The sequence below is a fragment of the Bartonella silvatica genome (assembly GCF_040545155.1).
GTDB classification, from domain to species: Bacteria; Pseudomonadota; Alphaproteobacteria; order Rhizobiales; family Rhizobiaceae; genus Bartonella; species Bartonella silvatica.
The window spans coordinates 1-48,578 of the sequence record NZ_JBEPLI010000013.1 but is presented as its reverse complement, the minus strand read 5'-3'; the positions used below and the strand labels follow the sequence as shown (position 1 = coordinate 48,578).

Genomic DNA, 48,578 nt, shown 5'->3' with positions numbered 1-48,578 from the left:
GTATAAAGTCCAAGCTCCCTACCTTAAAAGGCGTCATGACACTAAGCGTACCGGTAAATTTGGCAAATTGTGGCTCCGCATCCCCTGCCCCTGGCACATTTCTTTACTGAATGAAACAAAGGGAGCCCTTGCAAATAACTCACATCAAAAGTCCATGTTCCCCCCAACATCTGGCGCGAATGCGAAATGCCAAAATTGGCAACACTATATTGACGGCTGCCCACTTCAATCTTATTGCCAAGAAGGTAGTTGTTGGTTCTTTTATAGGAAAGACCTAAATTCAAGGTTGTAAGGGAAACACTATCACGGTAAAGAACCCTGCTTGTACTGGCGTGCAACTCACTGGAATCCCCCGTCGTCTCAATATCGGTAAAATTGCCAGGGATTATGCTTTGGTAATTATAAACAGTGCCATTCAATCCAAAGGTCCAATAACCGTACGGAATACTCACACTCGCTGAAATGTTATTGCTATGCCCTTCTTGCTTGCTCCCACCCCAATAATCGGGCTCACTGCGTTGATAACCAAAATCCCACGCATCATTCATCCCTAAAATATTTTCTACCCTCAAGCCCGCACTATAACGCGCATAACCTGTCGAGGATTGCCCCATATTGTCATGGGAAACTGTGACTTTCAAAGCTGGACCCGGCTGGTTGCTAATATTCACAATGGTATTGCCATCTTCACGCCCTGGAAGAAGCTCATTTTGAGCATGCCCTGAATTCAGCCTATTCATCTGATCAAGCCCCTGTTCAATATCACGCATATTGAGAATGTGACCCTTCAGCCCAGGAAAAGCACTCCACACTATATTGTTACGAGCAGATGCCGGAGAATCATTGTAATAAATATCCGAAAGCTTGCCCTCAACGACAACAAACTTGAGCACCTTACTTTTTTTGATATCTTGATCGGGAATATAAAAACGCGCTATCACATAGCCTTAATCCAAATAGACCTTGGTTAATTGTTTAATCAATCTCTGGATATCAGAAAGATCTATACATCTCCCCACATAAGGATCTGTAACTGCTGCTATAGAGCGCTTTTTGATATGATAAACCCCATCGACAATAATGTCATGAACAGCAAAACAGTATCCCCCCCCCTTAAAACTGTCCCCTGATCTTCTTCAACAGAAGGAGAAGCTTTGCCACGCGTTAAAGCACGTAAACGCTCAATTCTCTCTAATTGCTGCTCCTCTGAGAAATGGCGTGAAAAACTATCTGCTGGGGAACGTGAAGATAAAGGAGCCGAAAAATGTGCATAAGCCGTTGCCTTATGAAACAAGACAAAGAATACAAAAACGGCTAGAAAAAACCTTAAAAAGCTCCCTTGGCGTAATAATACAAATAACACTAGAAGTCCCATCCCCGCTTTACATTACTCATAAAGCGATCAATCGCTTTATGAGCCATAGAAAATACAAATCAAACCAACATGACGCTGTCACACCCAACGAGGCTGCATTTTTAGTAAAAGCAACAACCTCTACAACCAAATACACGTTGCACCAAAACTCTGCTTAACTGCAATTCTATGGAAATCCCTCTCCCATATTTAACTGGAAAAATTATAACCAAAACTGTTTAAAATGTCAATATTTAACGCGATAAGAGATCCATCAAGAAGAGAGGATAAACGCACTCTCTCGCTTCTTATACTGGGTTATAAGACGCGCAAATAGATAGACTGCACACTATGTGCCAATCTCATCCCTTTGGTGAAAAAGCATCATAGAAAATAATAAAAATCTCTTTTGAAAACTTTCTACTCAAAGAGGCAAAACGCTTTGTTCAAAGCATTAAACAACGGCTCCCCAAAGAAAGTCATCAAAATTGCTTATAAAAAAATTTTCCGTTTGGTCAGGTTATTCTAGTAACTATATCATTTTTTTCAAATAAGAAAAAAATCATTATCATTCAATACGTCCATTTTTTAGAATCCTCTCCCCAAAAGACAACACAACCTATAATAAAGATCAGTTTTCTGTCGGTAAATTACACTGATAAGCCTCATGATTTTGAGTGCTTTTTTACTTCTGTAAAAATCTCAAAATCTCTTGAGAAAATATGTGAAAAAACAATTATTCTGATATAGAAAAGCACATAGTGTATTCGTCTTGATTGACATGTGATTACTCATCATTTGGAAAAATGCTTGTTATAAATTTGAACGATTAATAAAAATTTTTACTTCAAAAGACCAAAGTTCCGTTTTTTTATCAAAATATTGCAAAACACAACCTTTGATTTCACGATGCCATTCATAGCTTAAATCTTGTATTCCAACAAGATCTGGATACAACCATTTATTTCCACCTGCTCCATTCTTATTACGAGAACGTTTCTCATCAATACGTTTGCTGTAGACCTCAAGCTCTGACCATAAAAACTTAGATAATAGTGGATAAAGATCATGTTCTGTAACAAAATCATTTGTCTTAAAAGTTGTATTGCTACTCTCTACTTCGTCGATTTCAGCACTATCTGTTGACTGCGTGAGATAATATTTCCGCAGACGTCCTTCAGTGATTTTAATTTCAGGGTAACGTTTTTGAAGACGTGGACGCCTTGCTCCTATCTCAGCAACAATTTGCTGAATAAGAGCTGCATCATTATTAAAGGGAGTAACTGTCACAGTTGAACGTTTTTGTTTTTGATGGCAGGATTCTGGGTAATTTTCAAATATCCATTGAGCTATTTCTCAAGCTGTAATTTTTTTTGTCGCGTTTTGTTTTAAAAAATTAAAAATAGTGTTTGTTAAGTCTAAAGTTATATGCAAATTTGTCTGTCTTACTCTCTGTTATCATTATTCCATTAGATTAAGTCTTTATAAAAAAAGAATAAACCTATTAAAAAAGCTTTTGTTTTAATTCAAATGCTTTTATTACTTTATACATAAATTTAAGAGTTTTATTCGCTATAAAGGAAACAAAACTGTATTTTCATTTAAAATTAGAAATAACCTGCAAATCTCTTGCCCCCAAAAGATAGTCTAAACTCTCTTAACAAGATTTAGTACCATCCAACAGCAATTTGTGCTTCTTCTGACATACAATCAGGTGTCCATGGCGGATCAAATGTCATGGTGACTTCAACATGTGAAACACCTTCCACCGCGCTTACAGCATTTTCTACCCAACCAGGCATTTCACCGGCAACAGGGCATCCTGGAGCCGTGAGAGTCATTTCGATTTTTACGGAACGATCATCTTCAATATCAATGCGATAAATTAATCCCAATTCATAAATATCAGCAGGAATCTCCGGATCATAAACTGTTTTAAGAGCCGCAATAATATCACTTGTCATACGATCAATTTCGTCAGGTGGAATTGCTGATATGTAAGGCTTTTCACTTTTGCTTACAGTTTCAATAGTTTCTGTCGAATGAGGCTCTTCAATTGTTTTAGCCATTAAAAAATGTCCTTGCTTTTTCCAATGCTTCCACTAGCTGATCAATATCTTCATAAGTACTATACATGGCTAATGATGCACGACATGTAGATGTTAAACCAAAATGTTGTAATAAAGGTTGCGCACAATGCGTGCCCGCACGTATAGAAACACCTTGCCGATCAATAAACATAGCAATATCGTGAGCGTGAATGCCTTCTATTTCAAAGGATATAATAGCACCTTTATGAGGAGAGCGACCATAAATACGCAATGATTTAATAGCTTCAAGTCTTTCATGTGCATAAGATAAAAGTGCTGTTTCATGCGCATGAATCGCATTTCTATTTTTCTTCTGCATATAGTCAATAGCAGCTGCCAACCCAACTGCTTCAACTATGGGAGGAGTTCCTGCTTCAAAGCGATGGGGAGGAGCATTATAAAGAACCTTATCAACGGTTACATCCTCAATCATTTCCCCCCCCCCTTGAAAAGGATACATTTCTTCCAGCCTATATTCCTTACCGTAAAGGACACCAATACCAGTAGGACCATAAAGCTTATGACCTGTAAAAACATACCAATCACAATCAAGGTCTTGCACATCAACTGTTAAATGTACGGCTCCTTGAGAACCATCCACAAGAACAGGAGTAGCATTTTGATGCGATAAATTGATTATTTCTTTAACACAAGGTACTGTTCCCAAAACATTAGACATATGTGTAATGGCGACAAGTTTTGTTCTATCATTTAAAGCTTTTTGAAAATCTTCAATATGTAAAATACCATCCTTATCCACTGGCACAAAAACAAGCTTAACACCTTTTTTTTCACGAATAAAATGCCAAGGAACAATATTTGAGTGATGTTCCATAATGGTGAGAATAATTTCATCACCTTTATTTAATTTGGGCAGCCCCCAACCATAAGCAACAGTATTAATAGCTTCCGTTGCACTTTTGGTAAAAACAATTTCCTTTGTTGTCTGGGCGTTCAAAAAAGTGCGAACCTTCTCACGGGCATCTTCATAAGATTGTGTTGCGAGATTGGATAAAAAATGCATTCCTCGATGCACATTTGCATAACGATGTTGATAAAAATCATTCATCGCATCAAGAACAGATTGCGGTTTTTGAGCAGATGCACCACTGTCAAGATAAGCTAACCGTTTTCCATAAACATTATGTTGTAGAATAGGAAAGTCACTGCGAATTTCTTCTATATCATAATTTAATGTTTTTGTATCACTTTCCATTTTTTGCCTTAAACATTTTTTTCTAGCCATTTAACAATAATGTTTCTCAAAACAGTTTGAATGTTATCTTGTGGGATCTCATCAATGAGCTCGGAGATAAAGCCTTTAATCAAAAGCGCATGCGCAGTTTTAAAAGGGATACCACGCGCCATGAGATAAAAAAGATAATCATGATTAATATTGGCAACTGTTGCACCATGACCACATGCAACATCATCAGCAAAAATTTCTAATTCAGGTTTTGCATTAAATTCTGCATTATCTGAAAGAATAAGACTATTACAAGCCATGCGTGCATCTGTTTTTTGAGCTTTTGGAGCAACACGTATCATTCCTTGAAAAGCACCCACTGCCTTATCTGTAACGACATTTCGTATAACTTCGGTTGAAGTTGATTGTTCTTCAACATGACGAACAGTCATCGTAAGATCACTATGGGTTTGGCCTGATAACAAATTAATGACACGCAATTGAAAGTCAGATTCTGCTCCTTGTAATTCAATATCAATTTCTTGACGGTTTAGCTGACTTCCTATGTTAAGTACATAAAGTGACAATTTTGCTCCTTGACCAAGAGTGGCACGAAATCGACCAAAATGCGTAGAATTAAAATCATGATTTCGAATAATGATCCAAGTAACATCACTATAAGCGGCAACTTGTAATGAAGATATTGAACTAACAAAAGTATCTTGATCACTTCCTATTTGATGTTCAATAAAGGTAGCCTGACTGTTTTGATCAATTTTTATGTCTGAAAAAATATGGGCTTGTCCACCCATTTGGACATTTTGTAATTCAATGGGAACATTTAATTTTGTATTTTCAGGAATATGAAAAAGCCAACCATCTGTAAAAAAAGCTGTATTGAGCTGTCCGATAAAATCTTCATGAGAACTGACTTGATCTATTTTTACAGAATTTTCTTTTAATGCATCGGCTAACCGTTTTACTATAATATTTTTTACTTGTGACTGTGTAGATGTTTTTCCATTTTTAATAGAAAAAACAGCGCTCTCTGAAAGTAATGCATCAACGGATTGTCCATCATCATATATTTCTGAAAAATGACTAACAGACTTTAATAATGTACGTAAATTGGTGTAGTGCCAATTTTCGATTTTACGTGAAGGCAGACCTGCACTCTGAAATAACTCAATCGCTTTTTTACGAACTGCCTGTACAGTCTTATCACCAGGTAACTTATTGAGATATTGATTGAAATTATTGAGTATATCTTTTTCAACCTCTAGCAATTTGTGTTGCGTACTCATATTCAATAACCTCAAGCCACTGCACTAATTAAATCAGCATATCCATTTTGTTCTAAATAAAGCGCTAATGACTTATCTCCACTTTTAATAATACGCCCCTTATAAAGAACATGTACCGTATCTGGAACAATATAATTAAGGAGACGCTGATAATGGGTGATCACCAAAAATGAACGCTTTGAATCACGCAGTTTATTCACACCATCTGCAACAATTTTTAGCGCATCAATATCTAAGCCTGAATCCGTTTCATCTAAAATACAAAGTTTAGGTTCCAGAAGTGCCATTTGTAAAATTTCAGCACGTTTTTTTTCTCCACCTGAAAACCCTACATTTAAAGGGCGTTTTAGCATGTCCATATCTATTTCAAGTTTTGAAGAAACCTCTTTAACATACTTTATAAACTCAGGAACTTTAAGTTCTTGATCGCCACGTGCTTTACGTTGGGAATTCATTGCAACTTTTAAAAACTCCATCGTTGCTACCCCAGGTATTTCCATTGGGTATTGGAACGCGAGAAAAACACCATATGCCGCACGCTCTGCTGGATCCATCTCTAAAAGTGATTGCCCATTATAAACTATATCGCCTTCTATGACTTCATAATCATCACGACCAGCAAGTAAATAAGATAAGGTCGATTTTCCAGCCCCATTTTGTCCCATAATAGCAGCAACTTCACCATCTTGAACTGTCAAGTTTAAACCGCGAATAACTTCCGTATCGGCCCCAGCAATACGGGCACGCAAATTTCTTATTTCTAACATAATTTTATCCTGTTCTGGTTATTTATGCCAAATAGGCTGTTCACTAACCGATTATCATCCCACACTGCCCTCAAGGCTGATACCAATGAGCTTTTGTGCTTCAACAGCAAATTCCATCGGGAGCTTTTGAATCACTTCTTTTACAAAACCATTCACAATTAACGCGATCGCTTCTTCTTCAGGAATTCCCCGTTGCATAACATAAAAAAGCTGATCATCAGAAATTTTTGATGTTGTTGCCTCATGTTCAAATTGAGCTGTCGCATTTTTTGCTTCAATGTAAGGGACTGTATGAGCACCACAGTCATTACCAATTAACAAACTATCACATTGCGTAAAATTACGTGCATTTTGCGCTTTTCTATATGCTGCAACTTGTCCCCGATAAGTATTATTTGAAAAGCCAGCAGAAATACCTTTAGAGACAATCCGGCTTGATGTATTTTTTCCCAAATGGATCATCTTTGTACCAGAATCAATTTGTTGATAACCATTTGCAACAGCAATGGAATAAAATTCTCCACGCGAGTTATCTCCACGCAGCAAGCAAGATGGATATTTCCAAGTAATTGCAGATCCCGTTTCAACCTGAGTCCATGAAATCTTAGAGTTATCGCCCCGACAATCTCCACGCTTTGTTACAAAGTTATAAATACCGCCCTTACCATCTTTATCGCCAGGGTACCAATTTTGTACTGTAGAATATTTAATTTCCGCATCTTTGAGCGCAACGAGTTCAACAACAGCAGCGTGAAGTTGATTTTCATCACGTTGGGGGGCTGTACACCCTTCAAGATAAGACACATAGGAACCTTCATCTGCAATAATCAATGTTCGTTCAAATTGGCCTGTATTGCGTTCATTAATTCTAAAATAAGTTGAAAGCTCCATAGGACAACGAACCCCTTTCGGGATATATACAAATGAACCATCAGTAAAAACAGCTGCATTTAAGGCAGCATAATAATTATCACCCGTAGGTACAACCGTTCCTAAATATTCTTGGATAAGAGCAGAATGTTCAATGATTGCTTCTGAAATAGAGCAAAAAATCACACCAGCACGTGCTAATTCCTTTTTAAATGTTGTCACAACAGAAACAGAATCAAAAACAGCATCAACGGCGACTTGTCCTGATGCATAAATATTATCATCAAAAGTAGAAGGGTCAGACTGTTTTCTTACTCCTGCTAAAATTTCTTGCTCTTTTAGGGGAATACCAAGTTTTTCATAGGTAGCTAATAACTCAGGATCCACTTCATCTAAAGATTTTGGTCCTGTATGATTTTTAGGCGCAGCGTAATAATAAAGCTCTTGGAAATCAATTTTGGGATACTGAAGACGCGCCCAATTGGGTTCTTGCATTGTTGACCAATGATGGAAAGCTTTCAAACGCCATGTTAGCATCCATTCGGGTTCATTTTTTTTAGCAGAAATAAATCTGATAATATCTTCGTTTAAGCCTTTTGGCGCTTTATCCGTCTCAATATTGGTTTCAAAGCCGTATTTATATTGATCAACATCTATTTCACGTACTTGGCGTATTGTGTCTTCTACTGCCGGCATAAACCTTCTCCATTTTTTGGTGTTAAGAACCGGTGACTAAAAGTCTTATTTTTTTCCTAAGATCAAGGTGAGCAATTCATTCTTTAAGCTATATGTAAAACAGGAAAATTTCAATCAAGCTTATTTAAGTTTACTTTACTTCGAAAGTATTTAGCTTACGAACATTTTATGATCAAACCTCGTTTACTTTATTACTCATAATTTGGGAAAAACACAATAGAAAGTCATCAATATCTTTAGAAGTTGTACAACGCCCTATTGAAATACGAATTGCTCCATTTGCAATATCGTACCCCATTGCTTCTAAGACTCTGCTTTGTTTTACTTTTCCAGAAGAGCAAGCAGAACCTGCTGATACAGAAAACCCTGCTAAGTCAAAGCCAATTTGCATCGTCTCAGCTTTTATATTGTGTACAGAAAAATAAGTTGTATTTGGCAAACGCTGAACTTTTTTACCAAAAATTCTAACATCACAACATATTTTTTGTATCCCGTCTTCTAATTTATCACGTAAAGATGTTAATTTCTTTCTCTCTGCTTGGGTAAAACAATCAGTCATCGCTGCTCCAAAAGAAGCAATCAGTGGCAATGCTTCTGTTCCTCCACGCAACCCTTTTTCTTGTCCTCCCCCGACAATAAGGGGAGTAGGCATTAAAAGGTTTCCAGATGAAACAAAGGCACCAATTCCTTTAGGCCCACCAATTTTATGAGCAGATAATATAAAAAAATCCCCTCCTATCTCATGAATATCAACATCTTTTTTGTCTACATATTGTGTCAAATCAACAATGAGAATGCCTCCACAATCTCGAACGATGGCAGCGATTTCTTTTATCGGTTGGATAACACCAGTTTCACTATTTGCAGCTTGAATCGCCACAAGAGGCAGCCCTTTTGTTCTGTTATGAATACTTAAAAGAGAGATTAACTTATCTTGTTGAATAAGCCCATCTTGATCAACAGGCACAATACTGATGCATTCTTTAGAAAAGCGTCCTCCTTCCGCAATAGATGGATGCTCTGTAGCTCCAATATAAAGATGAGAAAATTGAACTTTAGAGCTTCCCATATTATAAAGAGGTGATAATAAAGTCATTGCTGCCTCAGTTGCACCAGATGTAAATACCACATGATCTGGATCTGTGTTCAAAACTTCAGCAATTTGTCGGCGCGCTTTTTGTAATAATGATTTTGCCACACGTCCTTCTGTATGAACCGATGAAGGATTGCCAAATATATCTAAAGACTCTAGGAGCGCTACTCGTGCTACTGTCTTAAGTGGTGTTGTTGCATTGTGATCAAAATATCGGCGTTCCACAATCATTTTACATCGCGATCATCAGTCGTATTAATTGATTAAAAAAATAATGCAATTTTCTTGAAAAATGCATTTAAAAAAGAATATCTAATGATTATTTAACAGATTCTATGGTAAAATTCACTCGAGGTCAATGAGAGCATTCAGGAGCATTTAATGCCAGAAATTATTTTTAATGGTCCAGCAGGTCGACTTGAAGGGCGTTATCAGCCTTCCCAACAAAAAAATGCACCAATTGCAATTATTTTGCATCCTCATCCTCAATTTGGCGGCACAATGAACAATAAAATTGTGTATGATCTCTTTTATATGTTCCAACAGCGTGGTTTTACCACACTGCGTTTTAATTTTCGTGGTATTGGTCGCAGTCAAGGTGAATTTGATTATGGAATAGGAGAACTTTCAGATGCTGCAGCAGCTCTTGATTGGGTCCAAACACAGCATCCTGACTCTAAAAATTGCTGGGTTGCTGGATATTCATTTGGTGCTTGGATTGGGATGCAGCTTTTGATGCGCCGACCCGAAATTGAAGGATTTATATCCGTTGCTCCTCAACCAAATGTTTACGACTTTTCATTTCTTGCCCCCTGCCCTTCCTCTGGCCTTATAATCCACGGCAATATTGATAAGGTTGCTCCACTAAAAGATGTCCAAGCGCTTGTAGATAAATTGAAAACACAAAAAGGTATTACCATTACACAAGAGATATTAGCGGGTGCGAACCACTTTTTTAGCGGATGTAATCAAGAGCTTATTGAGCGCTGTGCACAATACTTGGATAATCACATAACGAGTGAACTTCTTGCCCCTTCACCTGAAATACTTTCATTGACTTAAAAGCGCTAGAAATTAGTGAAGAATGACAAAAAGAGAAGTTGTTTTTTAACATTTTTTTGTTTTCTTATGTCTATATATGTTGCAAAATAGAAGAAGTGTGTTTCTTTCTGGATATACAAGCAAAATAGTGTTTGAGTTATTTTTTCATTGCCAGTATTTTCATTATTTATGCTAGAGAAAACATATCAAAAATCCATTGTATCAATGAATACAATATTAATTAGGAAATAAAATCTGTGCTTTCCTTTAAATCTGACTTTTTACACATCATGAGAGAACGTGGCTTTATTCATCAAGTTTCAGATGAAAAAGGCTTAGACGATCTTTTTTTAAAAGAAACTGTAAGTGCCTATATTGGATTTGATCCTACAGCATCAAGTTTACATGCTGGAAGTCTTTTGCAAATTATGATGCTCTATTGGTTGCAAAAAACCGGTCATCGACCTATTGCATTAATGGGTGGAGGAACGGGACTTATAGGAGATCCCTCCTTCAAGGATGAAGCACGACGCCTTCTAACGCAAGATGATATTGCTACAAATATAGCTAGTATTAAAAAGGTATTTTCTAACTATTTAACATTTGGTGATAAAGAAACTGATGCATGTATTGTCAATAATGCTGAATGGTTATGTCATTTAAACTACTTAGAATTTTTACGTGATGTAGGAAAACATTTTTCCGTAAACCGTATGTTATCGTTTGATTCCGTCAGACTGCGGCTTGAACGTGAGCATTCTTTATCATTTTTAGAGTTTAATTATATGATTTTGCAAGCTTATGACTTTGTTGAGCTTTATAAACGCTACGGTCTGCGTATGCAAATGGGTGGATCTGATCAATGGGGTAATATTATTAACGGAATTGAATTAGGACATCGTTTAGGAACCGCACAGTTATATGCATTAACTTCTCCGTTGCTGACAACTTCTTCTGGTGCCAAAATGGGTAAGTCATTGAATGGTGCCGTGTGGCTTAACGCAGATATGCTCTCACCTTACCAGTTTTGGCAGTATTGGCGTAATACAGAAGATGCTGACGTAGTAAGATTTTTGAAGCTGTATACCACATTGCCAATGGATGAAATACTCAAACTTTCTGTATTGCAAGGAATTGAAATTAATGAAGCAAAAAAAATTCTTGCAACAGAAATTACGGCAATGTTGCATGGACGTAGCCTTGCTAATGAAGCAGCTGAGACTGCTCGTAAAACTTTTGAGGAAAAAGCACTCGGAGAAAATCTTCCAACCGTTGAAATTAATGCGACAGATTTAAAAACAGGTATTGGACTTCTTACTCTTTTAGTACAGGCAGGACTTGCCAAATCTAATAGTGAGGCGCGCCGACATGTTCAAGGTGGAGGGGTACGCATAAACGACCAAATAATTAAGGATGAAAAACATCTCATTATTGAAAAAGATGTTAATGAAGTAGGAATCATTAAAGTTTCTTTTGGTAAGAAAAAACACGTTTTATTAAAGCCACTGTAATCGCTCTATGTATATTCTTTTATGATGTAATGTTTGTGTATTTCATAAAGATTTCAATTTTTTAATGAAGTTCTTATGACATAATCAACTTATTGAGAAGAAAATTAGAAATATTTTAAAAGTAATTGTATTCTGAAGGGTTGCATAACTCATTCACTCTACATATTCTATGTCTTACATTGACGATACCGAAAAGAAAGATAAAGAACAATGACAAGACCAACGAAAGGCTCTCATGCTCCTGATTTTGATTTACCGCGTGATGGTGGAGGTCATTTGTCTCTTTCTGACCTTCAAGGAAAACGTGTTGTTTTGTATTTTTACCCGAAAGATAATACCAGTGGATGTACGCGTGAAGCGGTCGATTTTTCAGGGTTAAAAGCCGAATTTGATAAAATTGGCGTTGTGATTATTGGAATATCTCCAGATAATATTAAAAAACATGATCAGTTTAAAGTGAAACACGGCCTTGATATTATCCTTGTTTCTGATGAAGAGAAAACAACACTTGAAGCTTATGGTGTCTGGGTTGAAAAAAGCATGTATGGGCGTAAATATATGGGTGTTGAAAGAAGTACTTTTCTCATTGATACAACTGGAAAAATAGTAGAAGAATGGCGTAAAGTGAGTGTATCTGGACACGCTAATGAAGTGTTGGCCGCTGCTAAACTTTTATATCAAAATGGTCTATAAGCTTTATAATTAAAGAATCCATAAGATATAAAATTATTCTACCTATTACGTATGAAGGGTTTTCTTGTTCTGTCTAAAGTGACAGAACAAGAAATGGTTTTACAAAGTTTCTAAAAATGCTATAGTTAATGGCTTATACATAGGCTTTGAGCTTAATCATACAAATTAATCAACATCTTCAATATCTTGACCTTTTCCATAAACGCGCTGAGCGAGTGCTGCTTCTATGAATGTATCTAAATTCCCATTAAGTACAGATTGTGGATCGGTATTTTCAACACCTGTCCGTAAATCTTTGACAAGTTGGTAGGGCTGTAAAACATAAGAGCGAATTTGATGCCCCCATCCAATATCTGTTTTAGAAGCTTCAACGGCATTTGTTTCCTCTTCTCTCTTTCTAAGCTCTTCTTCATAAAGTCTTGCGCGTAACATAGACCATGCTGTTGCTCGATTTTTATGCTGAGAACGCTCTGTTTGACATTGAACGACAATCCCCGTTTTTATATGTGTAATACGAACAGCAGAATCCGTTGTGTTGACATGCTGTCCTCCAGCTCCTGATGCGCGATATGTATCAATACGCACATCTGCCTCCGAAACATCAACCTCAATATTATCATCAATGACTGGATAAACCCAAATACTTGCAAAAGAGGTATGACGCTTTGCATTTGAATCAAAAGGTGAAATACGTACCAAACGATGAACACCTGATTCTGTTTTCAACAGACCATAAGCATTATGTCCTTTTACCAGCAGTGTTGCTGATTTTATTCCCGCTTCTTCACCATCGTGAACTTCTAAAATTTCAACTTTCATTTTATGCTGTTCAACCCAGCGGGTATACATGCGTAAAAGCATAGAAGCCCAATCTTGACTTTCTGTCCCTCCAGCACCGGCATGAACTTCTAAATAAGTATCATTTGGATCTGCTTCTCCTGAGAGCAACACATTAATTTGCTTTTTCTCTATATCTTTCTTAAGAGTACGTATTGCATTCTCTGCATCAGTGATAACTTCAGCATCATTCTCTTCTTCTCCCATTGAGATTAATTCAATACACTCTTCAAGTGTTTTGGTAAACGATAGAATACCATTGATTGAATCATCAAGACGCTGACGCTCACGCATCATATCTTGTGCTTGTTGCGCATTATCCCAAAGCGTTGGATCTTCTGCTTTTTGGTTGAGATATTCAAGACGTTTTAGTGACTGATCCCAGTCAAAGATGCCCCCTTAGCAATTTGATTGCTTGTTGTATTTCATCAACTAATGTTTCTATTTCTGCTCGCATAATTAAACACCAATTTTTACTTTCAAAGATTCTCAGTTATGCTTCATAAGTATTTATATAAAACGCACAGTAAAAAAACAGCATAACTGCATAAATCTATTGACTGTTTCTATACTGAAAAAATAAATAAAAATAATCTCCTATATCAACTTTATGTCAAAAGAAATTTTTGTCGATTAATACAGTCCACCTGTACCACTTTCAAGAGCTTTGTTAACCTGTGGAGAAGTCGTTATTGTAGGTACACCTTCTTGAAAAGAATTCGTACTACCAATGACTTGGTATATATCAGAAGGCCCAGTTCCCGGTTTAAATGCTTCTATAATGACATCACGATCTCCTGCTTCGGCAAGCATACCTGTCTTACGATTAATAGGCATTAAAATCATACCTTCTGGCATTTTGAATGGCACATCTGGTTTTCCCTTCATAGCAGCTTCCATAAACTCACCAAAAATAGGCGCTGCCAATGAACTTCCTGTTCCATTGTACCCCAATGGTGCTGGTTGATCGTAACCAACGAAAATACCAACAACAAGATCAGGGGTAAACCCCATGAACCATACATCTTTAGAATCATTGGTTGTTCCTGTTTTAGCAGCAATATGCCGATTGAGGTAACGTAAGCGTGCAGCAGTTCCCCGTTGAACGACTCCCTCCATCATTGATGTAATCTGATAAGCTGTCATAGGATCAAGAACTTGATCACGTTCATCAATCAAGATAGGCTCACTCTGATTATTCCACGATTGAGCATTACACTTTTCACAGATACGATCGTCATGACGGTAAATCGTTTTTCCATAACGATCTTGAATTCTATCGATCAAAGAAGGATTAATAGAACGCCCACCATTAGCGATAACTGAATAAGCTGTAACCATTCGTAAAACCGTTGTTTCAGCAGCTCCTAAAGCCATAGGAAGATAAGGCTGTAATTTATCTACAACACCAAAACGTTCCGCATATTCAGCGACAAGAGGCATTCCCATATCATAGGCTAACCGTATTGTCATAAGATTGCGAGAGTGTTCAATACCATAACGCAATGTTGAAGGCCCTGCAAATGTCCCACCATAATTTTTAGGTTGCCAAACTTCACCATTATATTGACGAATTTCAATAGGACCATCTAAAACAACAGATGCTGGTGTATATCCATTATCGAGTGCTGTTGCATACACAAAAGGTTTAAAAGCAGAACCTGGTTGACGATAAGCTTGTGTTGCACGATTAAACTCAGATGCGGAAAAAGAAAACCCCCCTACCATTGCAAGAACACGCCCTGTATGAGGATCCATAGCAACAATAGCTCCCTCAACTTTTGGGATTTGTTGTAAACGATAAACATTTTTTGCATTTGGTATTTTTTCAACAAAAATGACATCACCAACTTGCAGAATATGAGATAAGTTCTGGACAACTTTTCGATAACCATTTTTTTTCACAACGTTTAATGCCCACTTTGAAGAATCTTCAGACAAAACAGCAATTTCCCGTCTTTTTGATAAGAGACCTGTATCCTCTCTTTGTGGTTGTAAACCAATCTCTATTTTATTGGCGTTAGCAGAAAGAACAACAGCTAAGCGCCATTCAGGAACATCACTTAACCCTGTAATATTTGCAAGTTCTATACCCCAATCATCTTTCTTATTGATATGCTCAATATGTCCATAAACTCCACGCCAGCCTTGTGAATGATCAAATTTAACTAATCCATTGTGCAAAGCACGCCGAGCAAAAAGTTGTAAATGTGGATCAAGCGTTGTACGAATTGAAAGTCCACCTTCGTAAAGTGTTTTAGCGCCATAACGATGCATTAAACGGCGGCGTACTTCTTCAGTAAAATACTCAGCAGCAAAAACATAGCTATCCTTGCCGCGTATTGTTGCTCCTAAAGGTTTTGTTTTTGCTGTTTCTCCTTGTTCACGCGTTATATATCCATTTGCAACCATTCGATCTATAACCCAATTACGTCGATCAATAGCACGTTTGGTATTCTTAAATGGATCATAATTTGCAGGACCTTTTGGAAGAGCCGCTAAATAAGCACATTGTTCTAAAGTAAGCTCATTGACGGATTTATTGAAATAAGTCAAAGAAGCTGCTGCTATACCATAGGTCCCACGTCCAAGATAAATCTCGTTGAGATACAGTTCGAGAATATGATCTTTTGAATAGGTCCTTTCAATACGCATCGCCAAAATAGCTTCCTTCAACTTACGTTCTAATGTTGCTTCTGAGTTTAAAAGAAAGTTTTTAGCAACTTGTTGTGTAATGGTGGATGCTCCCTCTGGACGTTTTCCAGAACCAATATTACGAATATTATTGATTAAAGCTCTTAAAAGTCCTTCGGGATCTAAACCAAAGTGACTATAAAAATTCTTATCTTCAGCAGAAATAAAAGCCTCTTTAAGAATTTTAGGAACTGATTGAATTGGTAAATAGAGACGATTTTTTGTTGCAAACTCTGCCATAAGGCTACCATCTGCAGCATGAACGCGAGTCATTACCGGTGGTTCATAAAGAGAAAGAACTTCATAATCAGGAAGTGCATCCATCTGCTCTTTTGCTATTACACTCTGTATTGCTGTTTCAAAATAAACAATAATAATAAAAAAACTAAGAAGGTATCTAAAAAAAATCATCATAAAAACGGCTATCGCTTTCTGCAAAACGGATAAAAGAAAAAATAAATGACCTCAGAAAAAAACAACTTGGTGAACTAATCAGCTGAGATAAAGAGAAATGTTTTCTATCTTTTCTCTAAGAATTTAATTGATACTCTATTTTCTCACGAATTTAAAGAGGTTGCATAATTTTCTGCCGATATTTGGCAAACTGACGAATAGAATGAGCCAAGGAATTTGCCAGTTGTTCTCTCCATTGAGAAGAATTTAATAATTCTTCATCTTCTCTATTTGATAAATACCCAATCTCTATTAAAACAGAAGGGATATCGGCAGCTCTTAAAACTTCAAAATTAGCGTATCGATGAGGGTTATTTATCAAATGAATGTTGCTTTTTGATAAGTTTGAGACAACACTATTAGCAAAATTTACCGAAAATGCACGTGTTTCACGTTGAGTAAGATCAATCAAAATATCTGTCACCTCAATTGATTCATCTGCCGGAAAACCGTCAAGAAGATCAACTTTATTTTCACGTTCAGCTAAAGATTTTGCGATTGCATCAGATGCTTGATCTGATACAGTGTACACTGTAGCACCACGAAGAGAATGTATATTAATGGTATCTGCATGGATGGATATGAAAAGATCTGCACCAAATTCTTGTGCTTTTTTAACTCTTTCGCTTAATCGTAAAAAAATATCAGAATCACGTGTTAAGGAAACAGTAAGATGGGAATCTTTTTCCAATATGCCTCGTAAGACACGCGCAAAGGCTAGTGTTACATCTTTTTCCAAGGTTCCAGTAAGACCTTGTGCTCCGCCGTCAATTCCACCATGACCAGGGTCAAGAATAACACGAAAATTGCGCGTCTGCATTTGTCGTGGTCCTATGCTGAAATCATATTTTTGTTGTTTTTGAAATAGTTCATCAAATCTTTCTTGTGTCGTTTTACGAATATCAATCAGCAATTGCCATAAACCATTATCTAATTTTTGTACAATATTCTTTTCAACAACAAAAGTTATTTTACTTGTGAAGATAATGCGTGAAGTCTCTTTATCAAAGAAGCTATAACGCACATCTGATAACATATTTGATAGTATATTCCGTTTTTTTAGAAGTGTATTTTTTTCTGAAAAATCAATAGTCGGTAAATTGATAATTAAACGTGCAGGATTATCTAAAATTTGTAAGCGAACATTTGGTTTAACATTAAAAACTGCTATAATGCGCGTGCTTGAACTATCACCAATAGTTCGCAGTTTAACAAGTTTCAAAGGTTCTGCAGCCTGAGAACTTACCTGATATGCGAAAAAAGATAACAAACAGAATAAGAGATACAAAAGAGTATCCCAATATACTCTTTTTAGTTTTTTGGTAGGAAATCCTCTTATCATAAAAAAATACTCTATAACAACAACTCACTTCAATCTTCAAAAAAGGCAATGTATTAGATTTATTTTATCTTTTTAAATAAATGTTGAATCTTTCAATTGCATTCACTCCGAAAAGTTAAATTAAGTTGATAAAATTGTGATAATGATACGTACTAGTGTAGGGAGTGATATTGTTACTTGCCAAAATCATGAGATCAACATAAAAGAGCATTTACGCTCCTTAGTCGGTCGTAACTCTCTAAATTATCTGTAGTTTATATATGAAGTTATTTTTAGATTTTTTTTACGTGTTACAATTTAAACTTTTTATGGATAAAAGTTTTTTATATCACCAAGGCTAGGGTTGCGTTACTTAAAGATTCGCTGGTTTGGATAACCAAACTATTTTAAAGATTGTTTTGCCGGAGACTTATAAAAAATATGAGTCATATAAAACAGATGAAGATGATCATTAGGAATGCTGTAAATGCAGTCATGTATTTGCGTATAGTGTCTTATTCTGTTTTTCTGGTATCTTCTTTTTACGGCAGACAGCCCCTTACATTTGTGCAGATTTATACTGTTCGTTTGAATAAGGTCGCGCGTGTCGCCTTCAGGATTTTAACTTATGTCAAACAAAATGCTTATAGATGCCTCTCATCCAGAGGAAACACGTGTTGTTGTTGTTCATGGCAACAAAATTGAAGAACTGGATTTTGAATCCGAACATAAAAAACAGCTCAAGGGGAATATTTATCTCGCACGTATTACGCGTGTAGAACCATCACTCCAAGCCGCTTTTGTCGAGTATGGTGGAAACCGTCATGGTTTTTTGACATTCTCTGAAATTCATCCCGATTATTATCAAATTCCTATCGCGGACCGCCTCGCCCTTCTTGAAGAAGAGGAAAAAGCCGCTGTAGGAGAAAATTATGCAGATGATCTTACTGAAAAAACAAACAAAAGTAACAAACGCTCAAAAAAAACAAAAAGAGATGAGCGTGATAATATCATGGCAGCGGATGTTGAGCATGATATGGTCTCTGAAGAAATAACAGCTGACAATGTAAAGGAAGAGTTTAGCGTAAATGTTTCTGATAATGATATCGAAATGGTTGGTGCAGAAGATGTACGTGAAGAGCTGCCTACCTATCAACAGAGACAAGAACGTCAGTATAAAATTCAAGAAGTGATTAAACGACGCCAGATTTTATTGGTGCAGGTCATCAAAGAAGAACGTGGCAATAAAGGGGCTGCACTCACAACATATTTATCTTTAGCTGGCCGTTATTCTGTTTTAATGCCTAATACAGCGCGTGGTGGTGGTATTTCACGAAAAATTACAAATATACAAGATCGCAAGCGCCTTAAAGAAATTGTAAAAGAATTGGCTGTTCCAAAGGGTATGGGTGTTATTTTACGAACTGCTGGAGCCAATAGAACAAAAGCTGAAATTAAGCGCGATTATGATTATCTCATGCGATTGTGGGATACTATTCGTGCTTTAACACTTAAATCCACTGCGCCATGCCTTGTTCATGAAGAAAGTAACCTCATAAAGCGCTCTATACGGGACCTTTATAATAAAAATATTAATGAAATTCTTGTTTCTGGTGATCAAGGATATCGTGAAGCAAAAGATTTCATGCGTATGCTCATGCCCAGTCACGCAAAAGTTGTTCAACCATATCGTGATCCTATTCCTATTTTTGCGCGTAATAATATCGAAATTCAACTTGATAAAATGTTGCATCCGCAAGTCTCTTTAAAGTCTGGTGGTTATCTTGTTATTAATCAAACTGAAGCGCTTGTTGCTATTGATGTAAATTCCGGCCGTTCTACAAAAGGATTCTCTGTTGAAAAAACAGCCTTACAAACCAACCTTGAAGCTGCAGAAGAAGTCGCGCGTCAATTACGCTTACGTGATCTTGCTGGTTTAATTGTGATTGACTTCATTGATATGCTTGAAGAACGTAACGTGAGGTTGGTTGAAAAAAAATTAAAAGATTGCTTAAAAAATGATCGTGCTCGTATTCAAGTTGGTCACATTTCGCACTTTGGCCTTTTGGAGATGAGTCGTCAACGTATTCGTATATCGGTTTTAGAAAGTACAACACAACCCTGCCCGCATTGTGCTGGAACAGGCAGCGTCCGTTCTGAATCATCGATTGCTCTATATGTTATGCGCTCTATTGAAGAATATCTTCTTCATCATCCTCAGCACAACATTACTGTACGTACTCCTGTCACAACAGCGCTGTATGTTTTAAACCATAAACGCAATATTCTGGTTAATCTAGAAGCGCGTTTTAAACTTAGTATTAACATTGAAGCGGATGATAGTGTTGGAACGCAACATTTTCTCATTTCTAAGGGGACAATAGCAGAAACAACGTCTCAGCCCATATCATTTTTCGAAGATGACCCTAACGAAGAAGTTGAAGAGGCAACATTAGTTGAAAATATTTTTGTTGAAGATAAGCCATCCACTAGAACCAATAAAAAGAATCGACATAAAAATCATCAAGGCGAGCCTCATAGTAATCCCGTTTCTACTGTTCACAAAACAAGTGATTTAATCAGTGATGACTCTCGTCGCCGTGGACGTCGTCGTGGACGTCGTGGCGGACGTCGTAATCAGGATAACGTTTTGTACAAGTTTCGTATCCCTCACGCAGAACCAGTAGGAGATTTTGCTAAAAAAGCCTTAGAAGAAATTAAAATAGCAAATCACAAACATCGTATTTCTGCGATGAAGTCTATTCAATATGATGAAGAAAAAAATGATACAAAACACGTGAATATACAACAAGAGGAAACGGTCAAAATTGATGTGGTTGAAAAAGCTAAAAAACGTAAAACAACACGTTCTCGAAAAGTTACACAAAAACAGCTTCCCTTTGAAAATGATCAGAGTATAGCAGTTGTAGAATCTAGTGAAAAAGAAGCTAAAAGCAAATCTCAACGTAAAGTTAGAACAAAAAAAGTAGAAAAATCGAGCGATGATGAGATAAAAAACACTCCTAAAAGTGGTAAAAAACCTACACCTAAAACTCGTAAAAAATCTCCCTCTAAGGAAAAAACATCAAAATTAACAACTACAGAAGAAGAAACTGTTGGAATAACCTCAAAAGTTGAAAAAATAGCTAACCAACCCGTTGTTATATCATCGACATCTGATGATAATACTCCTAAAACTCAACGTGTTGGTTGGTGGAAACGGAAAACCCTTTCCAAAAATTAAACTATAAAAAAACTGCCACAAACACTTTGTGGCAGTTTAAATAAAAGAACATAGAGAATGTTTCTCTTACAGCGTATATTATTATTTTTTCTTAGCTTTTTCTTGTTCAGCTCGCATACGATCTTCAATTTCTTTTTGCTTTGACTGAATAGCTTGTTGCAATTTTATTTGTTCTTGTTGGAAGTCCTTTTCCTCCATACCTGGACCTGTGTATGCCGCTGTGAAGCCATTAAGAGAAAACTCAATAGGGTTAGCAGAACCACGGAAATTAACTGTTGTTACAACCATCTTTGTACCACTCTTCATAGCAGCAACAAGTTTATCATCTAAGACATCATTAGCAATACAACTTGGTCCATTACAAATGATATAAGGAACTTTTCTAGAAAAGTTATCTCCTATTTGAATATGAACACCTTCTGGTAAAAAACGACCTGTAGGCACCTGAATACCTATACGGCTTTCATTTTGTTTCCCTTTTATTTCAACGAGGTTAAAGGCCGTTAAAGGCTGACCAGTATTTGATACAACAGTGTTCATTGTATTACAAACATCAACATCATTCTGTTTACTACAAACCTTGTACCAACCTTGAGATAAGGTTTGCGCATTGGCAGAAGTATGGGTTGCAAGAAAAAGGGTAACTGCTCCAGCTAATACTGAAACAACAGAATAGATATTTTTATGCGACATGATTAAGTGAATCCTTTCAACGCGCTTTTATGATACCCCCAACATTAGGAATATTAAATATAATTTTAATCAAGTGTATTAAATTAAATCAATGAAATGACACCCTCTTTTATTATTTTACTTCAATATAAAGAGAAAAGTCAAATCTGTAGAGAAAGATGATAAATAATTCATTAAAACTGTAATGTACTCATATCCGCTCTTATAGCATTATATTTTTATGAAAACTATCTATATAAAGCCTTAATAATAAGTCAGTGTAATTTTAAATAAAAATATAAAACTACTGACATCATTATTTAAGTAGTTTATATATTAAATTTATTTTCATTCAATATTTTCAACATATTGTAATAATATTTTATTATGAATGAAAATTTTTTAAAGTCTTATTGATGAAGCAATGATGATGTACTTTTTGTATTCATAGCGCTCTAAGAGAAAAAATTGAATTCAACAACGAATACGGTTAGGTGGCTTTTGATTTTGATCCAAAAGTGCACGCTTATTCCAATAAAAAACCTATACAATATATTAAAAAAATAGAAAATCAAGACCATTGCATTACACTTCCTGTACTCAAAATGTTGCAAATGCTTTCTTTTTTAACAGGTATAATACCAATATAATCCAAACACACTCTTTAATGTCAGTGGTAAAAAACGAACTAAGCGAAATCTCAAGAAATAACTCCTATTTCACTGAATGCAGTCATACAAGTAAACAGACTAAGTGATACATCTAATCTCAAATTTTTAATGGGAAAAAAACGTTAATTAAAGATAAAATAATCTCTATAGCATTTAAATTAAAATATTTTTGTAGTGATCTGATAGATTTTAATTTTTTTAGAACACAATCAATATCTTTATAGACAAAGGCTAAAGCGTTAGTAACACTCTTATAACTCATCAATTTTTCGTAAAGAACATATTATTAATAATAACTCTCATAATTCATTTAATTTCAAAGAAAATCCGAAAAATTTCTCAATTAAATCTCTGTTTTGCAGCAAAATTTTATTCACACAAAAACTTGTCGTGCTCTATAAAGAAAAGTACGTTTTATCAAAAACTTTAAATCATTCAGTTTTTTCACGTATTTTATTGAATAATAATTCAGTCTAGAATTTTGTAATTTAAATAATAAAGTAACAAAAATAAAAAAATCTATATATTAAAATCTTCATAATAAAGAAGTATATTAATATAATTGAAAAATTATAGTATATACTGCCCATTTTAGTAAATATTAAACAGAATGCTCCTCTGTCATTTTTACAAGCTTTGTCATAATATCTGCTGCTCCGATAAGCCGTTCATCCACTGTAGACCAATTACAAACAAAAGCGATACTTTGATCGGGTCGAATTTTTGCCATTGAACCTTGTTTTTCAACCCATTGAACGAGAGCAATACTATTTTCAAAGTAATTATTACGAAATTGTATAACGATACCTTTTGGACCCGCGTCTAATTTTTCTACATGTGCTTTTCGACACAATATTTTAATATAAAAGACTTTAAGAAGATACTGAACTTCAAGTGGCAAAGGACCAAAGCGATCAATTAACTCGGCCGCAAACTCATCGATTTGTTCTAAATTATCAAGCTCTGTTAAACGACGATAAAGCCCCATACGTAATGGTAAATCAGGTACAAAACTTTCTGGTATCATGACTGTTGTACCAAGTGAAATTTGAGGAGACCATTGTTTATCTTCACTAAGCTCTCCATCTTTTAATTCAGCAACAGCTTCTTCAAGCATTTTTTGATAGAGTTCAAATCCAACTTCTTTGATATGCCCTGATTGCTCTTCACCTAAAAAATTTCCTGAACCACGAATATCCATATCATGACTTGCTAATTGAAAACCAGCTCCCAAGGTATCAAGAGATTGTAATACCTTAAGACGACGATCCGCTGCAGGTGTTAAAACTTTACCAGACGGAAATGTAAAGAGTGCATAAGCACGTTGCTTTGAACGCCCGACCCGACCACGTAACTGGTAAAGAGCAGCCAAACCAAACATATCAGCACGATGCACAATTAACGTATTCGCTGTTGGAATATCAAGACCTGATTCAATAATGGTTGTTGAGAGCAACACATCATATTGTCCATCATAAAATGCATTCATAATATCATCGAGTTGTCCTGCTGGCATTTGTCCATGAGCTATAACAAATTTAATTTCAGGTACGTGCGTTTTTAGATACTCTTCTACAAAGGAAAGATCAGAAATACGAGGACAAACATAAAAACTTTGCCCACCACGATAATATTCTCTCAGCAATGTTTCACGTATAACAAGTGCGTCAAAAGGAGCAATAAAAGTACGTACTGCCATCCTATCAATGGGTGGTGTTGTTATCAATGAAAGTTCACGAACGCCTGATAAAGCGAGTCCTAAAGTTCGTGGGATAGGAGTCGCTGAGAGTGTAAGAACATGGATATCACTTTTAAGTTCTTTCAAGCGCTCTTTATGTTTTACGCCAAAATGTTGCTCTTCATCAATGATGAGAAGTCCTAACCGTAAAAAATGAACCGCATCACTAAGTAAAGCATGCGTTCCAATGACAATATCAATTGTACCATCGGAAATACCCTTTTTGACTTGTCTTAGTTCTTTGGTTTTCACAAGTCTTGAAGCATGAGCAATTTTAATGGGTAATCCTTGAAAACGCGCAATAAAAGTTTTATAATGTTGCCGTGAGAGCAGAGTTGTGGGGACAACAACGGCAACTTGATATCCACTTAGTGCTGCAACAAAAGCGCTTCGAATAGCGGCTTCTGTTTTTCCAAAGCCAACATCACCACATATTAAGCGATCCATCGGTTTTCCTGATGCTAAATCATCTAAGACAGCATCGATAGCGTCCATTTGATCTTCCGTCTCTTCATAAGGAAAACATGCAACGAACTCATCAAATGGTCCCGTTGGTGGGATCAAAGCCGGTGCAGAACGTGTAGCACGCTCTGCAGCTATACGAATCAATTGACCAGCCATTGCTAACAGATGTTTTTTTAGTCGCGTTTTACGTGCTTGCCAAGAAACACCACCTAACTTGTCTAACGCTACATCTGTTCCCTCTGAACCATAACGTGAAAGAAGTTCAATATTTTCAATAGGTAAAAAAAGCCTATCGCCTCCAGCATATTCAATTTCTAAACAATCGCGAAAAATTCCTGTGGTTTTAATTGTTTTAAGACCAATAAATTGTCCAATACCATGATCAATATGCACAACAATATCGCCAGAGTTTAAAGCTGTAATTTCAGAAATAAAATTTTTGTTATTTTTACGCCGCTTTGGTGACCTTATTAATCGATCACCAAGGATATCTTGCTCGGTGATAATGGCAAAATCTTCAGTCTCAAAACCGTGCTCTATCATTATAACGGCTGCCGTTATATGATCACGTGGTGTTGCTCTAACAGTTTGTAATGATTTTACAACATCTATTTTTTTTAATCCATGTTCATCAAGAACTTGCACCAAACGCGTGAGAGACCCCTCACTCCACCCCGTTAAAAGTATTTTCTTACCCGCAGAGCGTAGTGATGCAATATGATGCACAACACTTGAGAAAACATTTTTCTCTTGTGCATTACGTTCCTGTACAAAATCATATCTCTGTTTAACATTTGCATGAACAATTGTTTGCCCAAAAGTTTGTGGAACATGAAAAGGTGAAAAGTCAACACGTTGTCTGGATTGTTGCGCAATCTCTAAAACACGCTCGGGTGTTAAATAAAGAAGGCTAGGCTCTACTGGATGATAGGAAGTGGAATCTTCATGATCATCTCCACGTTCTTTACGTGCATTATAATAATCCTCAATAAGACGATAGCGCTCGATAAGTACTTCTTCTATAAGATGTTCAAAAACAATAGCTGTATCACCGCAATGATCAAAAAACGTATCAAGATTTTCATAAAAAAATGGTAACCAATGTTCCATACCGGAAAAACGTCGCCCTTGAGAAAGGGCCTGATAAAGCGTATTATTTTTTTGTGATACACCAAATGTACGGACATAATTGCTTTTAAACCGACTTATTAATTCAGGTGTTAGAACAACTTCACTCATCGAATGTAAAAGAAACTCTGTCCTTTGGTTGGTTGTTCTTTGTGTCTCTGAATCAAATACACGGATAGTTTCCAAGGTATCCCCAAAAAAATCAAGCCGTAAAGGTTCAATATCAATAGGAGAAAAAATATCAAGAATTCCTCCTCTCACAGCAAACTCACCAACATCACGAACAACCGTAACACGTTCAAAGCCATTAGATTCTAAAAATTGAATAAAATGTCCCATCCCCATACGTTGACCAACACGTGCATGGATCACTTGAGTCTCAATCATTTCACGAGGAGGAAGTTTTTGTATAATTGCATTTGCTGTTGTTAATATAATTGCAGAACGTGGATTTTGACGCAAATTGGCGATATGTGCCAAAGTTGATAATCGATGCGCCATGACAGTAATCCCGGGGGATACACGGTCATAAGGTAAACAATCCCATGCAGGAAATTGAAGCACAGGTAGATTTGGCTCAATAAAATTTAAAGTTTGTTGTAAATGAGCCATTTTTGTTCCGTCACGAACGACATAAATAAGTGGCTTACCTTGTGCAATGTCTACACTCAGCTTAGCAAGTGCAAAAGCTTCAAATCCATCAACCACTTCATCAAAGACCATGTGAGCAGATACTTTTGGGGGAATGATAATTTTTTTTAATATAGGCATCGGAAAAAACTTCAATTTATGCACGTGTGATGGTTTACAATGTCGCGAAAAAGGCAACTATCAACATCAGAGGGAGGAGAAACTTCTCCTGTAACCCACATCAATAAATCACGATCATCAAAAGACATAATATATTCAAGTTCAGAAACTGTTTTATCACTCATCTCAGCAATATGGGAATCCACATACTGTCCCAAAATGAGATCCATTTCACGAATACCGCGGTGCCATGCACGAAAAATCAATCGACGACGATGTATGTCCAGTTGATTTTTATGCGTGGTAAAAGCTGTCATAAAACTCTCCTTAACTTTAAATAAAAAGCAATATAAATAGCTTCATCGTTTTTTAGAATAAATTTTGTATCTTAGCTTAAGGAAGTTCAATAATCTTTTTTTCTTTAAGTGTAATACGACGATGCATTTGCTTCGCTAAAGCATAATTATGCGTTGCAATAAGAGCAGACAGACCAGATTGACGAACAAGGGCAGATAGAGCTTGAAATACATAAGCTGACGTTACAGGATCAAGATTTCCTGTAGGTTCATCAGCCAAAAGAACTGAAGGAGCATTTGCAACTGCACGCGCAATAGCAACACGTTGTTGCTCCCCGCCTGACAATTCCGATGGACGATGATGAGCACGATGAGAAACACGTAAATATGTTAGCAACTTAAGTGCACGATCTTCTGCCAAAGATTTTTTAAATCCTGCTATCATTTGTGGTATCATAACATTTTCTAAAGCTGTAAACTCTGGAAGTAAGTGATGGAATTGATAGACAAAACCGATATCATTTTGCCTAATTGCTGTTCGCTCACTATCAGAACGCTTTGCACAAGAAACTCCCCTTAACATCACATCACCAGCTGTTGGTTTTTCCAATAATCCAGCAATATGGAGAAGTGTTGACTTTCCAGCACCCGATGGAGCTACAAGCGCTACAAGCTCTCCACGATTAAGAATAAAATTTGCTTTATCTAAAATAATAAGAGGTTGATGACCCTCAAAAAAATGTCGTTCGATCTCCACAAGCTCTAAAATCGCTGTCATTATTCATACCTCAAAGCTTGTACAGGATCCAATTTAGCAGCGCGCCAAGCCGGAATGAGTGCAGCGAGGAATGACAAAAACAAAGCCATTATAGCAACTATGACAGTCTGTCCCCACTCAATTTGTGCGGGTAATTTTGTTAAAAAATAAAGTTGGGGATTAAAAACATCAACATTAAATAACCAAGAAATAAAATCTTGAATATGATTGATATTGGCGGTTGCAATGATACCAAAAACTAGACCTAATATTGTTCCAACCAATCCAATCATCATACCAGTGACAATAAATATACGCATAATTGCTATTTTTTGTGCGCCCATCGTACGCAAAATCGCAATATCATGACTTTTATCTTTTACAAGCATAATGAGTCCAGAAACAATATTCAAAGCAGCAACAAGAATAATAAGAGAAAGAATGAAAAACATAACATTTCTTTCAATTTGTAAAGCTGAAAAAAAAGCCTGATTGCGTTCACGCCAATCAGTTAAATAAACCTGTTGATTGACAGCTTTCTCTACAAGTGGCTTTATTTGATCGACAGTATCAGGATTATTCAAAAATAATTCTAAAGACTGCACTTTATCCCCTAAATTAAAAAACATTTGTGCTTCATGAAGAGGCATAAAAACAAATATTGAGTCATATTCAGACATACCGACTTCAAAAATAGCCGTTACTTTATAAGCTTTAACACGTGGTGTAACACCAAAAGGAGTCGCATCACCATCTGGCGTAATAATACGAAGATAACCTCCAACACTAAGCCCTAATTTTGCTGCTAAACCACTTCCAATTGCAACACCTTCCTCTTTATCAAATTGCACAATCGAACCCAATTTAATATTTTGGGATACTATTTGAAGCTTCTCTAAATCTTGTTTGCGCATACCACGAATCAATGCGCCAGATCCTCCTTCAACTTCACCCTGAACAAGTGCTTGGCCTTCAATAACAGGCAAAGAAAATTTAACACCATTTATAGATTCTAATGAAGAAATAAGCGTATTATAATCAGAAAAACCAGAATCAATCGTCTGAACAATCAGATGCCCATTCATACCAAGAATACGATTGAGAAGCTCTGTACGAAAGCCGTTCATGACAGCCATAACCACAACTAGAGCAAATACCCCTAACATAATTCCAATGAGCGAAATAATCGAAATAACAGAGGCAACAACATGTTTTTTATTGGGAATCATATAACGAAAAGCGATCATCCATTCATAAGATGAAAAACATTTACTGCTCAACCTCTTCATAATATTTGCCTATTGAATTACAGAAAGTTGGCTGAGTATATTTTCAACCGTTAGAGATTTTTTAGCACCCGTTTTTCGGTCTTTAACTTCAACTTCATTTTGTGCAATGCTTTTAGGTCCAACAATTATTTGTGTTGGCAAACCAATTAAATCCATCGTTGCAAATTTGGATCCAGGACGCTCGTTTCTATCATCTAACAATGGATCAAAACCAGCTTTTCGTAGTCCATGATAGAGCGTTTCACATGCATGTGTGCATTTCTCATCATCTGGCTTCATATTGATGATAGCAAAATCAAATGGAGCTATAGACTTTGGCCAAATAATGCCATTTTCATCATGAGAAGCTTCGATAGCTGCTGCAACAAGACGTGAAGGTCCAATACCATAAGATCCCATAAAAACAACATGTTCTTTTCCATCTTGTCCCATAACTTTTGCTCCCATTGGAGTAGAATATTTTGTACCAAAGTGAAAAATATGCCCGACTTCAATGCCGCGAGCTGAAAGACGCTTTTGATCAGAAATTTTAGCCCATTCCTCTTCATTATGCATTTCTTCTGTCGCTGCATAAAAAGATGTCCACTGTTTGACAATATCAGCTAAAGTATCTTTATTATTAAAATCGATAGAGTTATCTGGAACAGTAAGCTCAAGAAATTGTCTATCACAGAATATAGCGCTTTCACCGGTTTCAGCTAAAATAATAAATTCGTGACTGAGTTTGCCGCCAATTGGACCTGTATCAGCACGCATAGGAATTGCTTTTAATCCTAAACGAGAAAAAGTGCGTAAGTAAGCAATAAACATACGATTATAAGATGTTTGAGAGGACTCATAATTAAGATCAAAAGAATAAGCATCTTTCATTAAAAATTCTCGTGAGCGCATCACACCAAAGCGGGGACGGATTTCATCACGAAACTTCCATTGAATATGGTATAAATTGAGCGGAAGATCTTTATATGAGCGAATATAGGAACGAAAAATATCTGTGACCATCTCTTCGTTTGTGGGACCATAAAGTAAATCACGCTTGTGGCGATCCTTAATGCGGAGCATTTCTGAACCATAATCATCATAACGATCACTTTCACGCCAAAGATCCGCAGATTGAATTGTCGGCATTAATATTTCTATAGCACCAGCTCGTTCCTGTTCTTCACGAATAATCTTGCAAACCTTATCAAGTACTTTTTTACCCAAAGGAAGCCAAGAATAAATTCCTGATACCTGTTGACGGATCATCCCTGAGCGCAACATAAGTCGGTGAGAAACGATCTCTGCTTCTTTAGGATTTTCTTTTAAAAGTGGAAGAAAATATTGAGAAAGACGCATTGAAATAATGAACTCCTAATCATCAGAACCATTTTATTGGAATAATTTAAATATGGTTTTTAATCATCTATAGCTATATTCTGAACAGTTGCAAATATCACAATCATATTGTTAAAAACTTATACGCTTTATTCCTTATTAAGGCTTATTTTGACCGATGTAAAAAAACTGTACAGACAGGTTTTTTTTGCCAAACGTCATTAACGGCTGCCCTTACAGCACGCCGCGCTGCTTCTCGAACAAGTTCATCATTTTTTCGTTTAATGCGCGGAATATTATAAAGTGTATTTTCCACCACATCTAAAAGAATATCTTTCAAACCCCTCCCCTTTCTATCAGTCTCAGGCAATCCAAAGGTAACGAGACCAACATCACCTAATAACTCATGCTTACTATTCATATGGAGAGAAACAGCAATATAACCAGCATAACTTAGTTTGCGACGTCTAGGAATTCCTAATTCATCTTCATTTCCAATAAGACAACCATCCTTATAAAGGCGGCCAACAGGAACATGATCAACAATATCTACAGGTTCTGGTGCAAGACGCAGCACACTACCATTTCTAATATCCTTGACAGTTTTAATACCTGCTTGACGCGCTAAATCTGCTTGAGCAGTAAGATGCATTGCCTCACCATGAACAGGAACAAGTATCTGTGGTTTTACCCAATCATACATCTGTAAAAGTTCTTGACGACGAGGATGTCCCGAAACATGAACGAGAGCATCTTCACTTGTAATTACTTTAACTCCCATATCGATAAAACGATTTTGCATCTCAAGAATAGCTTTTTCGTTTCCTGGAATAGTCCGTGAGGAATAAATAACAGTATCACCAACAGAAAGTGCAATATTTCTTATCCCATTGCGTGACAGTTTTGCTAAAGCAGCCCGTGGCTCTCCTTGGCTCCCTGTTACAACTAAAACAAGTTCTTTTCGCGTGATAGAACCGTAGTCCTCTTCCATAAGAAATGGGGCTAAACCTTTCATATAACCAAGTTCTTGTGCAACCATAATGCTTCGTTTAAGAGATCGTCCAACGATAAGAACCTTTCGTCCAACGGCTTCAGCTGCAAGAGCAATTGAACGTATCCGACCAACGTTAGAAGCAAAAGTAGCAATTGCAACACACCCTTCAGCTTTTGCAAAAATTTCAGAAAGGCTTGTTTGAACTTGCTGCTCTGACGGTGTTACCCCATCTCGGCACGCATTGGTAGAATCACAAAGCAATGCTAAAATGCCTTTGTCACCCAATGTACGAAAACGTTTTTCATCTGTTATACCCCCAAGCGAAGGTGTATGATCAATCTTCCAATCCCCTGTGTGAATAACGGTACCCAAAGGTGTTGTAATAGCCAAAGATACAGATTCTGGAATTGAATGGTTTACAGCAATAGCTTCAACCGAAAAGGAACCAACCTGAAAGCGCTCACCAGATTGAAAAATAGTATGTGAAATTTTATAAGATCCAAAATCTGATTGCTTTTTACTCTCCAATAGTCCTGCTGTAAAAGGCGTGCAGTAAAGCGGAACTTGTAACTTTGGCCATAAATCAAGAACAGCTCCATAGTGATCTTCGTGAGCATGTGTTAAAATGAGACCAGATATGTTGTGTCTTTCACTTTCAAGAAAACGAATATCAGGTAAAATAAGATCTACCCCTGGTAATTCAGTTCCTGCAAAACTAACCCCCATATCAACAAGCAACCATTCACGAAGACTTTGTGGTCCAAATCCGTAAGCAGCCAGATTCATCCCTATTTCACCTACTCCTCCTAAAGGTAAAAAAACAAATTCACTTCTATCGGCTGCAGCCATAAATATCTCCTAAATTATCAAAATAATCTAATAATAAATAAAATTTTATAAACTAATAATGCCCCGCATTAACAGAAGCTGCTAAACCGAAATGAACATCTCCGGCTGTGATAATGGCTTGCTGACCATTATTTTGTTTTACGATACAGTTAAAATCACTATCAAGACCATCAAAAATACCTTCAATGTTTTTTTCATCATTAACTATTTTGATAAATTTCCCAAGATGAGCACAATGTAAGAGCCACTTTTCACGAATGATCTCACATCCATTTGGCTGTTTCCAAAGAAGATAATTTTTAGAGAAACATTCCGTCAAAACTGTAAATAATTGTTCTGCTTCAATATGCAAACCAATATTCTTTAAACTTGAAGTTGGGTAAGGGGCATCTTCATAATGATATTTTACATTTATTCCAATACCAATAACCAATGCACATTGTTGTGATGGTAATTTAAAAGCTTCAAGCAAAACTCCAGAGCTTTTGGCTCCCCCTAATAAAATATCATTTGGCCATTTTAAACCAACAACAGTACTCATTTTTTTTTCATCTTTTATAAATTGTTCTACTGCCTCTACTACACTCACACCCGCAACAAAACCAAGTTGAGCAGCAGTTTGATAAATAAGATTATCAATTAATAAAAGGCTAGAATAAAGGTTCCCTTTTGAACTAGACCAAGTCCGCCCTCTTCTCGCTCGGCCCTGTGATTGTTCTTGTGCAACAATCCAGAGATGACCTCGATGGCCAGTTTGGGCTTTTTGTTGTGCCACGAGATTTGTTGAATCAACACTTTTGTATGATTCAACGGTGTATCCTTGTTTTTTTGCAAAATCTGATAAAATATAAACCATATTTATTAAAACAATGCGGCCGCTGCTTTTTCTGCAAACTCAGCAAACCAAACTCCAAAAAGCGCATAAAATACAATGAATAAAGCAGAAAGACTAAGACAAAACTTAAGTTCATTCGATAACGCAATAAAATGTGCTTTTCCATCATCAAACCACATAACTTTAATAACACGCAAATAGTAAAAAGCCCCAACAACAGACGCAATCACCCCAACGACGGCAAGCGGAGTAAGCCCTGCATGAACAGCAGCAGAAAATGTATACCATTTTCCAAAAAAACCAGCCATGGGTGGTATACCTGCTAAAGAAAAAAGCTGTATTGTCATGACAATAGCCATAAACGGATTTTCCTTTGCTAATCCTGCAAGATCATCAATGCGTTCAACATTCCCATGACGAGATTGCATACCAAGGATAAAAGCAAATGATCCAAGCGTCATGCCAAGATAAATAGTCATATAAAGAATAACACTTTTTATTCCAACCATATCTCCAGCAGTTAGCCCTACAAGGGCATATCCCATGTGACCAATTGATGAATAAGCCATTAAACGTTTAATATTGCTCTGACCAATTGCAGCAAATGCACCAAGAATCATTGATGTTATTGCCATAAAAACTAAAATTTGTTGCCATGCAGGCATAGCACCATCAGAGCTATTGAGTGGCATAAAGGTCATAACAACAACACGAATAATCAGTGCCATTGCCGCAACTTTAGGAGCGCTTGCAAAAAATGCTGTAATAGGTGTTGGTGCTCCTTCATAAACATCGGGCGTCCACATATGAAATGGAACTGCAGAAATTTTGAAAGCTAGACCAGCCAAAATAAAAACAATACCAAAAACAACACCCAATTGTAAGTTTTCACCTTTTACAGCAATAGCAATTTCATGAAAACCAATTTGCCCCGTAAAACCGTAAAGCAAAGAAATACCATAAAGCAATAATCCTGAAGACAATGCTCCTAAAACAAAATACTTTATACCAGCTTCAGAAGATTTTACATTATCACGATTGATTGCAGCCAATATATATAAAGCCAAAGACTGTAATTCTAGTCCCATATAGAGAGATAGCATATTACCAGCCGAAATCATGAGCATCATACCAAGAGTTGCTAAAAGGACAAGAACCGGAAATTCAAATATATTAAGTTTTTGAGTACTTATAGAGCCAACAGACATAATAAGAGCAAAAAGTGCGCCAATAAGGGTTAGAATTTTCATATAACGACCGAAAGAGTCAATAATAAGCGCATTGGTTTGAAATAAGCCACTCTTTGGAAAAAACATAATAATAACAATAGTTGCAACAAGAAGGGCAATAGCCAAGCCAATTACAGTTAAAGAGGAACGGGCATGGGAAAAAACACCAATCAAAAGTAACACAACCGCCCCTAATATCATTAAAATCTCTGGAAGAATTAATACGAATTGAGCTATTATTTCAGTTTGCATGTGCATTCTTCCCTTATCTAGTGCAATTTATTGATGAGGGCTTCTACAGAAAGCGCCGTCGCTTTAAGGATAGGCGTTGGATAGATACCAAAAAATATTGTAAGAATAACCATCGGATAAAGAATAAGCTTTTCTCTCGAAGAAAGATCTGTAAGGACTTTTAAACTCTCTTTATCTAAAGAACCAAAAATCACACGTCGATAAAGATAAAGTGCATAGGCCGCCGATAAAATAACCCCCGTCGTTGCCAAAACAACAATCAATTTATTGACTTGAAAAACACCTATCAAAGTTAAAAACTCACCTAAAAATCCTGAGCTCCCAGGTAAACCAATATTGGCCATAGTGAAGATTAAGAAAACAACAGCATATTTGGGCATGTTATTCACTAGCCCCCCAAAAGCTGCGATTTCACGTGTATGCAGCCGATCGTAGATAACCCCAACACAAAGAAATAAAGCTGCTGAAACGATTCCATGCGATAGCATCTGATAGATAGCACCTTGGATTCCCTGTTCATTTTCAGCAAAAATACCCATCGTTACATATCCCATATGCGCTATTGAGGAATAAGCAATAAGCTTTTTTATGTCATTTTGAACAAGCGCAACCAACGATGTATAAATGATAGCAATAAGCGATAATGTAAAAATGAAAGGTGCAAAATCTGCTGAGGCAATAGGAAACATTGGTAAAGAAAAACGAAGAAAGCCATATCCCCCTAATTTAAGCAATACACCAGCCAGAATAACTGAACCAGCTGTCGGTGCTTCTACGTGAGCATCAGGAAGCCACGTGTGTACTGGCCACATTGGCATTTTTACCGCAAAAGAAGCAAAAAACGCAAGCCATAACCATATTTGCATATGCGCAGGAAACTGATAATTGAGCAAGGTTGGTATATCAAGTGTCCCAGCTTTCCAGTACATAGCCATGAGGGCAACCAGCATAAGGACTGAACCAAGCAAAGTGTATAAGAAAAACTTTATGCTTGCATAAACACGACGCACGCCCCCCCAAACGCCAATAATAATAAACATTGGAATGAGGCTACCTTCGAAAAAAACATAGAACAGTATGGCATCAAGAGCACAAAAAACGCCAATAATTGCAACTTCAAGAAGAAGAAAAGCAATCATGTAAGCTTTTAATCTATCCTTAACATTTTCCCAACTTGCTAAAATACAAAAAGGCAAGAGAAAAGCTGAGAGAACAATAAAAAGAATAGAAATACCATCAACCCCCATATGATAGCTAATTCCTTCTCCCAACCAATGAAATTTTTCAACCATTTGAAATTGAGGGTTTGTATTATCAAAACCCGCCCAAATGATGAGAGATATAATAAAAACAAATACAGTTGTAAAAAATGCTACATTACGTATATTATGTCGCGCTGCTTCACTATCGTCTTTGATAAACAAAATGAGCAAAACACCAACAAGCGGTAGAAATGTAACCGTAGAAAGAATAGGCCAATCAGTCATCAGTTAACGCCCCCGATCATCATCCATGTGATCAGCAATGCAATGCCTATAAGCATTGCAAATGCATAATGATAAAGATAGCCTGTTTGCATCCGAATAACTCTATTTGTAATATCCATAACACGTGCCGAAATACCATTTGGACCTAGACCATCAATAATCTTACCATCTCCGACTTTCCAAAGAAAAAAGCTCACTTTGAAAACAGAACGAACAAACAAAAAGTGATACAACTGATCAAAATACCACTTTTGGTAAAGAAAGTTATATACTCTCGGCATAGCTCTGGCCATCTTTTTGGGAATAGAAGGAAAAGAAATATAAAACAAATAGGCCAATATAAATCCAAGAACCATTGCTATAAATGGCGACCATTTTACCCAATTAAATACATGATGGCTCTCATGAAGGATATGGTTATGGCTATTTGTAAATAATGTTCCTTTCCAAAAAACATTATATAAATCACCAAAAAAGTAAGGTTGAAAAACAACACCAGCCAATATTGCTCCCACAGATAAAATGCACAGTGGTATCAACATAACGGGAGGTGATTCATGAACATGATGCATAACATCAACCGTTGCTCGCGGTTTACCGTGAAATGTCATAAATATAAGACGCCATGAATAAAAACTTGTTAATAAAGCAGCGAAAACAAGAAGATAGAACGCATATCCTGAAGCAATGTTATGTGATGCAAAAGCAGACTCTATAATCGCATCCTTAGAGAAAAAACCAGCAGTCCCAAAGAGAGTCCCTGGGATTCCAACTCCTGTCAAAGCGATTGTGCCTATCATCATCATCCAATAAGTTACTTTTATATGTTTGCGCAATCCGCCCATTTTTCTCATATCTTGCTCATCGGATACAGCATGAATGACAGAGCCTGCACCAAGGAACAACAAGGCTTTAAAAAAAGCATGCGTAAAAAGATGAAAAACAGCTGCTCCATAAGCACCAACACCAAGAGCAACAAACATATAACCAAGCTGTGAACATGTAGAGTAAGCAATAACACGCTTGATATCATTTTGCACCAACCCTACAGTCGCTGCAAAAAATGCAGTGGTTGCCCCAACAATAATAACCACTGTCAAGGTAGTCGAAGAAAGCTCAAAAATGGGAGACATGCGCGCAACCATAAAGACACCTGCTGTGACCATTGTTGCAGCATGAATAAGCGCTGATACAGGAGTTGGTCCTTCCATCGCATCAGGAAGCCAAGTATGTAAAAGGAACTGTGCTGATTTTCCCATCGCACCAACAAACAATAAAAGACATGCAAGAGTAACTGCTGTTTGCCCATCAAACTGCCAACCTAAAAATGTCATATTTTGTACGAAGCTCTTGTCTGCAGCTTTTGCAAAAATAGAGGAAAAATCAACCGATTGGAATAAAACAAAGACACTAAAAATACCTAAAAGAAAACCAAAGTCTCCAACACGATTAACAACAAAAGCTTTCATTGCAGCTTTATTAGCAGAATCTCGCTGAAACCAAAAACCAATAAGTAAATAAGAAGCCAGTCCCACACCTTCCCATCCAAAAAACATCTGAATTAAGTTATTGGATGTCACTAACATAAGCATCATAAACGTAAAGAGAGAAAGATAAGAAAAAAAACGGGATCTTGAAGGATCATGATGCATATAGCCAATTGAATAAATATGTACTAATGCTGAAACACTATTCACAACAATAAGCATAACAGCTGTCAATGTATCAATATGCAATGCCCAATCAAAGGTTAAACCACCGACATTAACCCAATTTAAGACGAAAACATCAACCACTGGAGAATGACCAAGTGCAATATTAAAAAAGGCCACCCAAGATAATATAGCAACAATCACCATAAAACTACATGTTACCAATTCATTCGTGCGATCTCCGATCGTTTTGCCACCTATAGAAGCAATTAAAAAGCCTAAAAGTGGAAGAAAGACGATTGTATAATACATCATTGGTCAGCCTTTCATGACATTAACATCTTCAACTGCAATAGAACCACGATTACGGAAAAAAACGACAAGAATCGCTAAACCGATTGCAGCTTCAGCCGCCGCTACCGTTAAGATAAATAAAGCAAATATCTGACCAATCAGATCATGAAGGAATGCCGAAAATGCAACAAAATTCAAGTTAACTGAAAGCAATATAAGCTCAATAGACATCAAGATAATAATCACATTCTTCCTATTGAGGAAAATGCCCGCAATACCAATTGTAAACATCAAAGCAGAAACGATGAGATAATGTGTAATATCAATGTGCATAGCCTCCCCCTTAAATGCCTTTACCGGACTCAACTTTTTTGATTTCAATTGCACTTTCTACCGTCCGAGAAATTTGTGCAGCGATAGACTGTCGCTTTACGCCCAGCTTATGACGAAGTGTTAAAACAATTGCACCAATCATTGCAATCAATAAAATGATTCCAGCAATTTGAAAATAGAAAACATAATCCGTATAAAGAATATCACCCAATGCCTGGGTATTTGTTCGCTGTTCTAAGTCTGGCATTGGTTGTGTAATATGTATTCTAAGAATTGGGGAAAAATGACTACTGATAAAAACAAAAATTAATTCTATAGCAACAATGCCTCCAACAAGAGCTCCGATAGGAGCATACCGAAGCCCACCACTTTTTAACTCAGCAAAATCAACATCAAGCATCATAACCACAAATAAAAACAAAACCGCTACAGCACCGACATAAACAACCAGCAGAAGAAGCCCTAGAAACTCTGCTCCTGCAAGCAAAAATAAAGCTGCTGCATTAAAAAATGCTAAGATTAAAAACAAGACTGAATGCACAGGATTACGCGCTGTAATAACAATAACCGCACTCGCAAGCATAACAAAAGCAAACAAATAGAAAAATGCCGCCGCTAGGTTTGTTAGCATAGGCCTCTCCTTAACTCATCAAACAATTGGTATAATAGTTCATACCAGATTAAAATTTATCGGACAAAGAATCCGACACTTCATTTCACGATACACTTAACGATAAGGTGCATCTATCAATATATTTTGGGCAATTTCTCGCTCCCAGCGATCTCCATTCATTAAAAGCTTTTCTTTATCATAATAAAGTTCTTCGCGTGTTTCTGTCGCAAATTCAAAATTAGGACCTTCTACAATAGCTTCAACTGGACAAGCTTCTTGACAAAAACCGCAATAAATACATTTAACCATATCTATATCATAACGGACAGTTCTACGCGTACCGTCATTACGCCTTGGTCCCGCTTCAATTGTAATAGCCTGCGCAGGACAAATCGCTTCACATAATTTACAGGCAATACATCGTTCTTCACCATTTGGATAACGACGCAAAGCATGCTCTCCACGAAAACGTTCTGAAACAAAACCTTTTTCATAAGGATAATTAATTGTGGGCTTTGGCGCAAAAAACTGACGCATCGCCAAGAAAAAAGCACTCAAAAACTCTAATAGAAGAAGTGACTTTGCTGCCTGAAGAAAACCTGACACCGTAAAACCTCCTCTTAAACGAAACCAGTATACTTTAAAAAAGCAGCGGTTATAACAACCATTGCCAATGAAAGTGGAAGAAAAACCTTCCAACCAAGCCGCATGAGCTGATCATAGCGGTAACGTGGAACAAATGCTTTGACCATAGCAAACCAAAAAAATACAAAGCAAACTTTCAAAACAAACCAAATGATACCAGGAACCCAATTAAGCCACCAAACATCCAAGAGAGGCAACCACCCCCCTAAAAATAAAATCGTTGTTAGCGCACACATGAGAACAATAGCAACGTACTCACCAAGAAAGAAAAGCATATAAGGTGTTGAAGAATATTCAACCATGTGCCCAGCAACAAGTTCAGATTCTGCTTCTACCAAATCGAAAGGAGGACGATTTGTCTCAGCGAGCGCAGAAATAAAAAATATAATAAACATTGGAAAAAGAACGAGCCAATTCCAATCAAGAAAACTATTAAAAGGAAGACCAAGAGCAGTACCAATCCCATAACTTTGCTTATGAACAATTGTTGTAAGATCTAATGAACCACTTATCAAAATAACAGTAACAAGCACAAAACCTATGGAGACCTCATAAGAAACCATCTGTGCAGCTGAACGAAGAGCCCCTAAGAAAGGATATTTTGAATTCGATGCCCACCCTCCCATAATAACGCCATAAACTTCAAGAGATGAAATAGCCAAGATATACAGCAAACCAACATTAATTTTTGCAATTTCCCACCCCTCATTGACTGGAATAACAGCCCAAGTTGATAAAGCAAGTGTAGCAGAAATGAAAGGCGCCAAAAGAAAAACACCTTTATTGGCACCAGAGGGAATAATAGGCTCCTTAACAACAAATTTAATTAAATCTGCAAAAGATTGTAACAAACCCCATGGACCAACAACATTCGGACCACGCCGTAATTGTACTGCTGCCCAAATTTTTCTATCTGCATAAAGAAGATAAGCAACCAAAATAAGAAGAACAACTAAAAGGAGAAGCGTTTTTCCAATTATAATAATTAATGGCAACAGCCACGTTATAAAGAAATCATACATCATTATTTCTTTTCCTCTGCCCTTACTCTACACCATGCGTAGTACGACTCTTTGCAAGAGATGAGCATTCAGCCATAACAGCAGAAGCACGCGCTATCGGATTAGTCAGATAAAAGTCTTTAACCATAGAAGGAAATGTTTGCCGCTTCAAAGCATCCGCTTGCGCGCCAAGCTTTTTAAGGTTTGTTATATCAGAAGGCACAATATCATCCACAGCATAAAGATGTGGATAATCATTAAATAAACGCTGTCTCAATTGAGAAAGAGAATCAAAAGGGAGTTTTTGTCCTAAGATATCTGATAAAGCACGCAAGATAGCCCAATCTTCTTTTGCTTCACCCGGAGCAAATCCTGCTCGATTTGTCATTTGAACACGTCCTTCTGTATTCACATAAAGTCCTGATTTTTCAGTGTAAGCAGATGCTGGTAAAATAACATCAGCAGCATGGGCACCATTATCACCATGACTACCAATATAAATTGTAAAAGCCTTTGTATTGCCTAACTCTATTTCATCAGCACCAAGTAAAAATAGAACTTCACAGGTCTTGATAATATTTTCAATTCCAAGTTCAGACGTAAAACCAATATCCAGCCCTCCAACAGTTGAGGCTACATTGTGAAGAACACCAAATCCATTCCATTCTTCACTCAATGCTCCAATATTATCCGCTAACTTTGCTAGATTTTTTAAAACAGACAGCCCTTCTTTACCTGAAAGAGCACCTTCCCCGATAAGAATAAGCGGTCTCTTTGCTTCTTTTAACTCATTTAAAAATGCATCCTCGCCACGAATAAGTGCACTTAATGCATCAGTACCATCTCCGAGATAAGAATATGGATAACGTAAATCGACTTTTTCTCCAATGAGCGCTATGGGGAACTGCCCCATCCGCTGGCGCTTTAAAATACGTGCATTCAAAACAGCAGCTTCATGGCGCGGATTGGAGCCGACGATAAGTAATGCATCAGCTTGCTCAATACCTGCAATTGTTGGATTAAAAATGTAACTCGAACGTCCCAATTCAGGAGATAAAGCCATTCCTCTTTGACGACAGTCAAAAACTTTTGAATTCAATGAAACAAGCAATGTTTTAAGTGCGTACATTTCTTCAACAGACGCAAGATCTCCGGCAATTGCTCCAATTTTTTCTGGTAAGACGTCAGAAATCGCCATTTTAATTTTCGCAAAAGCTTCTGTCCAACTGACAGGCTGCAATTTTCCATCTTTTCGGACATATGGTCTATCAAGCCGCTGAGTGCGTAATCCATCCCAAACAAAACGAGTCTTATCAGAAATCCACTCCTCATTGACATCTTCATTTGTACGCGGCAGAATCCGCATAACTTCACGACCACGACTATCAAGACGGATAGCACTACCCAAAGCATCCATCACATCAATTGACTCTGTCTTAATCAACTCCCAAGGACGTGCATGAAATGCATAAGGCTTTGAAGTTAAAGCTCCAACTGGACAAAGATCAATAACATTGCCCTGTAACTCAGATGTCATTGCTTTTTCAAGATATGTTGTAATTTCAGCATCTTCACCACGACCTATCAACCCAAGTTCAGAAATACCCGCTACTTCCGTTGTAAAACGAACACAACGCGTACAATGAATACAGCGCGTCATAATAGTTTTTACAAGTGGCCCAATATACTTATCTTCTACAGCACGTTTATTTTCTGTATAACGAGAACAATCACGTCCATAAAACATTGCTTGATCCTGAAGATCACACTCCCCGCCTTGATCACATACAGGACAATCCAAAGGATGATTAATAAGGAGAAACTCCATCACGCCTTCACGTGCTTTTTTCACCATCTCTGTGTTCGTAAAAATCTCCGGCGCTTCACCATTAGGACCTAGCCGCAAATCACGAACGCCCATAGCACAAGAAGCTTGAGGTTTTGGAGGACCTCCTTTAACTTCAACCAAGCACATACGACAGTTTCCAGCAACTGATAAAGATTCATGAAAACAAAAACGTGGCACTTCAGCACCCGCTGCTTCAGCCGCCTGAAGCAACGTATAGTAATCCGGAACTTCAATCTCTTTACCATCAACTTTGATATTTATCATAACCCATCCAGCCTGCGGACAACCCATTTAAAACTTGTATTTCGTTTTTTTTAAACAAAATTCTTTATCCAACTGCTTCTAAAGCAATATTTCTCCTTTGAACGACATTTCGCGTATAATCATCAATTCTACGTTCAATTTCTGGACGAAAATTACGAATCAACCCCTGTATAGGCCATGCAGCAGCATCACCAAGTGCGCAAATAGTATGTCCTTCAACCTGCTTAGAAACTTCAAAAAGAAGATCAATCTCGCGTTTTTGTGCCCTACCTTCAACCATACGCCCTAAAAGACGCATCATCCAACCAGTGCCTTCACGACATGGTGTGCATTGACCACAACTTTCATGTTTAAAAAAAGCCGATATACGCCAAATTGCTTTAATGATATCGGTCGATTTATCCATAACAATTACACCACCCGTACCGAATGAAGACCCAACATCACGCATTCCATCAAAATCCATGATAGAATCAATCATATCTTCACCACGAACAACCGGGCAAGAAGCGCCACCGGGAATAACAGCTAAAAGATTACTCCAGCCACCGCGAATACCCCCCGTATGTTTTTCAATTAATTCACGAAAAGAAACCCCTAGAGCCTCTTCAAATGTGCAAGGCGCGTTAACATGCCCAGAAACCATAAAGAGTTTGGTTCCTACATTATTGGTACGTCCAATTGATGAAAACCACGACGCTCCCCGCCGCAAAATTGTTGGAACAACAGCTATGGATTCCACATTATTGACTGTTGTTGGACAACCATAAACTCCCATATTTGCGGGAAAAGGTGGTTTTAATCGAGGCTGCCCTTTTTTCCCTTCAAGGCTTTCAAGAAGAGCTGTTTCTTCACCACAAATATAAGCACCTGCACCATGATGAATAATGATATCGCATGCATGACCATATTTTGTTTTTTCCCCCAACAATCCCGCATCATAACATTCATCAACCGCTGCTTGAAGAGCTTCACGCTCACGAATATATTCACCACGAATATAAATAAAAGCGACATTTGCCCCCATAGCAAAAGTAGCGATGACACATCCTTCAATTAAAGTATGAGGTTCATGCCGTAAAATATCACGGTCTTTACATGTTCCAGGCTCGGATTCATCAGCATTTACAACCAAGTAGTGAGGACGACCATCACTTTGTTTTGGCATAAAAGACCATTTCATACCGGTAGGGAAGCCAGCACCACCACGGCCACGCAAACCAGATGCCTTCACCTCATCAATAATCCAATCACGACCTTTTTCGATAATATCTCTAGTACCGTCCCAATGTCCACGGGACATTACTGCCTTTAATGATTTGTCTTTTAAACCATAAATATTGGTGAAAATGCGATCCTTATCAGCCAGCATACCCCACCTTTTTCTCTATTTCCCGTAGCATTTTTAGCTTTTCCTCAAATGCAATTTCTAAATACTTTTTAAAAGATTTCACTTTTAATGAAATATCACCCTAATAGGTAAAATAATAAAATATCTTTCCAAGAAAAACATTTACTATATTCTCTTATCCTTCTTATCTTTTTTCTTTGAAGACTTAAGTAATTTATTTTCTTTTTCATCAGTAAGAGAAGTTAAACCACTTACTGGCTCTGATGATTTACGATTATTTTGCGGACCAACTTTTATATCTCCTCCCTTACCCATAGCAAAGGCATCAATAATTTCTTCGAGACGCTCAGTTGTAAGATCTTCATACGTATCTTTAAAAATCATAACCATAGGAGCATTGACACAAGCACCAAGGCACTCCACCTCTTCCCATGATAATGTTCCATCTGCGTTCGTAACAAAAGGCTCTTGGTGAATTTTTTTCTGACAAACTTTAATTAATTCACCAGAGCCGCGTAACATACAAGGAGTTGTACCACAAACCTGAACATGTGCCTTTGTTCCAACTGGTTTAAGTTGAAACTGAGTATAAAAAGTTGCAACCTCTAGAACACGAATATACGCCATAGAAAGAATTTGAGCAACATGCTCGATTGCAGCACGTGTTACCCAACCATCTTGCTCTTGAGCACGCATCAATAAGGGAATAACAGCAGACTGCTCTCGTCCGATAGGATATTTTTTTATAGTATTTTCCACCCATATCTGATTTTCTTTTGTAAAAGAAAACTTTGCGGGCTGGTAAACATCATCTGCAAGACGGCGTACGGACATTAACGATCAATCTCCCCAAAAACAACATCAATCGAGCCTAAGATAGCTGTAGCATCTGCCAACATATGGCCTCGGGTTAAAAAATTCATGGCTTGAAGATGAGCAAAACCGGGAGCACGTAGTTTAACACGATAAGGCTTATTGGTTCCATCAGAAATCAGATAAACCCCAAACTCACCCTTCGGAGCTTCCACGGCAACATATACCTCACCAGGAGGCGTACGGAAGCCTTCTGTATAAAGTTTAAAATGATGAATAAGTGCTTCCATTGAACTTTTCATTTCAGACCGCTTTGGAGGAACAATTTTACGATCCAAACTGGATACTGGTCCTTTTTTTTCAGTGCTCAGTAATCGATCCACACATTGATGCATAATTCTCGCTGACTGACGCATTTCTTCCATACGAATGAGATAACGATCATAACAATCGCTATTTTTCCCAACAGGAATATCAAATTCCATTTCATCGTAACATTCATAAGGTTGACTTTTACGCAAATCCCATGGCACACCCGCTCCACGAATCATAACACCAGAGAAACCACGAACCCAAGCTTCATCGATACTTACGACACCAATATCCACATTACGCTGCTTAAAAATCCGATTGGGTGTTACAAGTGCATCCAGTTTGCCAAGAGCAACAAGAAAAGGGTCAATAAAATGACCAATATCTTCAACTAAAGACTCAGGTAAATCTTGATGAACCCCCCCAGGACGAAAATAATTTGCATGAAGACGTGCTCCACACGCACGCTCATAAAAAATCATCAACTTTTCTCGCTGTTCAAATCCCCAAAGCGGTGGTGTCAAAGCACCAACATCCATCGCTTGTGTTGTCACATTAAGCAAATGGTTCAGAATACGTCCAATTTCAGAAAACAAAACACGTATAAGCTGCCCCCGTTTAGGAACCTCAACACCCAATAATTTTTCAATAGCTAGAACAAAAGCATGCTCCTGATTCATTGGAGCCACATAATCTAAACGATCTAAATAAGGACCAGCTTGGAGATAAGTCTTTGTCTCCATTAGTTTTTCTGTGCCTCGATGCAACAAACCAATATGCGGGTCTACACGCTCAACAACTTCACCATCCAATTCTAGAACCATACGTAAAACACCATGTGCAGCAGGATGCTGCGGTCCAAAATTGATATTAAAATTTCGAACATTGACCTCAGGCACAATCAACCCCTTGCTTTTCTAAATAATCCCACATCAAATGTTAACAACAGAACCATTACCATACTGAAAACATTTAATTATTTAAAAAATATTACTCTAACTCCAAACCTCAAGAAGCCTTAATGTCATTTTTTAACATCTGCTTTTTCATCGCTTGGAGAAACATATTGCCCTCCCTCCCAAGGAGAAAGAAAATCAAAACTGCGCATCTCTTGTCGCAAAACAACAGGCTCATAAACCACCCTTTTTACCTCATTATCATAACGACACTCAACAAACCCTGTCACAGGAAAATCTTTACGTAAAGGATGCCCTTCAAACCCATAATCAGTCAAAATCCGCCTTAAATCCGGGTGACCTGAAAATAAAATTCCATACATATCATACGCTTCACGCTCATACCACTCCGCTCCAGTATAAACAGAACAAGCAGACGCAACAGGAGTGTTCTCATCAGTACGCACTTTAACACGCAAGCGCAAATTCTCACGAGGAGACAGTAATTGGTATGATACATCAAAACGTTTATCACGAGAAGGATAATCAACACCGCTGATATCTGTAATATTAATAAACTGACAGCGAGAGTCATCGCGAACAAACATTAAAACGTCTATAATTGCATCCAGACGCGACACGATAGTCAACTCACCAAACGCAAGGGTGGTCTCTTCAAGCTTATCTCCTAATTTACTCTCTAAATAGGCAGCAAGTTCAACCAACGATTCATTCACCACGATAACAACGTCCCCTATCTTTCTATGGAACCAGTACGGCGGATTTTTTTCTGCAATAATAATATACCATATAAAAGTGCCTCTGCCGTAGGAGGACACCCTGGAACATAAATATCCACAGGTACAATACGATCACAACCACGTACAACCGAATAAGAATAGTGATAATAACCACCGCCATTCGCACACGACCCCATAGAGATCACATAACGGGGCTCTGGCATTTGGTCATACACCTTTCTTAAAGCAGGCGCCATCTTATTTGTCAGAGTCCCCGCAACTACCATCACATCAGATTGGCGGGGTGAAGCACGTGGCGCATATCCAAAACGCTCATTATCATAATGGGGCATTGAACATTGCATCATTTCAATAGCACAACAAGCCAAACCAAAGCTCATCCACATTAAAGAACCTGTACGCGCCCAAGTAATCAAAGAATCAGTCGAGGTAACCAAAAAACCCTTATCCGATAACTCAGATTTAATATCACGAAAAAATTGATCATTAGAGCCTATAAGATCACCCGTATTTGGATCAATACCCCCTTTTGGTTTAGGAGAAGTGATCGCCGAATTGTTAGAGATCAATCCCATTCAAGAGCTCCTTTTTTCCACTCATATATAAACCCGATAGTCAAAAGTGCTAAAAACACAATCATCGACCAAAAACCAAACATACCTATCGAATCAAATGAGACTGCCCAAGGAAAAAGAAAAGCAACCTCAAGATCAAAAATAATAAACAAAATTGATACCAAATAAAAACGAATATCAAATTTCATGCGCGCATCATCAAATGAATTAAACCCGCACTCATAAGCTGATAATTTTTCAGGATCGGGAGAGCGATAAGCCACAATATAAGGGATAATTAAAAGAACACCAGCGATCACCGCCGAAACAATAATAAAAATTAAAACTGGTAAATAAGAACCCAATAAATGAGTCATAATCTTCTTCCACTTTAAATGAAATGACCTGAATTAACACAACCACCTCATATTGTTAAATGAACAGATATTAAATATAATAACTGCTCTATCAATCCTACTCGCATAATCCCTAAGGTACAACACAACGAGCAATGCTTTTCTCACAAGCATAGGTAACGCAGTGCAAAGAAAGACGCAAGTCCTATTCTTATAAACCAAGCAAAAAGGAGGAAAATCTTCCTTTTAAAAATTAAGACTCTTAGTCCTTAAATATTTTATATGAGATACTTATATTTAAGTGGAAGATTTAAAAAAGAATCAAGAAATGGCGCGAGTGACGGGGCTCGAACCCGCGACCTCCGGCGTGACAGGCCGGCACTCTAACCAACTGAGCTACACTCGCACACTTCTTTCACCAATTTATTATTGGTATATACGGTCGTGTAAGGGCTTCATTCGTTTATGTCAAGAAGGCTTATGCACTTTTTAAAAAAAATCATAAAATACTATCTTTATTCTTGCGTTTGGAAAAAAAATTCCTTAAAGAGTGCACATCCAATTGTTAACTATTGCATTGGGCGATTAGCTCAGCTGGTAGAGCGCCTCGTTTACACCGAGGATGTCGGGAGTTCGAGTCTCTCATCGCCCACCATTAAATTTTATGTAATAATAACTTATTGTTTTTCCGAATCTTTTTTTATATAAGGGATTCCCGAATAAAAGTGAGGGAATAGGATTTTGCAACGTGCCTCTACAGAGCGTGGTCTTGGCAAACGGATTCTAATATTTCTTTGAATTCTATTAAATCCTTTTGGGATAAACCATTTAAAAGTCTTATAAAAGCAACAACAATTTCATGTTGCAACGAAGTAGAAAGTTTAATTATAAAACTCTTACGACAAACATAGGTTTCTTTTTTAATAGAGAAGCCTTCTCTTGATTTAAACCGTACAGCTCTATAACCTTATCTTACAAGCCTACTTGGTGCAGATCTTTTA

At 37.2% G+C, this 48,578-nt stretch carries 36 protein-coding genes, 2 tRNA genes and 1 pseudogene; 5 read left to right on the top strand and 34 right to left on the bottom strand.

Features of this window, described 5'->3' with window-relative positions:
* The 8 genes and pseudogenes from ABID23_RS05875 to ABID23_RS05840 all read right to left on the bottom strand — a co-directional run.
* Nucleotides 1-1,375 (bottom strand): annotated as a pseudogene (locus ABID23_RS05875) (ShlB/FhaC/HecB family hemolysin secretion/activation protein); the annotation flags it as partial.
* Nucleotides 1,376-2,167: 792 nt separating this feature from the next.
* On the bottom strand, nt 2,168-2,644 hold the full coding sequence (locus ABID23_RS05870; protein ID WP_354190249.1) for a hypothetical protein: 477 nt from the start codon (nt 2,642-2,644) through the stop codon (nt 2,168-2,170).
* Nucleotides 2,645-3,021: 377 nt separating this feature from the next.
* Nucleotides 3,022-3,423 (bottom strand): SUF system Fe-S cluster assembly protein, encoded by a 402-nt coding sequence (locus ABID23_RS05865; protein WP_354190247.1) that lies wholly within the window; start codon nt 3,421-3,423, stop codon nt 3,022-3,024.
* On the bottom strand, nt 3,416-4,660 hold the full coding sequence (locus ABID23_RS05860; protein WP_354190246.1) for a cysteine desulfurase: 1,245 nt from the start codon (nt 4,658-4,660) through the stop codon (nt 3,416-3,418). The genes ABID23_RS05865 and ABID23_RS05860 overlap by 8 nt, the downstream gene beginning before the upstream one ends.
* An 8-nt stretch (nt 4,661-4,668) precedes the next feature.
* Nucleotides 4,669-5,934 (bottom strand): Fe-S cluster assembly protein SufD, encoded by a 1,266-nt coding sequence (gene sufD / locus ABID23_RS05855; protein ID WP_354190244.1) that lies wholly within the window; start codon nt 5,932-5,934, stop codon nt 4,669-4,671.
* Nucleotides 5,935-5,945: 11 nt separating this feature from the next.
* Entirely contained in the window at nt 5,946-6,701 is a 756-nt protein-coding gene (sufC, locus tag ABID23_RS05850; RefSeq protein ID WP_354190242.1) for a Fe-S cluster assembly ATPase SufC, read from the bottom strand.
* A gap of 54 nt (nt 6,702-6,755) precedes the next feature.
* Complete coding sequence (sufB, locus tag ABID23_RS05845) at nt 6,756-8,267, bottom strand: Fe-S cluster assembly protein SufB (protein ID WP_354190240.1); 1,512 nt, start codon at nt 8,265-8,267, stop codon at nt 6,756-6,758.
* A gap of 172 nt (nt 8,268-8,439) precedes the next feature.
* A complete protein-coding gene (locus tag ABID23_RS05840) occupies nt 8,440-9,591 on the bottom strand; it encodes a cysteine desulfurase family protein (RefSeq protein WP_354190238.1) in 1,152 nt (383 codons plus the stop codon).
* A 150-nt stretch (nt 9,592-9,741) separates the two neighbouring features.
* Between ABID23_RS05840 and ABID23_RS05835 the strand changes: the two genes are divergently transcribed.
* From ABID23_RS05835 to ABID23_RS05825, 3 genes are all read left to right on the top strand, one after another.
* On the top strand, nt 9,742-10,422 hold the full coding sequence (locus ABID23_RS05835) for an alpha/beta hydrolase (RefSeq protein ID WP_354190236.1): 681 nt from the start codon (nt 9,742-9,744) through the stop codon (nt 10,420-10,422).
* A gap of 236 nt (nt 10,423-10,658) precedes the next feature.
* Nucleotides 10,659-11,912, top strand: coding sequence for a tyrosine--tRNA ligase (gene tyrS, locus ABID23_RS05830; protein ID WP_354190234.1), 1,254 nt, complete (start codon nt 10,659-10,661; stop codon nt 11,910-11,912).
* A gap of 210 nt (nt 11,913-12,122) precedes the next feature.
* Nucleotides 12,123-12,605, top strand: coding sequence for a peroxiredoxin (locus ABID23_RS05825; RefSeq protein WP_354190232.1), 483 nt, complete (start codon nt 12,123-12,125; stop codon nt 12,603-12,605).
* Between the two features lie 165 nt (nt 12,606-12,770).
* Here the strand turns inward: ABID23_RS05825 and prfB are convergent.
* From prfB to ABID23_RS05810, 3 genes are all read right to left on the bottom strand, one after another.
* Nucleotides 12,771-13,899 (bottom strand): peptide chain release factor 2 gene (gene prfB / locus ABID23_RS05820; RefSeq protein ID WP_354190230.1). Its coding sequence is split into 2 segments (ribosomal slippage): nt 12,771-13,829 and nt 13,831-13,899, totalling 1,128 coding nucleotides; the frame shifts between segments, so codons are not numbered across the junction.
* A gap of 176 nt (nt 13,900-14,075) precedes the next feature.
* On the bottom strand, nt 14,076-16,550 hold the full coding sequence (locus tag ABID23_RS05815; protein WP_354190228.1) for a penicillin-binding protein 1A: 2,475 nt from the start codon (nt 16,548-16,550) through the stop codon (nt 14,076-14,078).
* Between the two features lie 151 nt (nt 16,551-16,701).
* Nucleotides 16,702-17,931, bottom strand: coding sequence for an N-acetylmuramoyl-L-alanine amidase (locus ABID23_RS05810; RefSeq protein ID WP_354190226.1), 1,230 nt, complete (start codon nt 17,929-17,931; stop codon nt 16,702-16,704).
* A 607-nt stretch (nt 17,932-18,538) separates the two neighbouring features.
* Here ABID23_RS05810 and ABID23_RS05805 point away from each other — a divergent pair.
* Nucleotides 18,539-21,154, top strand: coding sequence for an Rne/Rng family ribonuclease (locus ABID23_RS05805; RefSeq protein ID WP_354190224.1), 2,616 nt, complete (start codon nt 18,539-18,541; stop codon nt 21,152-21,154).
* Nucleotides 21,155-21,235: 81 nt separating this feature from the next.
* Here the strand turns inward: ABID23_RS05805 and ABID23_RS05800 are convergent, their stop codons facing one another.
* From ABID23_RS05800 to ABID23_RS05690, 23 genes are all read right to left on the bottom strand, one after another.
* Nucleotides 21,236-21,847: an invasion associated locus B family protein gene (locus ABID23_RS05800; RefSeq protein ID WP_354190222.1), complete on the bottom strand. Its 612-nt coding sequence runs from the start codon at nt 21,845-21,847 to the stop codon at nt 21,236-21,238.
* 1,251 nt (nt 21,848-23,098) lie between these two features.
* Nucleotides 23,099-26,599: a transcription-repair coupling factor gene (gene mfd, locus ABID23_RS05795; RefSeq protein ID WP_354190220.1), complete on the bottom strand. Its 3,501-nt coding sequence runs from the start codon at nt 26,597-26,599 to the stop codon at nt 23,099-23,101.
* Nucleotides 26,600-26,610: 11 nt separating this feature from the next.
* Nucleotides 26,611-26,895 carry an FAD assembly factor SdhE gene (locus tag ABID23_RS05790; RefSeq protein ID WP_354190218.1) on the bottom strand — a complete coding sequence of 95 codons (285 nt, stop codon included), beginning with the start codon at nt 26,893-26,895 and terminating at the stop codon, nt 26,611-26,613.
* A 76-nt stretch (nt 26,896-26,971) separates the two neighbouring features.
* The gene (locus tag ABID23_RS05785) at nt 26,972-27,652 is read right to left on the bottom strand and encodes an ABC transporter ATP-binding protein (protein WP_354190216.1); all 681 of its coding nucleotides are present in this window, start codon (nt 27,650-27,652) and stop codon (nt 26,972-26,974) included.
* A complete protein-coding gene (locus ABID23_RS05780; RefSeq protein ID WP_354190214.1) occupies nt 27,652-28,920 on the bottom strand; it encodes a lipoprotein-releasing ABC transporter permease subunit in 1,269 nt (422 codons plus the stop codon). Before ABID23_RS05780 ends, ABID23_RS05785 begins: the two co-directional genes overlap by 1 nt.
* Before the next feature lie 9 nt (nt 28,921-28,929).
* Nucleotides 28,930-30,258, bottom strand: coding sequence for a proline--tRNA ligase (gene proS / locus ABID23_RS05775; protein WP_354190212.1), 1,329 nt, complete (start codon nt 30,256-30,258; stop codon nt 28,930-28,932).
* Nucleotides 30,259-30,403: 145 nt separating this feature from the next.
* Entirely contained in the window at nt 30,404-32,080 is a 1,677-nt protein-coding gene (locus ABID23_RS05770) for a ribonuclease J (RefSeq protein ID WP_354190208.1), read from the bottom strand.
* A gap of 52 nt (nt 32,081-32,132) precedes the next feature.
* The gene (locus ABID23_RS05765) at nt 32,133-32,942 is read right to left on the bottom strand and encodes a biotin--[acetyl-CoA-carboxylase] ligase (protein ID WP_354190257.1); all 810 of its coding nucleotides are present in this window, start codon (nt 32,940-32,942) and stop codon (nt 32,133-32,135) included.
* The gene (gene nuoN / locus ABID23_RS05760) at nt 32,942-34,396 is read right to left on the bottom strand and encodes an NADH-quinone oxidoreductase subunit NuoN (protein WP_354190206.1); all 1,455 of its coding nucleotides are present in this window, start codon (nt 34,394-34,396) and stop codon (nt 32,942-32,944) included. Before nuoN ends, ABID23_RS05765 begins: the two co-directional genes overlap by 1 nt.
* A 17-nt stretch (nt 34,397-34,413) precedes the next feature.
* Complete coding sequence (locus ABID23_RS05755; RefSeq protein ID WP_354190204.1) at nt 34,414-35,883, bottom strand: NADH-quinone oxidoreductase subunit M; 1,470 nt, start codon at nt 35,881-35,883, stop codon at nt 34,414-34,416.
* Complete coding sequence (gene nuoL / locus ABID23_RS05750; protein WP_354190255.1) at nt 35,883-37,847, bottom strand: NADH-quinone oxidoreductase subunit L; 1,965 nt, start codon at nt 37,845-37,847, stop codon at nt 35,883-35,885. The genes ABID23_RS05755 and nuoL overlap by 1 nt, the downstream gene beginning before the upstream one ends.
* A gap of 6 nt (nt 37,848-37,853) precedes the next feature.
* A complete protein-coding gene (nuoK, locus tag ABID23_RS05745; RefSeq protein ID WP_354190202.1) occupies nt 37,854-38,162 on the bottom strand; it encodes an NADH-quinone oxidoreductase subunit NuoK in 309 nt (102 codons plus the stop codon).
* Between the two features lie 10 nt (nt 38,163-38,172).
* Nucleotides 38,173-38,793 carry an NADH-quinone oxidoreductase subunit J gene (locus ABID23_RS05740; protein WP_354190200.1) on the bottom strand — a complete coding sequence of 207 codons (621 nt, stop codon included), beginning with the start codon at nt 38,791-38,793 and terminating at the stop codon, nt 38,173-38,175.
* A gap of 96 nt (nt 38,794-38,889) precedes the next feature.
* Nucleotides 38,890-39,381, bottom strand: coding sequence for an NADH-quinone oxidoreductase subunit NuoI (gene nuoI, locus ABID23_RS05735; RefSeq protein WP_354190198.1), 492 nt, complete (start codon nt 39,379-39,381; stop codon nt 38,890-38,892).
* A gap of 14 nt (nt 39,382-39,395) precedes the next feature.
* A complete protein-coding gene (nuoH, locus tag ABID23_RS05730; RefSeq protein WP_354190253.1) occupies nt 39,396-40,442 on the bottom strand; it encodes an NADH-quinone oxidoreductase subunit NuoH in 1,047 nt (348 codons plus the stop codon).
* A 22-nt stretch (nt 40,443-40,464) separates the two neighbouring features.
* Nucleotides 40,465-42,534 (bottom strand): NADH-quinone oxidoreductase subunit NuoG, encoded by a 2,070-nt coding sequence (nuoG, locus tag ABID23_RS05725; protein WP_354190196.1) that lies wholly within the window; start codon nt 42,532-42,534, stop codon nt 40,465-40,467.
* 64 nt (nt 42,535-42,598) lie between these two features.
* The gene (gene nuoF, locus ABID23_RS05720; protein ID WP_354190194.1) at nt 42,599-43,906 is read right to left on the bottom strand and encodes an NADH-quinone oxidoreductase subunit NuoF; all 1,308 of its coding nucleotides are present in this window, start codon (nt 43,904-43,906) and stop codon (nt 42,599-42,601) included.
* A gap of 144 nt (nt 43,907-44,050) precedes the next feature.
* Entirely contained in the window at nt 44,051-44,719 is a 669-nt protein-coding gene (gene nuoE / locus ABID23_RS05715) for an NADH-quinone oxidoreductase subunit NuoE (protein WP_354190192.1), read from the bottom strand.
* Nucleotides 44,719-45,909 carry an NADH-quinone oxidoreductase subunit D gene (locus ABID23_RS05710; protein ID WP_354190190.1) on the bottom strand — a complete coding sequence of 397 codons (1,191 nt, stop codon included), beginning with the start codon at nt 45,907-45,909 and terminating at the stop codon, nt 44,719-44,721. The genes nuoE and ABID23_RS05710 overlap by 1 nt, the downstream gene beginning before the upstream one ends.
* A 125-nt stretch (nt 45,910-46,034) precedes the next feature.
* On the bottom strand, nt 46,035-46,643 hold the full coding sequence (locus tag ABID23_RS05705) for an NADH-quinone oxidoreductase subunit C (protein ID WP_354190251.1): 609 nt from the start codon (nt 46,641-46,643) through the stop codon (nt 46,035-46,037).
* A gap of 17 nt (nt 46,644-46,660) precedes the next feature.
* A complete protein-coding gene (locus ABID23_RS05700; RefSeq protein ID WP_354190188.1) occupies nt 46,661-47,242 on the bottom strand; it encodes a NuoB/complex I 20 kDa subunit family protein in 582 nt (193 codons plus the stop codon).
* Nucleotides 47,233-47,598 (bottom strand): NADH-quinone oxidoreductase subunit A, encoded by a 366-nt coding sequence (locus tag ABID23_RS05695; RefSeq protein ID WP_354190186.1) that lies wholly within the window; start codon nt 47,596-47,598, stop codon nt 47,233-47,235. The genes ABID23_RS05700 and ABID23_RS05695 overlap by 10 nt, the downstream gene beginning before the upstream one ends.
* A gap of 308 nt (nt 47,599-47,906) precedes the next feature.
* Nucleotides 47,907-47,983 (bottom strand) — tRNA-Asp (locus ABID23_RS05690).
* A 173-nt stretch (nt 47,984-48,156) separates the two neighbouring features.
* Here ABID23_RS05690 and ABID23_RS05685 point away from each other — a divergent pair.
* Nucleotides 48,157-48,232, top strand: a tRNA-Val gene (locus ABID23_RS05685).
* Nucleotides 48,233-48,578: the final 346 nt, after the last annotated feature.

Bases quoted from the DNA above. Each gene is read 5' to 3' on its own strand.
- ABID23_RS05840 (WP_354190238.1), bottom strand. From the start codon at position 9,591: ATGATTGTGGAACGCCGATATTTTGATCACAATGCAACAACACCACTT.
- ABID23_RS05835 (WP_354190236.1), top strand. From the start codon at position 9,742: ATGCCAGAAATTATTTTTAATGGTCCAGCAGGTCGACTTGAAGGGCGT.
- ABID23_RS05860 (WP_354190246.1), bottom strand. From the start codon at position 4,660: ATGGAAAGTGATACAAAAACATTAAATTATGATATAGAAGAAATTCGC.
- ABID23_RS05805 (WP_354190224.1), top strand. From the start codon at position 18,539: ATGTCAAACAAAATGCTTATAGATGCCTCTCATCCAGAGGAAACACGT.
- ABID23_RS05740 (WP_354190200.1), bottom strand. From the start codon at position 38,793: ATGCTAACAAACCTAGCGGCGGCATTTTTCTATTTGTTTGCTTTTGTT.
- ABID23_RS05815 (WP_354190228.1), bottom strand. From the start codon at position 16,550: ATGATGATTTTTTTTAGATACCTTCTTAGTTTTTTTATTATTATTGTT.
- ABID23_RS05790 (WP_354190218.1), bottom strand. From the start codon at position 26,895: ATGACAGCTTTTACCACGCATAAAAATCAACTGGACATACATCGTCGT.
- ABID23_RS05825 (WP_354190232.1), top strand. From the start codon at position 12,123: ATGACAAGACCAACGAAAGGCTCTCATGCTCCTGATTTTGATTTACCG.
- sufB (WP_354190240.1), bottom strand. From the start codon at position 8,267: ATGCCGGCAGTAGAAGACACAATACGCCAAGTACGTGAAATAGATGTT.
- nuoF (WP_354190194.1), bottom strand. From the start codon at position 43,906: ATGCTGGCTGATAAGGATCGCATTTTCACCAATATTTATGGTTTAAAA.
- nuoK (WP_354190202.1), bottom strand. From the start codon at position 38,162: ATGCACATTGATATTACACATTATCTCATCGTTTCTGCTTTGATGTTT.
- nuoN (WP_354190206.1), bottom strand. From the start codon at position 34,396: ATGCAAACTGAAATAATAGCTCAATTCGTATTAATTCTTCCAGAGATT.
- nuoL (WP_354190255.1), bottom strand. From the start codon at position 37,847: ATGTATTATACAATCGTCTTTCTTCCACTTTTAGGCTTTTTAATTGCT.
- ABID23_RS05700 (WP_354190188.1), bottom strand. From the start codon at position 47,242: ATGGGATTGATCTCTAACAATTCGGCGATCACTTCTCCTAAACCAAAA.
- sufC (WP_354190242.1), bottom strand. From the start codon at position 6,701: ATGTTAGAAATAAGAAATTTGCGTGCCCGTATTGCTGGGGCCGATACG.
- ABID23_RS05810 (WP_354190226.1), bottom strand. From the start codon at position 17,931: ATGATAAGAGGATTTCCTACCAAAAAACTAAAAAGAGTATATTGGGAT.
- ABID23_RS05755 (WP_354190204.1), bottom strand. From the start codon at position 35,883: ATGACTGATTGGCCTATTCTTTCTACGGTTACATTTCTACCGCTTGTT.
- mfd (WP_354190220.1), bottom strand. From the start codon at position 26,599: ATGCCTATATTAAAAAAAATTATCATTCCCCCAAAAGTATCTGCTCAC.
- ABID23_RS05800 (WP_354190222.1), bottom strand. From the start codon at position 21,847: ATGTCGCATAAAAATATCTATTCTGTTGTTTCAGTATTAGCTGGAGCA.
- proS (WP_354190212.1), bottom strand. From the start codon at position 30,258: ATGCGTCTTTCTCAATATTTTCTTCCACTTTTAAAAGAAAATCCTAAA.
- ABID23_RS05695 (WP_354190186.1), bottom strand. From the start codon at position 47,598: ATGACTCATTTATTGGGTTCTTATTTACCAGTTTTAATTTTTATTATT.
- ABID23_RS05785 (WP_354190216.1), bottom strand. From the start codon at position 27,652: ATGACAGCGATTTTAGAGCTTGTGGAGATCGAACGACATTTTTTTGAG.
- sufD (WP_354190244.1), bottom strand. From the start codon at position 5,934: ATGAGTACGCAACACAAATTGCTAGAGGTTGAAAAAGATATACTCAAT.
- nuoG (WP_354190196.1), bottom strand. From the start codon at position 42,534: ATGATAAATATCAAAGTTGATGGTAAAGAGATTGAAGTTCCGGATTAC.
- ABID23_RS05865 (WP_354190247.1), bottom strand. From the start codon at position 3,423: ATGGCTAAAACAATTGAAGAGCCTCATTCGACAGAAACTATTGAAACT.
- nuoE (WP_354190192.1), bottom strand. From the start codon at position 44,719: ATGTCCGTACGCCGTCTTGCAGATGATGTTTACCAGCCCGCAAAGTTT.
- ABID23_RS05770 (WP_354190208.1), bottom strand. From the start codon at position 32,080: ATGGCTGCAGCCGATAGAAGTGAATTTGTTTTTTTACCTTTAGGAGGA.
- nuoH (WP_354190253.1), bottom strand. From the start codon at position 40,442: ATGTATGATTTCTTTATAACGTGGCTGTTGCCATTAATTATTATAATT.
- ABID23_RS05780 (WP_354190214.1), bottom strand. From the start codon at position 28,920: ATGAAGAGGTTGAGCAGTAAATGTTTTTCATCTTATGAATGGATGATC.